The organism is Streptomyces qaidamensis, assembly GCF_001611795.1.
GTDB lineage: Bacteria > Actinomycetota > Actinomycetes > Streptomycetales > Streptomycetaceae > Streptomyces > Streptomyces qaidamensis.
This window is the reverse complement of the sequence record NZ_CP015098.1, coordinates 3,192,428-3,250,098: the sequence shown is the minus strand read 5'-3', so window position 1 is coordinate 3,250,098 and position 57,671 is coordinate 3,192,428. Positions and strand designations below refer to the sequence as shown.

The 57,671-nt window shown below is 71.7% G+C and carries 43 protein-coding genes, 2 tRNA genes and 4 pseudogenes (1 of these 49 cut by a window edge); 17 read left to right on the top strand and 32 right to left on the bottom strand.

The features are described 5' to 3' along the window. Positions 1 to 136 precede the first annotated feature (136 nt). Positions 137 to 754, bottom strand: coding sequence for a TetR/AcrR family transcriptional regulator (locus A4E84_RS14175; RefSeq protein ID WP_062926917.1), 618 nt, complete (start codon positions 752 to 754; stop codon positions 137 to 139). A 110-nt stretch (positions 755 to 864) separates the two neighbouring features. On the opposite strand from A4E84_RS14175, the gene A4E84_RS14170 reads away from it, so the two are divergent. Next, positions 865 to 1,776: an alpha/beta fold hydrolase gene (locus A4E84_RS14170; RefSeq protein WP_272481879.1), complete on the top strand. Its 912-nt coding sequence runs from the start codon at positions 865 to 867 to the stop codon at positions 1,774 to 1,776. 565 nt (positions 1,777 to 2,341) lie between these two features. On the opposite strand, the gene A4E84_RS14165 is transcribed toward A4E84_RS14170, so the two are convergent. From A4E84_RS14165 to A4E84_RS14155, 4 genes are all read right to left on the bottom strand, one after another. After that, on the bottom strand, positions 2,342 to 2,695 hold the full coding sequence (locus A4E84_RS14165; protein ID WP_062926915.1) for a DUF1330 domain-containing protein: 354 nt from the start codon (positions 2,693 to 2,695) through the stop codon (positions 2,342 to 2,344). A 170-nt stretch (positions 2,696 to 2,865) separates the two neighbouring features. After that, the gene (locus tag A4E84_RS14160) at positions 2,866 to 3,405 is read right to left on the bottom strand and encodes a GNAT family N-acetyltransferase (RefSeq protein WP_062931449.1); all 540 of its coding nucleotides are present in this window, start codon (positions 3,403 to 3,405) and stop codon (positions 2,866 to 2,868) included. A gap of 1,009 nt (positions 3,406 to 4,414) precedes the next feature. Next, positions 4,415 to 4,498: transfer RNA gene (locus A4E84_RS42895), tRNA-Arg, on the bottom strand. 362 nt (positions 4,499 to 4,860) lie between these two features. Next, positions 4,861 to 5,118, bottom strand: a complete 258-nt coding sequence (locus tag A4E84_RS14155) for a DUF7660 family protein (RefSeq protein ID WP_062931448.1) — start codon at positions 5,116 to 5,118, stop codon at positions 4,861 to 4,863. A 483-nt stretch (positions 5,119 to 5,601) separates the two neighbouring features. On the opposite strand from A4E84_RS14155, the gene A4E84_RS14150 reads away from it, so the two are divergent. Continuing rightward, a complete protein-coding gene (locus A4E84_RS14150; protein ID WP_237304907.1) occupies positions 5,602 to 6,072 on the top strand; it encodes an SPW repeat protein in 471 nt (156 codons plus the stop codon). Positions 6,073 to 6,586: 514 nt separating this feature from the next. On the opposite strand, the pseudogene A4E84_RS14145 reads toward A4E84_RS14150, so the two are convergent. Together A4E84_RS14145 and A4E84_RS14140 are read right to left on the bottom strand one after the other, a co-directional pair. Then, a pseudogene (locus A4E84_RS14145) lies at positions 6,587 to 7,088 on the bottom strand (integrase core domain-containing protein); the annotation flags it as partial. A gap of 324 nt (positions 7,089 to 7,412) precedes the next feature. Then, positions 7,413 to 7,485, bottom strand: a tRNA-Arg gene (locus A4E84_RS14140). 321 nt (positions 7,486 to 7,806) lie between these two features. Between A4E84_RS14140 and A4E84_RS14135 the strand changes: the two genes are divergently transcribed. The 4 genes from A4E84_RS14135 (at position 7,807) to A4E84_RS14120 (ending at position 13,732) form a co-directional block, all read left to right on the top strand. Then, positions 7,807 to 9,414: a dynamin family protein gene (locus tag A4E84_RS14135; RefSeq protein ID WP_062926914.1), complete on the top strand. Its 1,608-nt coding sequence runs from the start codon at positions 7,807 to 7,809 to the stop codon at positions 9,412 to 9,414. Positions 9,415 to 9,417: 3 nt separating this feature from the next. Continuing rightward, positions 9,418 to 11,235, top strand: a complete 1,818-nt coding sequence (locus tag A4E84_RS14130) for a YfjP family GTPase (protein WP_062926913.1) — start codon at positions 9,418 to 9,420, stop codon at positions 11,233 to 11,235. A gap of 271 nt (positions 11,236 to 11,506) precedes the next feature. Continuing rightward, entirely contained in the window at positions 11,507 to 11,983 is a 477-nt protein-coding gene (locus A4E84_RS14125; RefSeq protein WP_062926912.1) for a single-stranded DNA-binding protein, read from the top strand. Between the two features lie 339 nt (positions 11,984 to 12,322). Further along, entirely contained in the window at positions 12,323 to 13,732 is a 1,410-nt protein-coding gene (locus A4E84_RS14120; RefSeq protein ID WP_062926911.1) for a Cys-Gln thioester bond-forming surface protein, read from the top strand. 40 nt (positions 13,733 to 13,772) lie between these two features. On the opposite strand, the gene gap is transcribed toward A4E84_RS14120, so the two are convergent. Together gap and A4E84_RS14110 are read right to left on the bottom strand one after the other, a co-directional pair. Further along, positions 13,773 to 14,771 carry a type I glyceraldehyde-3-phosphate dehydrogenase gene (gene gap / locus A4E84_RS14115; RefSeq protein ID WP_062926910.1) on the bottom strand — a complete coding sequence of 333 codons (999 nt, stop codon included), beginning with the start codon at positions 14,769 to 14,771 and terminating at the stop codon, positions 13,773 to 13,775. Positions 14,772 to 14,895: 124 nt separating this feature from the next. Continuing rightward, on the bottom strand, positions 14,896 to 15,852 hold the full coding sequence (locus A4E84_RS14110; protein WP_062926909.1) for a GlxA family transcriptional regulator: 957 nt from the start codon (positions 15,850 to 15,852) through the stop codon (positions 14,896 to 14,898). A gap of 168 nt (positions 15,853 to 16,020) precedes the next feature. On the opposite strand from A4E84_RS14110, the gene ettA reads away from it, so the two are divergent. From ettA to A4E84_RS14095, 3 genes are read left to right on the top strand one after another with little or no spacing between them, the layout of a single operon-like run. Next, a complete protein-coding gene (gene ettA, locus A4E84_RS14105; RefSeq protein WP_062926908.1) occupies positions 16,021 to 17,685 on the top strand; it encodes an energy-dependent translational throttle protein EttA in 1,665 nt (554 codons plus the stop codon). Between the two features lie 6 nt (positions 17,686 to 17,691). Beyond that, positions 17,692 to 18,105, top strand: a complete 414-nt coding sequence (locus tag A4E84_RS14100) for an acyl-CoA thioesterase (protein ID WP_033314185.1) — start codon at positions 17,692 to 17,694, stop codon at positions 18,103 to 18,105. Beyond that, a complete protein-coding gene (locus A4E84_RS14095; protein ID WP_062926907.1) occupies positions 18,102 to 18,770 on the top strand; it encodes a DUF8185 domain-containing protein in 669 nt (222 codons plus the stop codon). Before A4E84_RS14100 ends, A4E84_RS14095 begins: the two co-directional genes overlap by 4 nt. An 18-nt stretch (positions 18,771 to 18,788) precedes the next feature. Here A4E84_RS14095 and A4E84_RS14090 read toward each other — a convergent pair whose 3' ends face one another. Next, positions 18,789 to 19,202, bottom strand: coding sequence for a globin (locus A4E84_RS14090; RefSeq protein ID WP_062926906.1), 414 nt, complete (start codon positions 19,200 to 19,202; stop codon positions 18,789 to 18,791). A gap of 79 nt (positions 19,203 to 19,281) precedes the next feature. Here A4E84_RS14090 and A4E84_RS14085 point away from each other — a divergent pair, with 79 nt between their 5' ends. Beyond that, positions 19,282 to 20,265, top strand: a complete 984-nt coding sequence (locus A4E84_RS14085; protein WP_062926905.1) for a methyltransferase domain-containing protein — start codon at positions 19,282 to 19,284, stop codon at positions 20,263 to 20,265. A gap of 20 nt (positions 20,266 to 20,285) precedes the next feature. Here A4E84_RS14085 and A4E84_RS14080 read toward each other — a convergent pair whose 3' ends face one another. The 14 genes from A4E84_RS14080 to A4E84_RS14015 form a co-directional block, all read right to left on the bottom strand. Next, a complete protein-coding gene (locus A4E84_RS14080) occupies positions 20,286 to 21,710 on the bottom strand; it encodes an FHA domain-containing protein (protein WP_062926904.1) in 1,425 nt (474 codons plus the stop codon). Positions 21,711 to 21,742: 32 nt separating this feature from the next. After that, entirely contained in the window at positions 21,743 to 23,089 is a 1,347-nt protein-coding gene (locus A4E84_RS14075; RefSeq protein WP_062926903.1) for a vWA domain-containing protein, read from the bottom strand. Between the two features lie 99 nt (positions 23,090 to 23,188). Then, positions 23,189 to 24,604 (bottom strand): PP2C family protein-serine/threonine phosphatase, encoded by a 1,416-nt coding sequence (locus A4E84_RS14070; protein WP_107308492.1) that lies wholly within the window; start codon positions 24,602 to 24,604, stop codon positions 23,189 to 23,191. Positions 24,605 to 24,607: 3 nt separating this feature from the next. After that, on the bottom strand, positions 24,608 to 27,175 hold the full coding sequence (locus A4E84_RS14065) for a serine/threonine-protein kinase (protein ID WP_062931445.1): 2,568 nt from the start codon (positions 27,173 to 27,175) through the stop codon (positions 24,608 to 24,610). 17 nt (positions 27,176 to 27,192) lie between these two features. Beyond that, positions 27,193 to 28,530 carry a coiled-coil domain-containing protein gene (locus tag A4E84_RS14060; protein ID WP_062926901.1) on the bottom strand — a complete coding sequence of 446 codons (1,338 nt, stop codon included), beginning with the start codon at positions 28,528 to 28,530 and terminating at the stop codon, positions 27,193 to 27,195. Between the two features lie 65 nt (positions 28,531 to 28,595). After that, the gene (locus A4E84_RS14055; RefSeq protein WP_107308319.1) at positions 28,596 to 29,576 is read right to left on the bottom strand and encodes a glutamate ABC transporter substrate-binding protein; all 981 of its coding nucleotides are present in this window, start codon (positions 29,574 to 29,576) and stop codon (positions 28,596 to 28,598) included. A gap of 68 nt (positions 29,577 to 29,644) precedes the next feature. Next, on the bottom strand, positions 29,645 to 31,087 hold the full coding sequence (locus A4E84_RS14050) for a hypothetical protein (protein ID WP_062931444.1): 1,443 nt from the start codon (positions 31,085 to 31,087) through the stop codon (positions 29,645 to 29,647). A gap of 443 nt (positions 31,088 to 31,530) precedes the next feature. Next, positions 31,531 to 32,496, bottom strand: coding sequence for an N-acetylglucosamine kinase (locus tag A4E84_RS14045; protein ID WP_062926900.1), 966 nt, complete (start codon positions 32,494 to 32,496; stop codon positions 31,531 to 31,533). Next, on the bottom strand, positions 32,487 to 33,752 hold the full coding sequence (locus A4E84_RS14040) for a 6-phospho-beta-glucosidase (RefSeq protein ID WP_062926899.1): 1,266 nt from the start codon (positions 33,750 to 33,752) through the stop codon (positions 32,487 to 32,489). Before A4E84_RS14040 ends, A4E84_RS14045 begins: the two co-directional genes overlap by 10 nt. A gap of 6 nt (positions 33,753 to 33,758) precedes the next feature. Further along, positions 33,759 to 34,652 carry a carbohydrate ABC transporter permease gene (locus tag A4E84_RS14035; RefSeq protein ID WP_062926898.1) on the bottom strand — a complete coding sequence of 298 codons (894 nt, stop codon included), beginning with the start codon at positions 34,650 to 34,652 and terminating at the stop codon, positions 33,759 to 33,761. Further along, positions 34,649 to 35,593, bottom strand: coding sequence for a carbohydrate ABC transporter permease (locus tag A4E84_RS14030; protein ID WP_062926897.1), 945 nt, complete (start codon positions 35,591 to 35,593; stop codon positions 34,649 to 34,651). Before A4E84_RS14030 ends, A4E84_RS14035 begins: the two co-directional genes overlap by 4 nt. 3 nt (positions 35,594 to 35,596) lie before the next feature. Then, positions 35,597 to 36,934 (bottom strand): ABC transporter substrate-binding protein, encoded by a 1,338-nt coding sequence (locus A4E84_RS14025; RefSeq protein WP_062926896.1) that lies wholly within the window; start codon positions 36,932 to 36,934, stop codon positions 35,597 to 35,599. A 57-nt stretch (positions 36,935 to 36,991) separates the two neighbouring features. Then, entirely contained in the window at positions 36,992 to 38,203 is a 1,212-nt protein-coding gene (locus A4E84_RS14020) for an ROK family transcriptional regulator (protein ID WP_062926895.1), read from the bottom strand. Between the two features lie 229 nt (positions 38,204 to 38,432). Further along, a complete protein-coding gene (locus A4E84_RS14015) occupies positions 38,433 to 39,533 on the bottom strand; it encodes a mechanosensitive ion channel family protein (RefSeq protein WP_062926894.1) in 1,101 nt (366 codons plus the stop codon). Positions 39,534 to 39,845: 312 nt separating this feature from the next. On the opposite strand from A4E84_RS14015, the gene A4E84_RS14010 reads away from it, so the two are divergent. Beyond that, a complete protein-coding gene (locus A4E84_RS14010; protein ID WP_031110731.1) occupies positions 39,846 to 40,382 on the top strand; it encodes an HNH endonuclease in 537 nt (178 codons plus the stop codon). A 93-nt stretch (positions 40,383 to 40,475) separates the two neighbouring features. On the opposite strand, the gene A4E84_RS14005 is transcribed toward A4E84_RS14010, so the two are convergent. The 4 genes from A4E84_RS14005 to A4E84_RS13990 all read right to left on the bottom strand — a co-directional run bounded on the left by A4E84_RS14005 (position 40,476) and on the right by A4E84_RS13990 (position 45,482). After that, entirely contained in the window at positions 40,476 to 41,825 is a 1,350-nt protein-coding gene (locus A4E84_RS14005) for an FtsX-like permease family protein (RefSeq protein ID WP_062926893.1), read from the bottom strand. Beyond that, a complete protein-coding gene (locus A4E84_RS14000) occupies positions 41,825 to 42,511 on the bottom strand; it encodes an ABC transporter ATP-binding protein (protein ID WP_062926892.1) in 687 nt (228 codons plus the stop codon). Before A4E84_RS14000 ends, A4E84_RS14005 begins: the two co-directional genes overlap by 1 nt. After that, positions 42,508 to 43,041 carry a PadR family transcriptional regulator gene (locus tag A4E84_RS13995; protein ID WP_062931442.1) on the bottom strand — a complete coding sequence of 178 codons (534 nt, stop codon included), beginning with the start codon at positions 43,039 to 43,041 and terminating at the stop codon, positions 42,508 to 42,510. The genes A4E84_RS14000 and A4E84_RS13995 overlap by 4 nt, the downstream gene beginning before the upstream one ends. A 722-nt stretch (positions 43,042 to 43,763) precedes the next feature. Beyond that, positions 43,764 to 45,482 carry a BCCT family transporter gene (locus A4E84_RS13990; RefSeq protein ID WP_174569429.1) on the bottom strand — a complete coding sequence of 573 codons (1,719 nt, stop codon included), beginning with the start codon at positions 45,480 to 45,482 and terminating at the stop codon, positions 43,764 to 43,766. Between the two features lie 536 nt (positions 45,483 to 46,018). On the opposite strand from A4E84_RS13990, the pseudogene A4E84_RS44460 reads away from it, so the two are divergent. Both A4E84_RS44460 and A4E84_RS13985 read left to right on the top strand, forming a co-directional pair. Next, positions 46,019 to 46,243 (top strand): annotated as a pseudogene (locus tag A4E84_RS44460) (IS5 family transposase); the annotation flags it as partial. A gap of 179 nt (positions 46,244 to 46,422) precedes the next feature. Further along, a pseudogene (locus tag A4E84_RS13985) lies at positions 46,423 to 47,332 on the top strand (MerR family transcriptional regulator). Positions 47,333 to 47,346: 14 nt separating this feature from the next. On the opposite strand, the pseudogene A4E84_RS44455 reads toward A4E84_RS13985, so the two are convergent. Together A4E84_RS44455 and A4E84_RS13980 are read right to left on the bottom strand one after the other, a co-directional pair. After that, a pseudogene (locus A4E84_RS44455) lies at positions 47,347 to 47,427 on the bottom strand (DNA-binding protein); the annotation flags it as partial. Between the two features lie 179 nt (positions 47,428 to 47,606). Beyond that, complete coding sequence (locus A4E84_RS13980) at positions 47,607 to 50,459, bottom strand: beta-N-acetylglucosaminidase domain-containing protein (RefSeq protein ID WP_062926891.1); 2,853 nt, start codon at positions 50,457 to 50,459, stop codon at positions 47,607 to 47,609. A 225-nt stretch (positions 50,460 to 50,684) separates the two neighbouring features. Between A4E84_RS13980 and A4E84_RS13975 the strand changes: the two genes are divergently transcribed. From A4E84_RS13975 to A4E84_RS13965, 3 genes are all read left to right on the top strand, one after another. Beyond that, on the top strand, positions 50,685 to 50,942 hold the full coding sequence (locus A4E84_RS13975; RefSeq protein ID WP_062926890.1) for a hypothetical protein: 258 nt from the start codon (positions 50,685 to 50,687) through the stop codon (positions 50,940 to 50,942). Further along, positions 50,943 to 53,048: a 4-alpha-glucanotransferase gene (gene malQ / locus A4E84_RS13970; protein ID WP_062926889.1), complete on the top strand. Its 2,106-nt coding sequence runs from the start codon at positions 50,943 to 50,945 to the stop codon at positions 53,046 to 53,048. A 74-nt stretch (positions 53,049 to 53,122) separates the two neighbouring features. Further along, positions 53,123 to 53,410 carry a hypothetical protein gene (locus A4E84_RS13965; protein ID WP_062926888.1) on the top strand — a complete coding sequence of 96 codons (288 nt, stop codon included), beginning with the start codon at positions 53,123 to 53,125 and terminating at the stop codon, positions 53,408 to 53,410. Positions 53,411 to 53,466: 56 nt separating this feature from the next. Here the strand turns inward: A4E84_RS13965 and A4E84_RS13960 are convergent, their stop codons facing one another. Then, positions 53,467 to 53,979: a MarR family winged helix-turn-helix transcriptional regulator gene (locus A4E84_RS13960; protein ID WP_062926887.1), complete on the bottom strand. Its 513-nt coding sequence runs from the start codon at positions 53,977 to 53,979 to the stop codon at positions 53,467 to 53,469. Between the two features lie 106 nt (positions 53,980 to 54,085). On the opposite strand from A4E84_RS13960, the gene A4E84_RS13955 reads away from it, so the two are divergent. Then, positions 54,086 to 55,021 carry an EamA family transporter gene (locus A4E84_RS13955; protein ID WP_062926886.1) on the top strand — a complete coding sequence of 312 codons (936 nt, stop codon included), beginning with the start codon at positions 54,086 to 54,088 and terminating at the stop codon, positions 55,019 to 55,021. A 573-nt stretch (positions 55,022 to 55,594) separates the two neighbouring features. On the opposite strand, the gene pepN is transcribed toward A4E84_RS13955, so the two are convergent. After that, on the bottom strand, positions 55,595 to 57,671 hold the 3' portion of the coding sequence (pepN, locus tag A4E84_RS13950; RefSeq protein WP_062926885.1) for an aminopeptidase N. The gene runs 503 nt beyond the window's last position; 2,077 of the gene's 2,580 nt are visible here — the last part of the coding sequence; its start codon lies beyond the right edge, outside the window; it ends in the stop codon at positions 55,595 to 55,597.

Genomic DNA, 57,671 nt, shown 5'->3' with positions numbered 1-57,671 from the left:
CGTGCGCCATTGCAGGAGCGCACGGAGGAACCCGCATGCCGCTCACCTCGCTCCGGTGACCTCAATGAAGGCGTCCCACGCGCTCACCCCCCCCGCTACGGGGCATGCGGGAAGCAGGACCGCGAACGGCTGTGTGTCAACCTGCCGTACCGGTCTGGCGGAAGACGCGGTCGAGATGGTCGTCCAGGACCGCGGAGGCGGACTCGGGGCTGCGCTGACCGACGAGGATGCTGGTGCCGAGCCCCGCGGACATCGCGAGCAGGCCTGCCGCCGTCAACTGCGGGTCCACGCCGGGCTGCAGCAGGTCCGCGGTCTGCGCCTGCCGGAGGATGTCGGTCAGGGCGCCTTCGGCTGCGTCGGGGTCCTTGATGAAGGGCTGGGCCGCGAGCGTCCGGTCGGTCACGGCGAGAACGGCGTACGAGGTGTAGAGGTGGTGGAAGATGCGGCTCTCCTCATCCGTCGGCAACGCCGTCATCAGCAGCGCCTCGACCATCGCGCGCGGCCCCGGCTCGTCCCCGGCGGCTCGGATGCGGGCGGCGAGCCGCTCCCCGAACTTCCCGGTCAGGTGCTCCAGTCCGAAGAGCAGCAACTTCTCCTTGGTTTCGAAGTAGTACTGCACCAGCCGCAGTGACACGCCCGCCTCCGCTGCCACATCGCGCATCCCCACGGCATGAAGCCCGCGTCGCCCGGCGACCCGGACGAGCGCCTCCGCGATCTCGGTGCGCCGTTCCGCATGGTCCACCCGCTTGGGCATCGGCTTGTTCTCCGCTCGTCGTCTGCTGCCTCGCCGGCCCTTTGATGATACAGCCGTATCAACATCGTGATACGTTCGTACCACGAACCCGATACCCTCCGGAGGTGGCCGTGTCCGAGACCACTGCCCGCACCCAGGCCGACATCGGCCGCTATGTGAGCGACACCTGGCGCGACCGCTACTTCGCCGCCTGCGACGCCGTCTACGCGCTGGGACCACCCGCCCTCGCGGAGCAGGACGTGGAGACCAAGTTCGGGACCACGCACGTGTATCGCTACGGACCCACCGACAAAGCGGCCCAGTCCCGCACCCCGGTCGTCCTGGTACACGGAGCGGGCTCCTGCTCCGCCATGTGGTACCCCAACACCCCCGCCCTCAGCGCCGACCGCCCCGTCTACGCCGTCGACACCCCCGGCGACCCCGGCCGCAGCGTGCAGCGCGAGCCGATCCACCAGCCCGAACGGGCCGCACAGTGGCTGGACGAGACGCTCGACGGGCTCGGGCTCGAACGCGTCCACCTCGTCGGCACCTCCTACGGAGGCTGGCTCGCCCTGAACCAGGCACACCGACGGCCCGAACGCCTCGCCTCGGTCACCTTGCTCGACCCGGGCGGACTCGAGAAGGTCGGGCTGCGCTTCTTCGTCTGGATCTTCGCCGGCCTCTTCGCCACCTTCGCACCCAGGAAACTGCGCCCGCGACTGGCGGCCTGGCTGGAACAACCGGTCCTGGTCATGCCCGAGCTGCGCACGATGATCAGGACCGCCATCCGCGCCTACCGCATCCGCCGCCCGGCACCGCTTCCCCTGACCGAGGCGGAGCTGTCCGGCATCCGCACGCCGCTCTACCTGGTGCTCGGCAAGCGCAGCCTCCTGCTGCACCCCGAACGGCAGATGGAACGCGTCCCCCGCCTGATACCGGGCGCCCGCGCCGAGATCATCACCGGTACCGGGCACGGACCGCAGATCGACCACGCCCAGGAAATGAACCGCAGGATGCTGGCCTTCATGGCCTCCGTCGACTGACAAGCGTCGAGCCGACGGGCATCCGGACAGGCCGGGTGGGCGGCCCGGAGTCCATCCGGAAACCGAACCCGAGGCGTATGCCGTCGGACTGAGGGCGCAAGGCTCCCGCCTGCCGCTCCGACGAGAGACCCCGGCACGAACTCCCTCCGTCACACAGAACTTGGGCGTACGCGGCCGCTGTGGCGCCTCCAGGACCTCGGCAGGTCTACCGGGGGAACGGCAGACTCAGCGCTCGCGGACGCGTAGGCCGTGCCGAACGCATGCGAATCCGCGGATCCGCGTCGTCAGGTGGCGGGGAGGGGGGCGATGCCCGTCGTGTGGGCGGAGAGGTCGTGCCCTTTGCATGCCCGATCTTCGTACGCCTGACAAACCCGAGCCGGCGACGCATAGCGGATGACGCACAAGCCCCAGGGTGCTGACCCGGGGCTTGTGAAACGAGCGGCTGATCCTCGCCCAATACCGAAAGCTCGACCTCGAAGGTGTCGAGGGAGCTCGTCCATCGCCGCCAGACGTTCCTCGGGGAACAGCCCAGTCATGGCGAAGGCCTCCGTGTGTGCGCAGCGTGTCAGGCCCGTCCCCCGGTCGTCCCTGCCCTGAGTTTTATCGCACGGTCACGCGGGTCGTACCCAGCACTGACGCCCTCCACCAGCACGACGTCCCCGTCGATGTGGTCGGTCCGAAGCCGCAGGATCTGTTGATACGCGGGGGACGCGTACCAGGCGCGGGCCTCGGCCAGACTGGGGAACTCAATCAGCACCATGCTGCCTGGCCAGCTCCCCTCCACCACCTCAGCCGGCGGACCGTGGATCAGGAAGCGGCCGTGAAACGGGTGGAGGGTGGCCTGGATGTGCTCCAAGTACTCAAGGACATCAGGGTGGTGACGGCGATCACGTAGGTGGGCAAAGCCGTATGCAGGCACGTCCGTTTCCTTGGCTCGCTCCGGTACGACGACTTGAACGTAACCCCGCGCTTCGCACGCCGCGATTACCTCCGAGGTAAGGGCCGGACGGGTGCTCAGACCCGACCCGACCCGCCCCAGGGGCTCACCGCAGACCGTTGAACGGCCGTGTATACGGCGTTCGGTGCCCCTCAGTTCGGCAGCCTTGCCGCGTAGATCCAGTCGAAGCCGTCGTATCCGGTTCCGTCGAGGTGCTCTGCCCGGGTCAGTCCAGCGCGCACAGCCACGCGTTGAGAGGCGATGTTGTTCGGCCGGACGCGGGCGATGAGTGGGAGGTCGGGAACGTAGCGGAGCGCCCAGGTGGCGACCGCCGTTGCGGCCTCGCCGGCGAAGCCCTGGCCCCAGGCCGAAGTGGCGAAGCGGTAGAAGAGATTGAGGACCTTCATGCCTTGCAGTTCCATGGGCTTGATTCCGCAAAAGCCCAGCTGCTGGGGGGAGCCGTGGCGCCGGACGACCCAGTACCCGTATCCACACCGCTGCCATTGGTCATTCCAGCGGCGATACAGTTCCCCGGCCTCGTCGAGCCGCGTGAGAGCGTCGGAGGGATTGTGCAGACAGGTCTCGGGGTCACGGTGAATGGCCAAGATCGCGTCGATGTCGGCTTCGGTCGGACGCTGCAACGACAGTCGGGGAGTGTGCAACTGCTCGCCAGCAGGGCTTCGGTCACTCATGCGAAGATCGTAGAGCTGTGTCACGCGGCCCCTATGAGGTAACCGATCCAGGCACGGATCGGTGAGTCCGGCGCGAAGTTCGTCTTCTGCTCGGCTGGGCGTTATGCCATCGGACGTACGCGGCGATGGCGGCGTTTCGGTCGCCGAGGCTGCGGTGGGCACGCCCGGCGGCGGCAGCCCACGCGACGGATGACTTCACGGAAGCGGCCCAGCGGGAGCTTCAGCGCCCTTCCGCCGAGTGCAACACTAGCGCCCGGGCTGGCGGCGCCACCGTCCGAATCGACCCTGGCGAGGGCTGCGACCCCGCACCGACCTGCTCCAATACCGCCGCGCCTGCGCCGAGTCGGCGCGGCGCCTGCCAGCTACCGTGGTGGACTGGAGCTGACCGCCCAATCTGGCACGACTGTGGCACGCGACCTGGACGTGCCCGAGTGGGCCGCTAGTGCTGACGACTCGTCGGTTCGCCGTACAGGTCTTCGATCTCGCGCTCGGCGCGAGGGCAAGCAGCCATTGTTCCGTTCGGCGTCTCGTAGCTGCTTGTCGGCTGTTCCGAGCAAGCCACTCGGCCATGCCACGAACAGCTGCCTTGCCTTCCTACCGTTCCCGCGTGGTGCAACTTTGCGTCGTAGGGGTGCTTCACGATGGGCACGAGAGCTCCTGAACGCTAGGACGATGGATCAACGGTAGCGACCGCCGACGGTTGGGAACGGACGTTCCGCAAGTAGGAGGGGGCTCGGCCTGGACGTCCGCTACCACGCCCTCCGCCACACCTGCGTGCCCCTGTTGCTCGGCCTCGGCATCCCGCCGCACGTCATCCGCGACATCGTTGGGCACAGCGCCCTGACGTGACCATGAACATCTACGCGCATGCTGACATGACCGAGAAGCGGGCTGCTCTGGACGAGCTGGGAGACCTGCTGTCCGACGGGTGACGGGGGCGTTGCCGTCAGAGACACGAAACGCCCTGGAGGGGAGATCCCCTCTGGGCGTTTTTGCTGTTAGGAGGCGGCGCCCCCCGGCAGGACCCGAACCTGCGGCCAAGCGCTTAGAAGGCGCTTCGCGCATTCGCTTGCAACAGCGCTCTGACCTGGGCGGTCACTCGCTCTGGTGACGGCTTGTCTGACTTCGACACGCATTCGACTCGCCCTCGTGGGGTCCGCGTGTGGCCCTCAGCAGCCGGTGTACCAATCGGCCCTTCCGCTGACCAGCGGGACTGAAGAAGCCCACGACTCTGACCAGCTCAGATGCCGTGGGCTTCTGTCGTTGTTGGTCGGCGCCGGCTGACCTTGGCCGGCCCGGACTTCGCGCCGAGCCGTCGCTAGTTTGGAAGATCGCGTATGCGGAGCCGGGCTGAGCTGGTAAGACGCTGAGCCGCGCGTTCCCGGCTCGCTCTCGGCTGTTCCCCGAGGCTCCCCGCTACTTGCTGTCCCATCGGGCACGTCGGGGGCACGGCCTCTACTCGTAGATCCGGGCGGCAGCCAGGGCGCGAGCGAAGAACGTCCAGTCGCCCTGGGGCGGTAGATCCTGCCCATGGTTGTGGTACCACCCGGGCGCATCCGACACCCAGGCTTCCAGAGCCTCCAAGAAGGCGTCTAGCGTCGCGTTCTCCCACTCCGCGCCATTCTCCGCATGGTCCGCTCGTAGACGCGCCAGGAAGACGCTGAAGGCTTCCCGGTCGCCAAGGTGGTCGGCTGCTGCAAGAGGTCTCGACATGACCGCGACCCTATGGGTGTCCACGCGTGGGTGATCACGGGTTCTACACCCGAAAACGTGGCGCCCGGTGCCCGATCCGGGCTTTGAGGTCTGACCTCATCCTTATCAGGTCGATCATGCGGGCTTGTCGAGTCGGCCAACAAGGCCTGCACTCGCCCGGTCGTCCACTGACGTCCGGCGGGACCGCCCCTACCCGTGTTGGGTGTCAGTCGCTGTATGCGGTCTTGACAAGCGATCTCACCAGCCCCCGCACCACAACGAGGCGCTTAAGACGCTGGTGGGTGCGCTGCCAGGCGCCCGGGCTCATCAGCGGTTGCGGTGCGCGGCTGCTGCACTCAGCCCAGCGCTCGGCGGCTCGCCCGGCCAGACAGACCACCTCTTGCAGCGGTGCCCTCGGACTTTGCACCTCAGGACGGTTACCTCATCCCTACGGGGTACTCACTCCCAGACAGGGCACATAACGGACAATTCGGAGGAAGTGTAATGGCGACGCAACCCCGGTCAGACATGGAAACCCATCCCGACATCGTCGCAATGCGCAATCGACACGAGATGGCTGAACGCTTCGCGACCACCCCGAGGGCGCAAGCCGTCGAGGCCATGGCCCTGATCACAGGGCTCTATCTCGCGGCCTCACCGTGGATCGCGGGATTCAACAACTTTTCCACCCTGGCGGTCAACAACCTGATCACCGGTATCGCCTACGCCCTCCTCATGAGCGGTGGCTTCGGCCGGGCATACGAGCGTTCGCACAGCATGGCGTGGGGCGCTTGCGTGCTGAGCGTGTGGACGATCTTTGCGCCGTGGGTTGTGGCAGGTGACGTCAGCACCACCAGGACCATAGTCAACAACATCATCGTCGGCGTGATCGCCCTGATGCTGGCCCTCATGGCCGCCGCAGCCGCCCGCCCGGTGGATCAGTCGTCCGGCGACCGCTCTTCTGCGGGTAGGTGATCACCCCTCGGGAGCAGGCCGAAACCGGCCTCAACCCACCACTCACTCCAGCTCCCATCCCGTACGCCGTCGACCCACACACCGTGGAGCGGGCGTTGTTCATGGCGTCCAGGTGGAGCGCGCCACTGTACGAACGACCTGGACGCCATGGGCCGCGTCTGCTCGGCTCTGCCTGGGTTGATGGTGTACGGGACGGGAGCCTCTCGCGCACGCCACTACGGACCCGCAGTCGGGGACGGCGCCCCCTCCATCCCGGTGCCGGCCGATCCCCCGCCGGAGGCACTGTTCTGACCCGCGGGCGCTAGGTGCGGTGATCGGCTCATGGCTACCGGCCCTATCCACGCGTGGGCGCGCGTCGGCGCAGCGCGGGCGGAGCGGGCCGAAGGCAGGAGCGGCGCCCGGAGCGGAGCCGGGAAGCGCGCCCGGCGGAGCGGAGCGCAGCCGGGGCTTGATGAAGTAGGGGAACGTTCTACCGCGCTCTTGGCTGCTGTCCTGTGCCACTGACGATCTTCGATTACGCCTGAGTCGTGGTCTTCTGCTTGAGGCGTTCGCAGGGGGTCTGGCCGCCGAGGCCGCCGTGGGGGCGATGACAGTTGTAGTAGTCCTCCCACTCGCGCAGCTTGTCGTTGAAGACCTCGGCGTCGTCGATGACGACGCCGTCGAGGAGCCGATAGAACTCCTCGGCATCCATGCGGTGGGAGCGTTCAACCTTGCCGTTCAGGCGTGGCGTGCGGGGCTTGATGTAGGTGTGGGCGATGCCCTTGTCGAGGACGTGCCAGTGGAAGGCGGACTGGAACTCGGCGCCGTTGTCGGTCTGGATGACCTCAACCTGGAACGGCAAGCGCTGCAGCACGTAGTCCAGCAACTGAATGGCAGTGGCCTGGTTCAGCGTTGGATAGATCCGCAGGACGCGCAGGCGGGTGCAGTCGTCGATCGCGGTGAACTGGAAGTACTTGTTGCGGCCACCGCGGCGCCCCCTGGGGCATCGAGGCGAGCGGCTCGATGAACTTAGCTTCCGGGCTCGGAACGGAACTCGTGCTCCAGGGTCTTCAAAGCTTGGTCCATGGCGCAGATGCTGCCAGCCCACCGTCCATCTCCTACGGGAGGATGGATGGCCTCTGACCGGGCAAGTGACGGCCTGGAGGTGTCCGGCGCCGGCTGATCCGTCGGCCGAGAACTTCGACACGTATTCGACACGGCCACCCGAAAAGACCCAGTGACAGCCGGACAACCCCGGAGCCCACCCTTGATCATCAAGGCGGTGTCCGGGGCTTCACTGTGCCGTCTGGCATGTGCCCTGACCAGCAAAAAGCCCTCCCCAAAGGGAGGGCGGAGACTTGCGCCCCCGGCAGGACTCGAACCTGCGGCCAAGCGCTTAGAAGGCGCCTGCTCTATCCACTGAGCTACGGGGGCCGGGTGTGGTGGCCTCTGTCCTGGTGCCCGGGTGTGGGCCGATCCGTGACGTTGCCGGGGACAAGGATAGGGCTCCCGCGTCCTTGTCCCTGTTGCTTCGCCTCCGTGGCTCGATGTGGAGGTTCAGTGAAGCGGTCCTGATAATCGCAGGCAGGTACGAATCGTGCATCGCTTTTGGCGTCAGAGGCATCGGGTGTTGTGCACTCGTTATGCCTGGAGTCTGCCCGTGTCCCAGTCGTCCCTTCCGTCCCTTGTGTTCCGTCGGCGCGCAGACATGCTCATATGCTTCAGAATTCCCCTAAAATTGGGCATTCTTCACATGTGGTGACCTTGGACGTACGGCCTCAGCTGCTCGACGCACTCTCCGCCCTGCGCGACCGTGTCGCCGCCGCACGCTTCCCGCTGCCCCTGGCGGGGGCCCCACGCGCGCGTGCCAACCGCGACGAACTCCTCGCGCAGCTCGACGACTACTTGGTGCCCCGCTTGCGGGACCCCGAAGCGCCGCTTCTGGCCGTCGTGGGCGGGTCGACCGGAGCCGGGAAATCGACGCTCGTGAACTCCCTCGTGGGACGGCGGGTCAGCGAGGCGGGCGTGCTGCGGCCGACGACACGCACCCCCGTGCTGGTCTGCCATCCGGAGGACCACCACTGGTTCAGCGGGATGAGGGTGCTGCCCGACCTCACGCGCGTGTGGGTGCCCCAACAGGACTCCACCGACGACCTCCTGCTCCCCGGCGAGAACCCCGCGCGCGTACTGCGCGTCGAGACCGCCGAGACGCTCCCGCCCGGCCTCGCCCTCCTCGACGCGCCCGACATCGACTCCCTGGTCTCCGACAACCGGGTCCTGGCCGCCGAACTCATCTGCGCCGCCGACATCTGGGTCATGGTCACCACGGCCGCCCGCTACGCCGACGCCGTCCCCTGGCACATGCTGCGCACCGCCAAGGAGTACGACGTCACCCTCGTGACCGTGCTCGACCGGGTGCCTCACCAGGTGGTGAACGAGGTGTCGCGGCAGTACGGGGCCCTGCTCACCAAGGCCGGGCTCGGCGAGGTGCCGCGCTTCACCGTGCCCGAACTGCCCGAGTCCGCCTGGGGCGGCGGGCTCCTGCCGGCCTCCGCCGTCGCCCAGCTGCGCACCTGGCTGGTGCACCAGGCCCAGGACCCCGCGGCCCGGCAGCACGTCCTCGCCCGTACGGCGTACGGCGTCCTCGACTCCCTCAAGTCCCGGATGCCCGAGCTGGCCGGGGCCGCCGCCGCGCAGTACGCCGCCGCCCTGCGGCTCACCTCCGCCGTCGAAGGGGCGTACGACAGCGAGCACACGCGCGTGCGGGGCCGGTTGCAGAGCGGGGCGGTCCTCGCCGGGGACGCGCTCAAGCGGTGGCGCGCCTTCCCCCTGGACTGCACCGCCGCCGAACTCCTCGACGCGCTCGTGGAGAGCCTCAGCGCGCTGCTGCTGTGCGCCGTCACCGCCGCCGACGAGCGCGTCGACGACGCCTGGCGCCGCGAACCGGCCTCCGCCGCCCCGGAACTCGCCGTACGCGAGAGCGGCGCGGACAGCGCCGAGCACCGCATCGGTCTCGCCGTACGGCGGTGGCGGCGCGAGCTCGAGGAGCACGCCGAGGACGAGGTACGCGAACTCGACCGCAACCTCGCGCCCGACCCCGAGCTCGTCGCCGCCCTGGTCGCCACCTCCCTGCTGGGCGGCCGCCGGGGCCGGATGGCAGGGGAGGGCCTCGCCGAGCGGATCGGCGCCCATGGCGCGCTGCGGCTGCGCGACCGGGCCGGGCGGCTGCTCACCGAGCACGTGGACCGGGTCCTGCACGCCGAACGCGAGCGCCGGCTCGCCCCGCTCGACGCGCTCGACGTCCACCCCGAGCCCCAGGCCGAACTCATCGCCGCGCTGTCCGTACTGCAGAAGGAGAGGTGACCGGTGACCGTCACCGACCAGGACCCCACCGAGCACGCCGATCAGCCGGACGACGACGCCCGCCAAGGGGGCGGCGCCGTCGGCCGGAGTGCCCCGGGCGGCGCGCGTGCGACGCGTGCCGACTCCACCGAGACCTGGGACGACGGACTCATCGCACGCCGGGTCGCCGAGACAGCCGAAGGAGACAGGTTCCCCATGACGGACAACCGCTCCGCCGTCCCGCCGACGGTGACCCCACTGGTGTACGACGGGACGCTGCGCTCACGGCTGGAGGCCCTGCGCGAACTCGTGGGGCTCTCCCGCACCCGGCTCGACAGCAGGACGCTCTCGGGGGCCGGCCGGGTACTCGACGAGGCGTCCGCGCGGCGCAGGCTTTCCGGTCAGCACACCGTCGTCGCCATCGCGGGCGCCACCGGCAGCGGCAAGTCGCAACTGTTCAACGCGCTCGCCGGGGTGACCATCTCGGAGACGGGTGTACGCCGTCCCACCACCGCCGCGCCCATCGCGTGCAGTTGGAGCGACGGGGCGGCCGGCCTCATCGAACGGCTCGGGATCCCGCCCCGGCTGCGCCGTCGGCCGTTGCCGACCGGGGACGGCGAGTCGCCGCTGCGCGGACTCGTCCTGGTCGACCTGCCCGACCACGACTCGGCGGCCGTACAGCACCGCCGGCACGTGGACCGCATCCTGGCGCTCGTCGACGCGGTCATCTGGGTCGTCGACCCGGAGAAGTACGCCGACGCCGTCCTCCACGAGCGCTATCTGCGGCCGATGGCGGCCCACGCCGAGGTCATGTTCGTCGTCCTCAACCAGGTCGACCGGCTGCCCGGGGAAGCCGCCGAGCAGGTTCTCGACGATCTGCGGCGGCTCCTCGACGAGGACGGCATCGCCCTCGGGGAGTACGGCGAGCCGGGTACGACCGTGCTCGCGCTGTCCGCGCTCACCGGGGACGGTGTCGGGGAACTGCGCGAGGTGCTCGGCCAGTTCGTCTCGGAGCGCGGAGCGGCGAACCGCCGCATCTCGGCCGACGTGGACATCGCCGCGGCACGGCTGTGGCCCGTCTACGCCACCCAGCGGCGGACCGGGCTCAGCGAACAGGCCCGGGAGGAGTTCTCCGACCGGCTCGCGGACGCGGTGGGCGCCACGGCGGCAGGTGAGGCGGCCGAGCGCGCGTGGCTGCGCAACGCCAACCGCGCCTGCGGCACGCCCTGGCTGCGGCTGTGGCGCTGGTACCAGGACCGCGGCGAGCCCACCACGGGCCGGCTCCCCTCGCGGACGCAGGCCGACGAGGAGGCGACGGCCCGTCAGAGGGTCGAGCAGGCGGTGCGGACCGTGGCCGACCGGGCGTCGGCCGGGCTGCCGGTGCCCTGGGCGCAGGCGGTGCGCGAGGCGGCCGCCCGTGGTTCGCAGGGGCTGCCCGAGGCGCTGGACGAGCTGACCGCGCGCGCGGGCGTGCCTGCGGGGCGGCCGCCGCGCCCGGGGTGGTGGCCGGTGGCCGTCCTCACCCAGGCGTGCATGACGGTCCTGCAGTTCCTGGGCGGGCTGTGGCTGCTGGGCCAGATCATCGGGGTCATGGCGCCGAACCTGGGGGTTCCGGTGCTGCTGATGGTGATCGGCATCGTCGGCGGACCGCTCATCGAGTGGAGCTGCCGGATGGCGGCCCGCGGCCCGGCCCGGCGCTACGGCCTGGAGGCGGAACGCCGGTTGCGGGAGGCGGCGGCCGGATGCGGCCGGGCCCGGGTCCTGGATCCGGTGGCGGCGGAACTTCTGCGCTACCGGGAGGTGCGGGAGCAGTACGGGAGGGTGGTCGGGGCGGGGCGGTGAGGCCATGACGGCGACGCCTTGGCGGTGAGGCCATGGCGGTGAGGCCTTGGCGGTGAGGCCGGGGGCGTGACCCACCCCACCCCGCCCCGCCCCGCCTCACCTGTCACCACCCGTCCGGGTGACGGCGCTATCCACAGGCACCCGGGGATCCACAGCGCTCAGCGGGCCCGGCCCGGCCACGGCAGTCTGGCAGACACAGCCGTACGGGACGGGCCCGTACGCGTGTCGGCCCGGTGCGTTGCCGCACTCCGGGCCCGAGGGAGGGTTCGCGATGAACGAGACGATGGTCTGCGCGGTCGGCAGGGTGGCGACGCAGCCGGTGTACCGGGAGATGGCGTCCGGCCCGTCGGCGAGGTTCCGGCTGGCGGTGACCGCGCGCTACTGGGACCGCGAGAAGAACACGTGGACGGACGGGCACACCAACTTCTTCACGGTGTGGGCCAACCGTCAGCTGGCCACGAACACGGCGGCGTCGCTGACGGTCGGCGAGCCCGTGATCGTGCAGGGCAGGCTGAAAGTGCGGACCGACGTACGCGAGGGGCAGAGCTGGACGTCGGCGGACATCGACGCCGTGTCGATCGGACACGATCTGGCCTGGGGCACCTCGGCCTTCAGGCGTGCCGGCAAGGCGGAGACGGCGTCTGCACCGACCCAACCGGAGCCCAACTGGGAGACAACGCCGGATGGTTCGCCGGATACGGCGGAGTCGGGAGCGCAACATCGGCCGGAGTCCGCGGTATTGACGTGACGTCAACCATCGAACCGCACCAGCCCGCCATCCCGCCATCCCGCCAACCCGCCAACCCGCCAGCCCACCCGCCCGCCAGCCCGCCCCAACTACGGCTTATCGTCCGGTGCGCACCGGACGATCGGGGGTGGATTTGTCGATAAGCCCTGCCCGCAAGGGATCTTGGCGATAACGATTCCGAGTCGGATCACTCGTCCGACCGTCTGACCGGCGGGCGGGGTCCCCCGCGTCCCTAGGATGCCGGACATGGTTCTCGGGTCTCTTGTGTCCTGTGAGGCCTCTGATTCTGCTGGTGGGACCGTCCCCCCACGTCAACGGTCCCGCTCGAAGGGGAATTCGGTGTTTGCTTCGTTCTCTGAGGTGTTCGTACGCAGGCGAGCGGCGACCCGTCTCGCCACCGCGACAGTGGTGTCCGGGCTCGTCGCCGCGGGCGGTCTGGCCGGTGCCGGCCGGGCGGTCGCCGACGAGACGGCACAGAGACAGGGCGGAGCGGCCGCGACCATAGGCGGCCTCAAGACGTACGGCGCGGCAGTGATACACGCCGGCACCGGCCAACAGGAGATCTCGGCGGGCCTGTTCGAGATGTCCGTCGACGGCGGCGGCATGCTGCAGACGTACTGTGTCGACCTCCACAACCCCACGCAGCGGGACGCCAAGTACCACGAGACGCCCTGGAGCGGCACGTCCCTGGGCACCAACAAGGACGCCGGCAAGATCCGCTGGATCCTGCAGAACTCCTACCCGCAGGTGAACGACCTCGCGACGCTGGCGCGGAAGGCGGGTGTGCGCGGCGCGCTGACCGAGCAGGACGCGGCGGCCGGCACCCAGGTGGCGATCTGGCGCTACTCGGACGACGTGGCCGTCGACGCCCTCGACCCGCAGGCCGAGCAGCTCGCGGACCACCTGGAGAAGAGCGCCCGCGATCTTCCCGAACCCCGGGCCTCGCTCACCCTGGAGCCGCCCGCCGTCTCCGGCCGGCCGGGGGAACGGATCGGACCGGTGACGGTGCGCACCAACGCCGGCACCGCGACGGTCACCCCGCCCGCGGACGCCGCCACGAGCGGGGTACGGCTCGTCGACAAGCAGGGCAAGGCCGTCACCACCACGTCCGACGGCGGGCAGGTGTTCTTCGACGTGCCCGAGGACGCGGCAGCCGGTACGGCGGACCTGACCGTGCAGGCCTCGACGACCGTGCCGGTCGGCCGGGCCTTCGCCTCCGAGAACCGCAGCCAGACCCAGATCCTGGCCGGCTCCAGCGAGTCGACGGTGTCCGCGACGGCCGGGGCAACCTGGGCGAAGCAGGGCCCGGTCCCGGCGCTGTCGGCGGCGGAGAACTGCGCCGAGGGCGGTGTCGACATCACCGCGTCCAACCAGGGCGACGAGCCGTTCACCTTCGAACTGGCCGGTCTGGAGCACACCATCGCCGCCGGTGAGACCCGCACGGTGACGGTGCCGCTCCAGGAGGACCAGGCCTACGACTTCACGATCCACGGCCCGGGCGGCTTCGAGAAGCGCTTCACCGGCATGCTGGACTGCCGAACGCGCGGCAGCGACACCGGCACCACCACCCAGACCCTCAGCGAACCGAGCCCGGCGACGGTGGGCGGCACCGCCCCGGACACCAACCTCGCCGAAACGGGCAGCTCGGAGATCACCCCCGTGATCGTGGGCCTCGCCATCGGCCTGGTCCTGATCGGCGGGACGACGCTGGTCGTGCTGCGGCGCAGGGAGGCCACGGCGGGGGAGTGACCCGGCCGAGCGGCGCCGCCCGGGCCGCTCTCGCCCCCCGTCAGCGCTTGGCGAGGAGTTCCAGGGTGTCGATCACGCGGTTCGAGAAGCCCCACTCGTTGTCGTACCAGGCGACCACCTTGATGTGGCGGCCGTCGACACGGGTGAGGGCCGAGTCGAAGATCGACGAGGCCGGGTTGCCCGTGATGTCGGCGGACACGAGCGGGTCCTCGGAGTACTCGAGGACGCCGGCGAGCGGACCTTCCGCCGCGGCGCGGTAGGCCGCCAGCACGTCGTCGCGCGTCACGTCGCGGGCGACGGTCGTGTTGAGTTCGACGATCGAGCCCACCGGAACCGGCACGCGGATCGAGTCGCCCGACAGCTTGCCGTCGAGGTTCGGCAGCACGAGACCGATCGCCTTGGCGGCACCCGTCGTGGTCGGCACGATGTTGACGGCGGCGGCGCGGGCGCGACGGGCGTCGCGGTGCGGACCGTCCTGCAGGTTCTGCTCCTGTGTGTAGGCGTGCACCGTCGTCATGAAGCCGTGCTCGATGCCCGCCAGCTCGTCGAGCACCGCGGCCAGCGGCGCGAGCGCGTTGGTCGTGCACGAGGCGTTCGAGACGACCGTGTGCACGTCCGGGTCGTACGCGTCGGTGTTGACCCCGAACGCCAGTGTCACGTCGGCGCCGTCCGACGGCGCACTGACGAGTACCTTCTTCGCGCCCGCGTCGAGGTGGGCACGGGCGGCCTTGGCCGACGTGAAGCGGCCGGTGGCTTCGAGGACGATGTCGACACCGAGCTCGGCCCAGGGCAGCTGCGCCGGCTCGCGCTCGGCGAGCACCTTGATGCGACGGCCGTCGACGACGAGGGCGTCCCCGTCGGCGGTCACCGGGCGGCCGAGCCGGCCGGCCGTCGTGTCGTAGGCGAGCAGCCGGGCGAGGGTGGCGGGCTCCGTGAGGTCGTTGACGGCGACGATGTCGAGGTCGCTGTCGCGTTCGAGCAGTGCGCGCAGCACATTGCGTCCGATGCGGCCGAATCCGTTGATCGCGATGCGCGTCATGAGTGGTGGTGTCCCTTCGATCTCTCCGGTTCGCCACCAGCGTCGCGGCAGGCAGACGCCCGGGACAGCGGCGTGATCGCCACGGTTCGAAAGGATCGCGCCACGGGCGCCACGGGACGGCGGGCTACTCGCCCCGGGCGAAGGTGCGCCGGTACTCGCTCGGCGTGGTGCCGAGGATGCGCTGGAAGTGCAGCCGCAGATTCGCACCGGTGCCCAGACCGACGTCGGCGGCGATCTGCTCCACGCCCCGCTCCGAACGCTCCAGCAGCTCACGGGCCACGTCGATACGGGCGCGCATGACCCACTGCATGGGCGTGTACCCCGTGTCCTCGACGAAGCGCCGCGACAACGTACGCGGCGAGACCGCCGCGTGCCGCGCGAGCACGTCGAGGGTGAGAGGCTTGCCGAGCCGGCGCAGCGCCCACTCCCGGGTGGCGGCGAACCGCTCGCCGAGCGGCTCGGGCACGCTGCGCGGCACGTACTGCGCTTGGCCGCCGCTGCGATACGGGGCCGCGACCAGGCGCCGGGCTGCGTGGTTCGACGCGGCCACTCCGAGGTCGCCGCGCAGGATGTGCAGGCACAGGTCGATGCCCGAGGCGGCCCCCGCCGACGTCAGGACGCTGCCCTCGTCGACGAACAGGACGTCCTCGTCGATCCGGACGAGCGGATGCTTCGCCGCGAGCGCCCGTGAGTAGTGCCAGTGCGTCGTGGCACGTCTGCCGTCGAGCAGGCCCGTGGCGGCGAGCGCGAAGGCACCCGTCGAGATGGCGGCGAGCCGCGCGCCCCGGGCGTGGGCCGCGACCAGCGCGTCGACGACGGCCTGCGGCGGGTCGTCGCGGTCCGGGAAACGGTAGCCGGGGATGAAGACGATGTCGGCCCACGCGAGCGCGTCGAGACCGTGCGCCACGGAGTACGACAGACCGTCGCCGCCGGTCACGAGACCGGGTGCCGCCCCGCACACGCGCACCTCGTACGGCATGCTCGCGCGGGTCGTGAACACCTGCGCGGGAATGCCGACGTCGAGCGGCTTCGCACCCACGAGCACGAGGACGGCGACGCGATGCAGGCGGGAGGACGGCACGGGGACAGCGTACGAGGGAGCACGGACTCCCACCCGGTTCACCCAGCTGCCCTCACGAACCTCCAGGTCACAGCCCCCCACCCATACGCGTTTCCGCCCAGGGCTGGCGGTACGGCAAGATGGGGTGTATCTGCCCACTGCCAGTTTCAAGCTGCCGGACGGTTTCTCTTGGCTGAGTTCATTTACACCATGCGCAAGGCGCGCAAAGCGCACGGCGACAAGGTGATCCTCGACGACGTGACGACCAGCTTCCTGCCGGGGGCGAAGATCGGCGTCGTCGGCCCGAACGGCGCCGGCAAGTCGACGATCCTGAAGATCATGGCCGGCATCGAGCAGCCGTCCAACGGCGATGCCTTCCTCACTCCCGGTTACACCGTCGGCATCCTGCTCCAGGAGCCGCCGCTGACCGAGGACAAGACCGTCCTGGAGAACGTCCAGGAGGGCGTCGCCGGGATCAAGGGCAAGCTCGACCGGTTCAACGAGATCGCCGAGCAGATGGCGACCGACTACACCGACGCGCTCATGGAGGAGATGGGCAAGCTCCAGGAGGACCTCGACCACGCCAACGCGTGGGACCTGGACGCCCAGCTGGAGCAGGCCATGGACGCCCTGGGCTGCCCGCCCGGCGACTGGCCCGTCACCAACCTGTCCGGTGGTGAGCGCCGCCGCGTCGCGCTGTGCAAGCTGCTGCTGGAGCAGCCCGACCTGCTGCTGCTCGACGAGCCCACCAACCACCTCGACGCCGAGTCGGTGAACTGGCTGGAGCAGCACCTGGCCAAGTACCCGGGCACCGTCGTCGCGGTCACCCACGACCGGTACTTCCTCGACAACGTCGCCCAGTGGATCTGCGAGGTCGACCGCGGTCGCCTCTACCCCTACGAGGGCAACTACTCCAAGTACCTGGAGACCAAGGCCGCCCGCCTCAAGGTCGAGGGCCAGAAGGACGCCAAGCGGCAGAAGCGGCTCAAGGAAGAGCTGGAGTGGGTGCGGTCCAACGCCAAGGGGCGGCAGGCCAAGTCCAAGGCGCGTCTGGCCCGCTACGAGGAGATGGCCGCCGAGGCCGACAAGATGCGGAAGCTGGACTTCGAGGAGATCCAGATCCCGCCGGGCCCGCGCCTGGGCAACGTCGTCGTCGAGGTCAGCAACCTCACCAAGGGCTTCGGCGACAAGCTGCTCATCGACGACCTCAGCTTCACGCTGCCGCGCAACGGCATCGTCGGGATCATCGGCCCGAACGGCGCCGGCAAGACCACCCTGTTCAAGATGATCCAGGGCATCGAGGAGCCGGACTCCGGCGCCATCAAGGTCGGCGACACCGTCAAGATCTCCTATGTCGACCAGAGCCGCGAGAACATCGACCCCAAGAAGTCCCTGTGGGCCGTGGTCAGCGATGAGCTCGACTACATCAACGTCGGGCAGGTCGAGATGCCGTCCCGCGCCTACGTGTCGGCCTTCGGGTTCAAGGGGCCGGACCAGCAGAAGGCGGCCGGCGTGCTCTCCGGCGGTGAGCGCAACCGGCTGAACCTCGCGCTCACCCTCAAGCAGGGCGGCAACCTGCTGCTCCTCGACGAGCCGACCAACGACCTCGACGTCGAGACCCTCTCCAGCCTGGAGAACGCACTGCTGGAGTTCCCGGGTGCGGCCGTGGTCGTCTCCCACGACCGGTGGTTCCTGGACCGGGTCGCCACGCACATCCTCGCCTACGAGGGCGAGTCCAAGTGGTTCTGGTTCGAGGGCAACTTCGAGTCGTACGAGAAGAACAAGATCGAGCGGCTCGGTCCGGACGCCGCCCGTCCGCACCGCGCCACCTACAAGAAGCTGACCCGGGGCTGATCGATCTTGCGGCACATCTACCGCTGCCCGCTGCGCTGGGCGGACATGGACGCGTACGGCCACGTCAACAACGTGGTCTTCCTCCGCTACCTGGAGGAAGCCCGTATCGACTTCCTGTTCCGCCCGGAGAAGGACTTCAAGCAGGGGTCCGTGGTGGCACGCCATGAGATCGACTACAAGCGGCAGCTCGTCCACCGGCACCACCCGGTGGACATCGAGCTGTGGGTCACCGAGATCAGGGCCGCGTCCTTCACCCTCACCTACGAGGTGAAGGACGGCGACCAGGTCTACGTGCGGGCTTCGACGGTGATCGTGCCGTTCGACTTCGAGGCCCAGCGCCCGCGCCGGATCACCGCCGAGGAACGGGAGTTCCTCAGCGAGTACACGGATGACGCCGAGGAAGAGGCCGTCGCGGCATGACGGTGCTCCACCTCGCCGACGAGGGGGAGGCGGCGGATCTCGCGGCCTTCCTCTCCCGGCTGCTCCACTACGACCGTGGAGCCGCGGTGCGTCTGCAGGCCGCGGGCACCGCGCTGGCCGTCTTCGGACGGCCGCCGTCCTTCGAGGTGCTGGCCGTGCGGGCGGTGCGGCTGGCGAAGCCGTACGAGAAGGGCCTGGAGGCCACGCTGGACGTGACCGTGTCCGCCGGTGAGTTCCTGGAGACGGTGGACGAGAGCGCCGGCACGGCCCTCGTGCCGGGTGCGGTGACCGGGCCGCCGTGGGCGGGTGTGCTGCCGCCCCGTGGCGGCTGGCGTACCGAGCCGGGGCTGCCGACGCCGGACGCCCTGCGCTCCCTCGTCGCCGCCGTCGTCGCCGAATTCCGCTCCCGTACGCAGGAGTTGCCCTCCGAGCAGCGGACGCGGGCCGAGCTCGACCGGATCGGACGCGACATCTGGTCCCGCACGGTCGGGGACACCCGGCTGCCCGTGCGGGCCGTGCACGCGGCGCAGTCCCTCGGTTTCCTGCGGCCCGGGGCGCCGCTGGGGCTGTTCTCGTCGGGCGCGTGGCTGAGGCTGCGCACGCCGTACGGGTCCATCGCCGTACGACGTGCCGGGCTCGGGGCGCTGGACGTCAGCGTGCGCTGACCGGCCCCTCGACGGCCGTCAGCCCTCGGTGTTGACCATCGAGGCCGCCGCGTACGTCAGGTAGTTCCACAGTGTGTGCTCGTGCTCCCCGGACAGCCCGAGCTCCTCGACGGCGACCCGCATGTGCTTCAGCCACGCGTCGTGCGCCGCGCGGTCGACCGCGAAGGGCGCGTGCCGCATCCGCAGCCGTGGGTGGCCGCGGTTCTCGCTGTACGTAGTGGGGCCGCCCCAGTACTGGATGAGGAACAGCGTGAAGCGCTCCTCGGCCGGGCCCAGGTCCTCCTCGGGGTACATGGGCCGCAGCAGCGGGTCCTCGGCGACTCCCTCGTAGAAGCGGTGGACGAGCCGACGGAAGGTCTCCTCCCCGCCGACCTGCTCGTAGAAGGTCTGCTCCTGAAGCGTGCCGCGCCGAATCTCATTCACGCGCTCCATGGTCTCAGACGCCCCGGCATAGGACTCAAGACCTAGGACCCTGCCGCTGCTGTCAGGGCCCTGCCCCTACTGTGGAGACATGGGCGGCCACGCACCCGGCAGGGAGTTCGACGGTCTCGCCGCCGCCGCGCGGGCGGCGCTGGTGCGGCGGATCGGGGCGAGCGGGGCCTGGGACGCCGATCCGGGCTGGCGGGAGGCCTTCGAGGCGGTCCCGCGGCATCTCTTCGTGCCGTACTACTACGTCGGTGTCGCGGGCGGCTACGAACGCCGCTGGGGCGAGAGCACCGACCCCGGGGCGCGCGAGCGGTGGCTGCGGGGCGCCTACGAGGACACCCCGCTGGCCACCCGGCTGCGCGACGGCGAGCTGCTGTCCTCCAGCAGCCAGCCGTCCCTGATGGCGGACATGCTGGCCGCGCTGGGCGTCGAGGAGGGCCACACGGTCCTGGAGATCGGCGCCGGCACCGGCTACAACGCGGCGCTGCTGGCCCACCGGCTGGGCGACGACAAGGTCACCACCGTCGACCTCGACCCGGAGATCACCGAATCGGCCCGCCGGCACCTGGCAGCCGCCGGGTACCACCCGGTCGTCGTCACCGGCGACGGCGCCCGGGGCGTGCCGGAGCGCGCGCCGTTCGACCGGATCATCGCCACCTGCGCCCTGGGCGGCGTCCCGCCCGCCTGGGTTGCCCAGAGCCGCCCCGGCGGCCGGATCCTCGTGCCGCTCGCCACCGGCCTGATCATGCTGACGGTGCCGGGCGCCGGGCATGCCGAGGGACGCTTCCTGCACACACCCGCCTACTTCGTGCCGCTGCGCGGCACCGGCCGGCCCGGGGGCGAGGCGGTCCAGCTGGGCGGGGTGCCGCGCCGGGCCCGCGAGGACGACTCGTTCCGCTTCCTGCTGGCCCTCACCCGCGGCAGTCTCGACCCGCAGGAGGCGCACGCGCTGTGGGAGCAGGAGGGCAGGCCACAGCGTGAGCGCTACGGCATCACCGTCAGCGGCGAGAGGCAGTGGGCCTGGCTGGACGACCCGGAGGGGCCGTACGCCTGGCCCCTCCCGTCGTGACGTCGCGCTGCCGGCCGGGTTCAGCCGCGGCGGATCGTGATGGTCGTCCAGGCGCCCACGTGCACCCGGTCGCCGTCCTGCAGCGGTACGGGGACGAAGGGCTGGATCGGCTCGTCCGAGCCGTTGACCGTCGTGCCGTTCGTCGAGTTCTGGTCGACGACCGCCCAGCTGCCGTCCGGCTGCTGCACCAGCACCGCGTGCTGGTGCGAGACGCCCGGGTCCTCCGGCGGCGTCGACAGGTCGATGTCCGGGGTGTCGCCGGTGGAGTGCCGGCGGCGGCCGATCGTGAGCTGGTTGCCGGTGAGCGTGCGCTGCTGCTCGGGCGAGTACGCGGGCAGGTTCAGGCCCGCGGCCTCGGGGCCGGAGCGCTGCATCATCGCCATGAAGTAGTCGCGGTCCGGGCCGATGGTCGCGGTCCACGTCGCCGGTCCCTGCGGCGCCTGGGGCTGCTGCGGGAAGCCGCCGGGTCCGGGCGGGGCCTGCGTCGCGCCGGGCTGCGGGTAGCCGTAGCCGCCCTGGCCGGGACCGGGGCCGCCGGGACCGCCATGGCCGCCGCCCGGGCCGGACGACGGTGGGGAGATCACCCAGTCGTCGTCACCGCCGCCGAAGGACGGACCGCCCTGCTGCGGAGGCCGCTGGGTCTCCTGCGGGAATCCGGGCGGGGCCGGCGGGCCGGACTGGTGGAAGGCCTGCGGAGCACCGCCGGGGCCGCCGGGTCCGGGCGGGGCCGGCCTTGAGGGGTCGGCACCGAAGCCGCCGGGACCACCAGGCCCCCCGGGACCACCAGGCCCCCCGGGACCACCAGGCCTCCCGGGGCCACCAGGGCCGGGAGGGCCGCCGAAGCCGCCGGGACCACCGGGGCCGCCAGGGCCGGGCTGGGTCTGGGCGGCGCCGGGCTGCGGATAGCCGTAACCACCGCCCTGAGGGCCGCCGGGGCCACCCGGGCCGGGGCGGCCGGACGGGTCGCCGCCGAACGGCGGGATCGGCTCGGCCGGGCGGTTCACCTGCGACGGGCGTGAGCCCTGGTACTCGTAGGAGTCACCTCCGCCGTACGAAGGGCCGGGGGGCGGGCCGCCCTGCTGGCCCGGTGGCTGGAAACGCACACCCGGGCCGGGCGGCGGGGCCGCGGGGGTGTACGACGTCGCCGTGTTCGTCAGGAAGTTCCACCGGCACTCCTCGCAGAACGGGGCGCCGCCCTCACGCGGCGTACGGCACTGCGGGCAGAGCTCCGGCTCGGAGTTCGGCACGGCGGACAGGTGCGGCGGGCGTCCACCGGGCTGGCCGCCGGGGCCCTGCGGGCCACCCTGGCCGGCGGGGGGCGGGAAGCCGTAGCCGCCGGGCGGCGGCGGGGGAGGAGGCGGAGGCACGGCACCCGCCATGCGGTGACCGCAGACCTCGCACCAGTCGTCGGAACCCGACTGGTGTCCGTTCGGGCAGGTCGGCATGTCGGCGCGTCCCTCCTTCGATCTCTTCCAGGTCACTTCTTCACGCGAACAGTTTTGGTGGACCGGGTTTCGAGCGTCATCTCGTCAGCCTCCGCGACCTTCGCCTTCAGTCGCACAGTACCGGTCGCGGCATCGACCACGTCCACCACCTTCGCAAGCAGTTTCGCAGTATCCGCGTTCCCGGAGGCACTCGCGAGCTGAACGGCCCGGCCCAGTTTGGCCGTTGCTCCGTCCATATCTCCGGACTTGCGAAGATCCAGCCCTTGCTGGATGACTTGGGCCAGTTCGGCCTGCCCGGTGTAGTGGGCGACCTGAGGGTTGATCGACGTCGAGGCGGCCATGTCGTCCGTCCACACGGCCCGCACCAGACCCTGCGCGCCGAGGTTCTGGACGCTGCCGTCGGGTTGCGGAATGACCAGGGAGATCCGGCCCGCCAGCATCTCCTGCCCGATGCCCGCGACCGGGACCTCGACGCAGACGTGGTAGTCACGGGACTCATCTCCCCAGGAACCGAGGGGATAGTCGCCGGCGCGCGGGCCCGCCTCGGTGCGCCGGCCGGTCAGGTCCTCGACCGTCGGCGCGACCTGCTTGACGAACTTCACGGTCGTGTCGACCGGGGTCCACAGCCGCAGCGAGACGTCCGCGACCTCCTTGCCCATCGCCGTCTCCATCATCCCCGTGAAGTCGGCGGCGAGCGCGGCCGGATCGGCGACGATGTCGGCGGTGCCGAGCAGGGCGGAGGCGATCCCTGTGACTTCTTTCACTTCCCAGTCGGTGCCCACGCCGCGCGCGTCACACGTGAAGCGCCCGGCGCACGCGTCGAGCGCGGCCTTCAGATCCTGGGGCGACTCGTGCTCGTTGCGGCCGTCGGTGAGCAGGATGCCGTGCCGGATCGCGACGTCCGCGGAGGACAGCAGGCGGTCGGCGAGTTTCAGCCAGGTGCCGATGGCCGTGCCGCCGCCCGCGCTGAGCGAGCGCAGCGCCTGCTTGGCCTGCTCGCGGGTGGTGGCGTCGGCGACCGCGACGCGCCCGCCGCCCGGGTAGATCTCCTTCGCCACGTGGGTCCCGCCGATCACAGCGAAGTGCACGCCGTCGCGCAGGGTGTCGATCGCGGCGGCCGTGGCGTCGCGGGCGTTGCGCATCTTGGTCGGCGGGTAGTCCATCGACCCGGAGCAGTCGACCATGATCGCTACGGCCGCGGACGGGCCCTGGCCGGGCGAGTAGAGGTGGGGTGCCGCGACCGCGCTGCCGATCGTGCCGCCGCCGGTCGCCGTCACCGTGACGATGGCGTTGACCTCGCCGGCGCCCTCCGGCAGGTACTCGTTCTGGTACACGTCCACCGAGAACTGGGGCACGTTCGACTTCGAGAAATTGGCCATGCCTGCTTCGATCCCCCTCCAAAGCCCCCGCCGCGGCGGGGTGATGACGGTAGGCGGACCGGTCCCCTCCGGTCCGCCGAGGCGTCCTCGTACGTGGCCTCAGGCCGATCCTGCCCCCTGGGGCACGGCCGGGAACGGCACGAGCGCCACTGTTACGTTGTCGTGGCCCCCGCCGTCCAGGGCGTGGCCGACGAGCACCCGGGCGCCGTGCAGCGGTTGCGTGGCCGCGTCGAGCGGGACGACGCGGGCCATCTCCTCGGCCGCCTCCGCGTAGTTCCACAGGCCGTCGGTGCAGACCACGACCACGCCGGGCCGGTCCGGCTTGAACGCGGCGGTGTGCGGTTCCAGCTCGTAGGCGTCCGCGCCGAGCCAGCCGGTGATCGCGTGGGCGCGCTCGTCGGCGTAGGCCTCGGCCTCGTTCATCAGGCCGGCGGCGACCATCTGCGCGGCCCAGGAGTCGTCCTCGGTGAGCCGGGCGGGGGGAGCGCTGCGGTCGACCGGCACCCAGTAGGCGCGGCTGTCGCCGACCCAGCCGACGATCAGCAGGCCCGACGTCACCACGGCGCCGACGATGGTGCAGGCGGGGGCGTTCTGGTGGGGGGCCTGCTCCAGGGCCGTGGCGGGCTCCGCGGCGAGCGAGTTGACGGCGCGCGAGGCGGCGAGGATCGCGTCGTGCATCGCCTGCTGCGGGTGCGTGCCGCGCGGCAGGGCCGCAAGCAGCGTCTCGCCCGCCGCCTTCGACGCGGCCGCGGAGGCGTCGTCGGGGCGGGTCGCCGAGGAGACGCCGTCGCAGACGATCGCGACGGAGGCGGGGGAGCCGTCGGGCAGCGCGGTGGTGCCGATGGCGAACGCGTCCTCGTTGCGGTGGTGGCGCAGACCGCGGTCGCTGACCGCGGCCAGGGGGCCGGACTCCTGCTCCATGTGGTCCCGTTCACGCGGCTGGGCGTGGCCGCAGTTCTCGCAGTAGCCGTCGTCGTCCACGCGGCCGGCCCGGCAGGCGACGCAGACCTTGCCGCCGGCACCGGCGGCCTGGGCCACCGGCTCGGCGGACACCCGTGGGTCCGGCGCCTGGAGGAGGTACTCGTCGGGCTGTGTCTGGTAGATCCCCGGCGTCGCGGCAGACCCGTCGGCCTGCTGCGGCCGGTCGAACCGCACGCCCGCGGCCGCGGCCGGCGGGGCACTCGGTGGCGGGGGCGCCTGAGGCGGCAGGGCCGAGCCGCCCGAGTCCGTGCCCGGCAGGTCCGTCGGCAGGTGCACCGCCTCCGGGGCTCCCGCGCCGTCCGGCCCGGGGGCGGGCCAGGCCGCGCCGGCGGGGGGCGCCGGCGGGGGCTCGGGGTACTCGCCGGCCGGAGCGCCCTGTCCGGGCACCGAGCCGTTCATGGTGATCGTCGGGTTGTCCTGCGGCCGTTCCGGCACGGCGGACAGGTCATATCCGCACGCGCCGCAGAAACGGTCACCCGACTCGAGGGGTTCCTCGCAACTCGGGCAGGCGGACAACTGGGGCATCTGCGACATCAACTACACCCACGTCCGGGGGCGGTAACGATTGGCACGTTCCACCAGGTCGATCCTCTCCTCGCCGCCCCGCGCCAGCCGGGCCAGCGTGCGGTACGAGCGTTCCAGACCGAAACGCAGGCCCCGCTCGTCCAGGCCGCTGCCGAGCAGCGTCCGTCCCCCGGCGGCGGGAGGGGCGGAACCCTGGCCCACGGAGAGTACCCAGTCCAGCGCGCAACCGAGGACTTCGGCCGACAACTGCTCCCGCCGCGCCGGATCCAGACCGTACGCCTCCAGCGCCTCGACCTGCGCTGCGGCCGCCGTCAGATCCCCCAGGAACGCCGCGTCGGAGGCGCTCGCCGTGCGCTGCCGCAGCCGCGCCCGCACGGCCGCCACCCGGGCGGCCGTGTAGTGGATGGAGGACTCCGGGACCGACTCCAGCGTCCGTACGGCGCCGTGCCGGTCCCCGGTCGCCAGCTGGACGCGGGCCAGGCCGAACGCGGCGCTCACATAACTCGGGTCGGTCGACCACACCAGCCGGTAGTACTCGGCGGCGTTGTCGAGCTGGCCCAGCACCTCCGCGCACAGGCCCAGCGCCAGCTTGGGTGCGATCTCGCCGGGGAAGGCGTCGTAGATCGCGTCGAAGGCCAGTGCGGCGCCCTCGTCGTCGCCCGTGACCAGGGCGGCCACGCCCCGGTACCAGACCACCCGCCAGTCGTCGGGCCGCTCGCCCTCCAGGGCGACCAGCGCCTGCAGCGCGGCGGCCGGATCGCCGGTCTCCAGCCAGGCCCGGATCTGCCTCAGCCGCGTCTCGATCGACGGGGCCGGGGCGGCAGCCAGAGCGCCGAGCAGTTCCGCGGGCGCCGAGGTCATCAGGCCCGCCAGGAAACCGGCGTTGGGGTCGGTCGGGTCGACGCGGGGCACAGGGAGGGCGAAGGCGGCGGCGGGGGTGTCGACGGGTTTGACGAGGCCGTGCGGCCCCTCGGGACCCCGCGGGTGCGGCAAGGCGGCAGGAGCACCGGCACGCGCCCCGCTCCGCCGCACCACCCGGGCCCCCAGGCGGGACACCTCGCCGTCCAGCTTGGGGAACAACTCCGTGTCCGTCACCCGCAGTTCCGGCCCGAACAGTGTCGAAAGGGCCGGGCGGGCACGGCCCGTCTGGAGGGAGACGACCTCCCGCAGGACGCCCGTCAGCTGCTCGGTCATCTCCTGCGCGGAGGCGAACCGGCGGGCCGGGTCGGGGTCGGTGGCCCGGACCAGGAGCCGGTAGAACGACTCGTACTGCCGGAACACCTCGATGTGGTCCGGGTCGGGCAGGGAGTCGGCGTAGACGTTCGTGTAGCCCTGGAAGTCGAAGGTCAGAACGGCCAGGGTGCGGGCGACGGTGAACAGGTCGCTCGCCACCGACGGGCCCGCCTCGGCCACCTCAGGGGCCTGGTAGCCCACCGTGCCGTAGATGGCCGACTCCTCGTCGTCCATCCTGCGCACCGCGCCCATGTCGATCAGCTTCAGCTGGTCCTCGGTCTGGATCGCGTTGTCGACCTTGAAGTCGCAGTACAGCAGGTTCCGGCTGTGCAGGTGCCCGAGCGCCTCCAGCGCCTCGATGCCGTACGCGCAGGCCTGCTCCACCGGCAGCGGGTCGCGCCTGCCCTGCGCCGTGCGGCGGGCGTTGGCGATCTCCTTGAGGGACTTGCCGCCGACGTACTCCATGACGATGTAGCCGTCGAGCGAGCCCGTGCGCTGGTCCAGGTGCTCCACGAAGTTGTAGATCCGCACGATGTTGGCGTGCTCGATCTCCGCGAGGAAGCGCCGCTCGGAGATCGCCGCCGCCATCGCGTCCTGGTCGCCCGTGTCGAGCAGGCCCTTGAGGACCACCCAGCGGTCCGAGACGGCCCGGTCGACGGCGAGGTAGATCCAGCCGAGCCCGCCGTGCGCGAGGCAGCCGACCACCTCGTACTGGCCGTGCACCACGTCCCCGGCCCGCAGCTTCGGCACGAACGAGTACGGGTGACCGCACTTCGTGCAGAAACCCTCCGTACGGCCCGGCCGGTCGCCGCGCGCCCGGCCCACCGGGGCGCCGCAGTCGGAGCGCGAGCAGAACCGCTTCCGCTCGGGCACCTCGGGGTTGTCCAGGACCATCTCGCGCGGGTCGGGCCGCGGGATCGGCGGCACCTGCACCAGACCGGCGCCCAGCCGGCCCCGGGACCCGGAACCGGCGGTCGAACCGGAGCTGCGCACCGACACCGAGCGGCCCGTCGACTTGCCCGACAAGGACCGCGACAGGCGCCCCGACACCGAGCGGCGCGACTTCGACGACTGCGACGACGTCCGCGAACTGCGGCCGCTGGAGCGGGAACTGCCACTGCCCGCGGACCCGCGGGAGCCGCCCCTGCCGCCGGCGGTGATGCCGGTGGGGGGCGAACCGACCATGCCTTCCCCGGACGGGGGACCCCCGGCCGCGACGACCGGGGCCAGACCGCAGGTGTCGCAGTACAGCTCGCCGCCGCCCACGTCCTCGTACGTGCCGTCGCAGACGGGGCGCTGACACGTGCGCGGCGGCGCGCCGGGTGGCTTCTGCGGTGCCTGACTCATGGACTCCCCCTCGTCGCTCATGCGCCCGGCCCCCTCCGGTCGTCCTCCGGCACGCCCTGCCCCGGCACCCGCGGGCCGCCGCCCAGCAGCTCGGCGGCCGCGTGCTGGTAGCGCAGTACCGCCTGCTCGGCGGCGCGCAGGTCGCACGGGGCGCTCCACAGCATGCGGCGCGCCTTCTCGTACCGCTCCACCAGCAGCGTGTCCTCGGCGAAGCCGTGCCGCGCGACCTTCGCCTTGTACGCGTCCAGCCGGCCGCGCAGCTCGGCTCGGACCGCCAGCGGGGCGGTCACCGCGGTCAACGACTCGCGGGCGCGCAGCAGTTCGTCCTCGGCCTTTTCCTCCAGCGACTCCAGCAGCGGGGACAGCCGGTGCCACTGCGCCTGTCTGCGGTACTCCGCGGCCGCCGCCAGCTGCTCCTGCAGCACGGTCGGCGGACCGCTGACGACCGGCACCTCCGTCGCCGCGATCTTCGCCAGCACCTCGCCGCGTGCCGTGCGCGCCTCGGCCAGCGTGCGGTCCGCGCGGCTGAGGAGGTCCCGCAGCTTCACGATCCGCGTCTCGGCGTCCTGCCGGACGGTCAGTACGGCGTCGATCTCACGGCGTACGTCGTCCAGGGCACGCGCCTCGCGGTCGTACACCGTCGTGTCCGGCCGGCCGCCGCCCGGCGCCGAACTGCCCTCCGCGGCCACCCAGAACGCCAGCGGATCCGAGACGACCTGCTCGCGCAGCTTCGTCAGTATCCGCGTGATGCGCTCCAGGTCGTCGCCCGCGGGGTGCTCGCCGGGGCGCACGCCGACCGAGTGTGCCAGCCGCCGGGTGCGCTGGAGTTCCGCCGCGAGCAGGTCGATCCGGGCCGGCAGGGCCGACCAGACCGCGTCCGCGGCGACGACCATGTCCAGGCTCGTCGCGTACAGCTCGTTCATCCGGTCGACGAGGGCGGCGAGCGAGTAGCGCTCGCTGAGTTTCGTCGGACCGCCGTGCAGGGTGGGGGCGTTGGCCGTCGCCGTGGCGCTGCCCGCGACGGTGACCGAGTCGCCGTTCAGCAGCTCCGTCAGCTCCACCAGGTCCTCGCGGCTGGACCAGCGGCGGCGGGAGCGGATGTCGCGGGCGGTGCGCAGCGCGTCGGTGTACGCGTCGAAGTACGTCCACAGCAGCGTGATCGACGCCTCCGTGGCCGTCCAGCGCTCCTGGGTGACGCCGGTGAGCTCGGCGCCCTCCAGGAGTCTGCGGCCCGCGTGGTCCTGGAGGGCGAGGAGCGAGGTCTCGATCGCCTCGTGCTCCGCGCCGAGCCGCGCCAGCGCACGGTCCACCTCGTCCCGGTCCATCACCGGCCCGGTGGATCCCGTGACGCCCATCGATCACCTCTCGCTGCGTAGTGCCCGTCGGGGGGCTTCGTCGTTGTCCGGTTGCGTACCGGTCATCAGCTCGTGCGGAGGTACTGCGGTGCCGGTGGCTCCGACTTCTTCGCATCCTTGCCCAGTGTTGCCGACAGCCATTGGTCGTACGACGCCTGCCAGCCGTTCGCGGTGTCCTTGCGGTAGTCCACCAGAATCTGGTTGACCCGGCGTACCAGATCGTCCGCGTCCTTCTTCATCGCCACGCCGTAGTACTCGGCAGTGAAGGCGTCACCCTTGAGCTGGACCGTCGGATCCTGTGCCGCCTGGCTCGCCGCGAGCGCGCCGTCGGTGACGACGGCGTCGACCTCGCCGAGCTGCAGCCGCACCAGGCAGTCGAGTTGGTTCGGCACGGTGGTGGAGATGTCGGTACTGGCCGGGAGACCGCCGTCCTTCTTGTCCGCCTCCAGCGTGGAGTACGCGGTGGAGCCCGCCGCCGTGCAGATCCTGCGGCCCGCGAGCGTGTCGTCGTAGCCCTTGACGGGGGAGGACTTCGAGGCCAGGACCTGCTGGCCCGTCTTGAAGTAGGGCGCGGAGAAGGCGACGTCGGCGATGCGGTCGCAGTTGATCGTCATCGTGCGGACGACCATGTCCACGCGGCCGTCCTTGATGGCGGGGATGCGCTGGTCGGTGGGGATCGCCTTGAACTGCACGGCGTCCGGGTCGCCGAGTATGTCCTCGGCGATGCGGCGGACCAGGTCGATGTCGAAGCCTTCGAGCTCCGCGGTCTTGCCGCTGTTGGGGTTGCGGTAGCCCCAGCGGTAGCTGTTCTGGTCGACGCCGACGATCAGCTTGCGCTTCTCGCCCTCGCGGTTCTTGATCGCCCGGATGGTGTCGCCGTCGGCGGAGGACGGGGAGAGGGTCTGCTTCTCGGGGGCCTCGCAGTCCTCTTCCGCGGCGGCCCGGGCGGTCTTGGTGGTCGCGGTGGTGTTCTGGGCGGACGTCGTGTCCGTGGTGAGTGGCAGGCAGAGGGCCACCAGCGCCACCAGGGCGCACACGACTGCCATCGCGGTCACTCCGCCCCAGCCCCTGAGCGCGTCTCGCACGGTCGTTCCTCCCCTCGCCCCCGGCCTGTTCACCGGTACTCCGACAGCCTGCGGCCGATGCCCAGCACCGAGCCCGCGGCGCCCAGCACCGCCAGCAGGGCCGCGCCGGCCGGCATGCCCGTCAGCGCGTCCCGGCCGTCGCCGGCCGCGCGCCTGAATTCCGTCTCCTCGTGTGCCAGTGCCGTGCGCAGGTTCTCGTCGACGCTGTCGAAGCACTCGCCCGTCGCGCCCTTGGTGCCGATGACGCGGTCCAGCGCCTGCTGGTAGTTGCCGTTCTCGTCCTGCTCGCGGGCCGCGGTGTGGCGCTTCTTCCACTCCGTCATGTTGCCCACGGCGGCGGTGACGGGGCGCTCGCCCGAGGTGTCGTCGGCGAGCTTCTCCGCAGCCGCCAGGTGCGCGGCCAGTGCCTTGATGTCCCTGCCGAAGTCGTAGTCGTAGGCGTCGTAGGTGTCTTCGCCGACCTTCTTCGTCTCCGCGCCGCGGGCCACCAGGGTCAGGTTCTCGTTGCCCCGGGCCTTGAGGGAGGCGATGCGCGCGTCGTGCAGGACGTTCAGGGAGCGGACGCCGTGGTCGTAGGAGTCGTCCAGGCCCGCGCGGGCGACGGTGTGGCCCACGACCAGCCAGAGGAGGACGACCGTGGCCGTGGCCGTGGCGGCCACCAGGCCGTGGTTCAGGACCCTGTTCGTCCGCTGGTAGTTGCGGTGCTGGGCCCAGGCGAGTGCGGCCAGGGCGGCGACGCCGAGGGCGATGGCCGCCCAGGGGTAGGGCGTGGCGCTCGCGTAGTCCGCACTGAGGCGCTGGTTCTCCTTCTTGTAGAGGTCCTCCGCCGCCGGGAGCATCTCCTTCTGCATCTTCTCGTTGGCGTAGCGCAGGTAGGCGCCGCCGACGGGGAATCCCTGACGGTTGTACGTACGGGCGCGCTCCACCAGGCCCTTGTACTCCGGGAGGAGTCTGTTGAGCTCGGCGATCGTCGCCGTGGACGGGGAGCCCGGTTCGGCGTTGGCCGCGGCGTTGACGAGCTTCTCGGCGGCCGTGCGGATGTCCCGCTCGTAGCGGTCGCGGGTGGCGGCCGACTCCTGGCCGCCGGCGAGGAAGCCGCTGGAGGCGGCGGTGTTGGCGTCCGCGAGGGAGCGGTAGATGTCGGCGGCGTCCGAACTGAGGGGCTGGCTGCGGGTGAGGACGTCGTCGGCGGCGGCCGCGCGGTCGGTCATCTGCCAGGCGGTGACGGCGCCGAAGGCGATGACGAGGAGGGCGAGGAGGGCGCCGATGATGCGCAGGCGGCCGGGTTCGGTGGTGGCGGCGGCACGGAGCTGGTCGAGGCCTTCGGCGAAGGCGGTGCGGCGGGGCGCCGCCGGGGGCGCCGGGGGGTTCTCGGGGGGCCGGGCCGGGGGTGCCGCCTGTGCCGGGACCGCCGGCAGGACGGGCAGGCCCGGTCCTGGTGGTGGCGGGCTGCTCTTCGGCGTGTACGTCACTGTGACCTCCCCCGTGGTCATCCGTCGCGGCAAGTATCGCTGCCGGGACTGACATCCGCACCGGCCTTGCCTCGATCTTGATCGGATCGCAGCGTGGAGCGTGGCGCGCGCCCCCCTTGCACTACCCCTTGCTCAGGAACACGTGCGGGGTGGGGGTTCGGTTCCCGTGGGTGGGCGTGCGGGTGGCTCCGCCTTCAGCCGGGGGGGGTGGGCCGGGGCCGCGCCGGGGGGTGTCCGTCCTCGGAACGGCGCGATGGGGTGCCACACCGACTGACTGTCCGTTGACGCGCCAACCGCTGCGGGCGGCCCCCCCCTTGCGTACGACGGCGGCTGCGGGAGCGTCGTGGCTCGCCCAGCTGCGGGCACGCGTGCCGCTGGGGGCGGCACCCCGCTCCGCCGGGTTGCGGACCCGCCCTTGCCCCAACGACGACAGCCCTTGCGATTCACACGCCGTAGTACCTCCGCAACCGCCCCTGCGCCCCCTCGCGCGTGCCCACTGTGTCCAGGCCCAGCAGCGCCGCCCCCAGCACCGGGCCAGCCGTCACCACCTGGGGGACCGCCTTGGGGGCGCGCTCCGTGAGCAAGTGGGCGATGTGGTCGTTCAGCAGGGGATGACGGGCCGCCAGGACGCCGCCGCCCAGGAGGACCGGGGCCTCCTCGGACAGGAGGTCCAGGCGGGTCAGGGCGACCACGGCCATGGCGACCACCTCCTCGGCCTGGCGTTCCACGATCGACCGGGCGACCGGGTCACCACCGGAGGCCGTCGCGAAGAGGACCGGGGTCAGCTCGTGGCGTCGGAGGGGCGGGAGGTGCTCCAGGTGCAGGGCCTCGATCAGGGCGTACACGGTGGGCAGGCCGAAGTGGGCGGGGAGCGTGTGGGCGAGGGCGGTGGGGGCGCCGCGGCCGTCCTCCGCCCGGGAGGCGTGCCAGAGGGCCTCCTCGGACAGGCCCCAGCCACCGCCCCAGTCGCCCGAGACCCGGCCGAGGGCCGGGAAGCGGGCCGTGCGGCCGTCGGGGCGCATCCCCACGCAGTTGATGCCCGCGCCGCAGACGACCGCCACGCCCCGGGGTTCGGTGACACCGGCCCGCAGGATCGCGAAGGTGTCGTTGCGGACGGTCACCGTCGTGCCCCACCCGCGCGCGTGCAGTGCCGCCGCCAGTTGTTCCTCCTCGACGGGGAAGTCGGCGTTCGCCAGGCACGCCGAGACGTGGGTGACCGAGGTGAGCCCGGCGGTGGTGAGGGCCCGTGTGACCGTCTCGGCCAGGTCGTCCATCGCCGTGTCCACGCCCACCGCGGGCGGACGGAACCCGCCCCCGCGTGCCGTGGCCAGGACCTCTCCGTCCGCCGTCACGATCGCGACGTCGGTCTTGCTGTTGCCCGCGTCGATGGCGAGGACGGTCAGGCCCACGCGAGGTGCTCCCGGTTGTGTGCGATCAGCCGGTCGGTGAGCGTCTCGGCGTACGCGTACTGGCCGATGAGGGGGTGGGAGAGCAGGGCGCGGAAGACGCGTTCCCTGCCGCCGTGCAGGGCGGCTTCGAGGGCCAGGTGTTCGTAGGCGGTCACGTCGGCCATCAGGCCCGCGTAGAGGGGGTCGACGGGGTGTACGGGGAGGGGGGCCGCGCCCTTGGTGCCCACGGCCGCCTGGACCTCGATCACCGCGTCGTCGGGGAGGAAGGGGATCGTGCCCCGGTTGTACGTGTTGACCACCTGGTACGGCGCGCCGCCGCCGCCCAGCAGGGCCGCGGCCAGGTCCACCGCCGCCTCCGAGTAGAAGGCACCGCCCCGCTCGCCGAGCAGCTCCGGCTTCTCGTCCAGGGCGGGGTCGGCGTACATGGTCAGCAACCGGCGTTCCATCTCCGCGACTTCGGCCGCCCGGGACGGCTTCGTCCCCAGTTCCCGTACGACCTCGTCGTGCGCGTAGTAGTAGCGCAGGTAGTAGGAGGGGACCACGCCCAGGGTGTCGAGCAGGGGGCGGGGCAGACGGAGGTCGGCGGCGATCCGGTCGCCGTGTTCGCCGAGCAGCTTCGGCAGGACGTCCTCGCCCTCCGGGCCGCCCAGGCGTACCGCCGTCTCCCAGGTCAGATGGTTGAGGCCCACGTGGTCCAGGTGGATCCCGGAGGGCGCGACGGACAGCAGCGCCGCGAACTTGCGCTGCAGGCCGATCGCCACGTTGCACAGGCCCACCGCCTTGTGGCCCGCCTGGAGCAGGGCGCGGGTCACGATCCCCACCGGGTTCGTGAAGTCGATGATCCAGGCCCGGGGGTTGGTGCGGCGGACGCGGTCCGCGATGTCCAGGACGACCGGGACCGTGCGCAGGGCCTTCGCCAGGCCGCCGGCGCCCGTGGTCTCCTGGCCCACGCAGCCGCATTCCAGGGGCCAGGTCTCGTCCTGCTGACGGGCCGCCTGGCCGCCGACGCGGAGTTGGAGGAGGACCGCGTCCGCGCCGTCGACCGCCTCGTCGAGGCTGGTCGTCGTGGTGATGCGGCCCGTGTGGTCCTGGCGGGCGAAGATGCGGCGGGCCAGACCGCCCACCAGCTCCAGGCGGTCCTGGGCGGGGTCCATCAGGACCAGTTCCTCGACGGGCAGGGTGTCCCTCAGGCGGGCGAAGCCGTCCACGAGTTCGGGGGTGTAGGTCGAGCCTCCGCCGACCACGGTGAGTTTCATCTGTGTCTAACCCTTTACTCCGGTGAGCGTGACGCCCTCGACGAACGCCTTCTGGGCGAAGAAGAACACGAGGATCACGGGGGCCATGACCAGCACCGTGGCGGCCATGGTGAGGTTCCAGTCGGTGTGGTGGGCGCCCTTGAACGACTCCAGGCCGTAGGAGAGCGTCCAGGCGCCCGGGTTCTCCGAGGCGTAGATCTGGGGGCCGAAGTAGTCGTTCCAGGCGTAGAAGAACTGGAAGAGGGCGACGGCGGCGATGCCCGGCTTGGCCATCGGGAGGACGACCTTCAGCAGGGTGCGCAGGTCGCCGCAGCCGTCGACCTTGGCGGCGTCCACGTACTCGTCGGGGATCGTCGTCAGGAACTGGCGCAGCAGGAAGATGGAGAACGCGTCGCCGAACGCCATGGGGATGATCAGCGGCCAGAGCGAGCCGGACAGCTCCAGCTGCTTCGCCCAGAACAGATACATCGGGATGATGATCACCTGCGGCGGCAGCATCATCATCGAGATGACCAGCATGAGGGCCAGATTGCGGCCACGGAAGCGGAACTTGGCCAGGGCGTAGGCCACGGGGATCGAGGACACGACCGTGAGGACCGTGCCCAGGCCCGCGTAGATCAGGGTGTTCCTCCACCAGGTGAGGAAGCCCGGGGTGTCGAAGACCCGTCGGTAGTTGTCCCCCTCCCAGGTGTGCGGGATCAGGTCGCGGCTGAGCGCCTGGCTGTCGCTCATGAGGGACGTGAGGAAGACGAAGACGAAGGGGAGGGTGAAGAAGAGGGCCGCGGCGATGCCGAGGGAGTGGACGGCGATCCATTCCAGGAGGAACCTGCGGCGGGCCGTGCGTTCCGCGGGGGTAGGGGGCGCCTTCGACTCCAGGGCCTTTTCGAGTACCTGCGTCATCGTTCACCTGCCTGGATCAGGCCGCCCCTGCGGCGCATCAGAAGTGCCGTGAAGGCCATCGAGAGGGCGAAGAGGACCAGGGCGACCACGCAGGCCGAGCCGTAGTCGAAGCGCTGGAAGCCCAGGTTGTAGACGAGTTGGGGGAGGGTGAGGGTGGACTTGTCGGGATAGCCGGGCTCGAACTGCGTGCCCGCTCCCTGGATCACGCCCGAGGCGACCTTCCCGGCGATCAGAGGCTGCGTGTAGTACTGCATGGTCTGGATCACGCCGGTGACGACCGCGAACATCACGATCGGCGAGATGTTCGGGAGCGTCACGTAGCGGAAGCGCTGCCAGGGCGTCGCGCCGTCCAGTTCCGCCGCCTCGTACTGCTCCTTCGGCACGTCGAGCAGGGCGGCCATGAAGATGACCATCAGGTCGCCGATGCCCCACAGGGCCAGGAGGGTCAGGGCCGGCTTCGACCAGGCCGGGTCGTTGAACCAGCCCGGGGCCGGCAGCCCCGTCTTCTCCAGGAGGGAGTTGACCGGGCCCGTACCGGGGTTGAGGAGGAAGGCGAAGGCCATCGTGGCCGCCACGGGCGGGGCGAGGTACGGCAGGTAGAAGAGGGTGCGGAAGACACCCGTGGCCGTCTTGATCCTGGTGATCAGCAGGCCCACGCCCAGGCCGAAGGCGACCCGGAGCGTGACCATGATGACGACCAGCCACAGGGTGTTGCGCAGGGCGGGCCAGAACAGCGGGTAGTGCTCGAAGACGTACGCCCAGTTCTTCGTGCCGCTCCACACCGGCGGCCTGAAGCCGTCGTACCGCATGAAGGAGAAGTAGACGGTGGAGACCAGGGGGTAGGCGAAGAAGACCGTGAAGCCGATCAGCCAGGGGGAGAGGAAGGCGAGGGTGCGCAGGGACGAGCGGCGGTGCTTCGCCCGCAGAGTAGAGGTACTCATGGCCTACTTCGCCTGCGCGATGTCCGTGTCGATCTGTGCCGCCGTCCTCTTCAGACCGGCCTTGAGATCGGTCGCCTTGCCGCTTTCGTAGTCGTAGCCGAACTGCTGGATCGTGGTGAGGTAGACGCCGCCGTTGACGGAGGCGGGGGCGGTGGTGGAGTTCGGGTCCGCCGCGATCTCCAGGAACGTCTTGAAGCGCGGGTCGTACGTCAGCTTCGGGGACTTCAGGGCCGCCAGCGTCGAGGGCACGTTGTGGATGGCGTTGGAGAAGTTCACCACCGCGTCCGTGTCCGTGGTCATGTACTTCACCAGCTCCCAGGCCGCGTTCTGCTTCTTGCCGGTCGCGGCGATACCGGCGATGGTGCCGGTGATGTAGCCCTTGCCGTACTGGTCGGCCTGGTCGTCGGGGACGGGCAGCGGGGCCACGCCGATGTCGAACTTCGGCTTGGCGTCCAGGGCCATGCCCAGGCGCCACTCGCCGTCGAGCTGCATGGCGACCTGGCCGGTGTGGAAGGGGTGCCGGGGGCCCCACTCGTCGCCGAGCCCGGAGCGGTAGGTCTCCAGCTTGCGGTAGCCGCCGAGTGCGTCGACCAGCTTCTTCTGCAGCTTGAACGCGGCCTCGAAGGCCGGGTCCTTGCCGACGTTCGACTTGCCTTCCTTGTCGAAGTACGTGGGGGAGAACTGGCCGAGGTAGTGCTCGGTGGTGGTCTCCCAGCCGTGGTAGTTCGGCATGAAGCCGAGCTGCTTGTACGTGTCGCCCTGGGGAATGGTCAGCTTCTCGGCGACCCGCTCGAATTCCGACCAGGTCTTCGGCGGTGCGGTGATGCCCGCCTTCTTGAACGCCGTCTTGTTGTAGTAGAGGCCGTAGGCGTCGCCGAGGAGGGGGACCGCGCAGCGGTTGCCCTCGAACCGGGTGTACTCGTTCATGGCCTTCGGGAAGGTCTTCTGCGGGTCGATGCCCGACTTCTCGAAGAAGGGGTTGAGATCCACCAGGGCGCCCGAGGAGCAGAACTTCCCGACGCTGTTCGTGGTGAACGACGAGATCACGTCCGGGGCCTTGTCGCCGCCGGTGCGCAGGGCCTGGTTCATCTTGTCGTCCGTCATGTTGCCGACGACGTCGACGTGGATGTTGGGGTGCGCCCTCTCGAAGCCGGCGACCAGCTCCTTGACGGCCTTCACCTCCGACGGCGCGCTCCAGGCGTGCCAGAAGGTGACGGTCGTCTCCTTGGAGGCGTCGTCGCTCGCGCCGGAGTCCGGCTTGCCGGTGCAGGCCGTGGCGAGGAGGGCGACGGAGGCGGAGGCGGCGAGGGTGATGGCGGTTTTTCTGGATATTCCGGGCATGGCAGGGCTCCCTGAGGCACGGGGGAAGAGGAAGGGAATCGCGGGGGGGGGGGGGGGTCAGCGGGAGGTGTCGAAGACCTCGTCGCGTGTCGTCGCGAGCGCGCTCTCCAGCGCGCCGCGCAGCACGGGGTGTTCACGGACGTCGCCCACGACCAGGCGCGGGCGGGACGCGGCCAGCTCTTCCAGTTCGGTCTGGACGAGGGCGCGCAGCGGCTCGCCGCCCGAGGTGAGGGACGCGCCGCTCAGCACGACGAGCTCGGGGTCGAGGACCGAGACCAGGGAGGCCAGACCGGTGGCCAGCCGCGTCGCGTAGGTCCGCAGGAGGTGCCGGTGGGCGTCGTCGCCGGTCTGCGCCGCCCGGGCCAGCAACCGGGCGGCGGCCTCGGCGTACGGACCCTGCGGGATGTCCTCGATGCCGAGCTCGCGGGCCAGGCGCGGGACGGCCTGGGAGCCGGCCAGCTCCTGGTAGCCGCCGCTGTTGGCCTTGGTGACCTGGCGGACCAGGGGGGTGCCCGGCACCGGCAGGAAGCCGACCTCGCCGGCGCCGCCGGTCCAGCCGCGGTGCAGCCGGCCGCCCAGCACCAGGGCGGCGCCCAGGCCCTCCTCGTTCCACAGCAGCACGAAGTCCGCGTGGCCCCGGGCCGCCCCGAGGCGCTGCTCGGCGAGCGCGACCAGGTTGACGTCGTTCTCGTACTCGAACGGCATCGGCAGGGCGGCGGCGAGCTCCTCCAGCAGGGTGGGGGAGTGCCAGCCGGGCAGGTGGGAGGCGTAGCGCAGCCGTCCGGTGGTGGGGTCGAAGGCGCCGGGGGTGCCGATGACGAGGCGGTGGACGTCGTCCCGGGCGAGACCGGCCGCCTTCACGGCTCCGTCCAGGGCGTCGGTGACCTGCTGGACGACCGGGGTGCCGGTGCGCCTGCCGGGGGTGGGCAGTTCGAAGCGGCCGACCGTGCGGCCGGTGATGTCGGCGACCGCGGCGAGGATCCGCTGGGGGGTGACGTCGAGCCCCGCGGCGTAACCGGCTGCCGGATTGACCTCGTAGAGCTGGGCGCTCGGGCCCGGCCGGCCTTCGGTGGTGCCGGTGGCCAGGACGAGACCCGCCGCCTCCAGCCGGGACAGGAGCTGGGAGGCGGTCGGCTTGGACAGGCCGGTGAGCTTGCCGATCCGGGTGCGGGACAGCGGTCCGTGCTCCAGCAGCAGGTCCAGGGCGGCCCGGTCGTTCATGGCGCGCAGGACGCGCGGAGTGCCCGGCGTGCCGGCGGTTCCTGCCATGCGTGTCCACACCTGCCCTTCGGCTGCTCAGCTTCTCAGTGATCAGGCGGGGAAGTCCATCGGACGGCCCGCTCTGCGATCACTGTTAGGAAAGTTTCCTATCGATGGGGAGGAAGCTAAGCCCGGCGCCGGGTGGCCGTCAAGAGGGGACGCCCCGTCTCCATCCGGACATGCGAGAGGGCGGCATCCGGTTCTGCCGGATGCCGCCCTCTGGGTAAGGGGGGCGCTGCTACTTCGTGGTGCTCGTCGGCGCGGGCGGTGCGAGCGGGGACGCCGCCGCAGACTGCGGGGACGTCGCGTTCGCGTACACCGACGGGGCGGCCATCCCCGCCGTCGGGTCGACGGGCTGCTCCTCCACCGGGGCCGTGGCACCGCCGACGATCCGGATGCCCGCCGCGTCGAAGGCCCGCTTGATGCGCCAGCGCAACTCGCGCTCCACGGTCAGGGACTTGCCGGGCATCGTCTTGGCCGTGACGCGCACGACCATGGAGTCCAGCAGCACGCTGTCCAGGCCGAGGACCTCGATCGGGCCCCACAGCAGCTCGTTCCAGGGCTCCTCGGCGCCCATCTTCTCGGCGACCTCGTCCAGGGTGGCCTTCACCCTGTCCAGGTCCTCACCGGCGTGGACGGTGACGTCGACGTTGGCCGTCGCCCAGCCCTGCGAGAGGTTGCCGATGCGCTTGACCTCGCCGTTGCGGACGTACCAGATCTCACCACCGTCGCCGCGCAGCTTGGTCACGCGCAGGCCCACCTCGATCACCTCGCCGGAGGCGACGCCCGCGTCGATCGTGTCGCCGACGCCGTACTGGTCCTCCAGGATCATGAAGACGCCGGACAGGAAGTCCGTGACGAGGTTGCGGGCGCCGAAACCGATCGCGACACCGGCGACACCGGCCGAGGCCAGCAGCGGGGCGAGGTTGATCTGGAAGGTGCCCAGGATCATCAGCGCGGCGGTGCCGATGATCAGGAACGACGCCACCGAGCGCAGCACCGAGCCGATGGCCTGCGAGCGCTGCCGACGGCGCTCGACGTTGACGAGCAGCCCGCCGATCGCACTGCTCTCCCCGGTCTGGTGGTTCCGGTTCATGCGGTCGATCAGCTTGGTGATCGACCGCCGTACGACGACCCTCAGGATCACCGCTATCGCCACGATGAGCAGGACCCTGAGCCCGATCGCGAGCCACGTCGACCAGTTCTGCTCGACCCAGCCGGCGGCGTTCGTCGCGCTCTCCTGGGCGTCCTGGAGCGAGGGCACTCTCGGAGTCTCCGAGTCCGAGGGGGTCGGCGACGGCGACGGACCGGCGGCGAGCAGGACGGCGGACAGGGACACGGCAGGTACCTCCAGGTGCAGCGGTCTGCCCCGGTGCGGTGGTTCGCGGGGTCAAGGTCACGGCGGGGTCACCGAAGGGGCAGAACCACCACACTAACGGGGCATTGTGTGTGCTTCGGCAGGATGTGTGAAGGAGAGACCGTGCTCACCTGGGCTTGAACAGGCCGTGCTCCGGGGGATGCATCAGATGTGGTCGAAAACACTCCCAGCCCGTTACGGGGACATGGTGGCGCTTCCACCAGGCATGAGGGGAGACTGGCTACGAATCGTCCCGGCGCGAGCCACGCGCCGCCGGCGTCCAAGGAGGCATCCGTGCCGCATGTCCTGGTCCTCAACGCGTCGTACGAGCCGCTAGGCGTCGTACCGCTCCGCCGCGCGCTCGTCCTCGTCCTCGAGAACAAGGCCGTATGCCTCGAGGAGTCCGGCGCCTATCTGCACAGCGCGACCGTCACAGTCCCCGCACCCAGCGTGGTCCGGCTCAAGCGATTCGTCCGGGTTCCCTATCGGGGGCCCGTTCCTCTGACCCGCCGGGCGCTGTTCGCCCGCGACGGGGGCCGGTGCATGTACTGCGGTGGCGTCGCAACCAGCGTCGACCACGTCATCCCGCGCAGCCGCGGGGGCAAGCACGTCTGGGACAACGTGGTGGCGTCCTGTCGCCGCTGCAACCACGTGAAGGCCGACCGGCACCTCTTCGAGATCGGCTGGCGGCTGCGCCACAAACCCGCCCCGCCGTCCGGCCTGGCCTGGCGCATCATCGGGACCGGCCATAGGGACCCGCGCTGGCTGCCGTACTTGCAGCCGTTCGGCGCGGAGGACGCCATGGCCCGGATCGACGGCATTTCCGCCTGACGACGATCCGGGCCTTCGTATTGCCGCGCGCGGCCTGCCGACCGGCCCGGGGAACCCCCGTTCCCCCGGGCCGGCCCGTCAGGGGGGACGTGCCTACGCGTACCGCAGTTCCCCCGGGCGCACCGATCGGCGCAGCAGGGGCAGTGCGGTGGCCGCGGCCAGCAGACAGGCGGCGTAGACGGCGACGGGGACCAAGGTGATCGCCCAGGGGACCGGCTCGTTGCCGAGCAGGGCGTACCACACGCCGACGGCCGTCCCGCCGAGGCCGGCGAGCAGCACCGCCGGGGCCAGCGGCAGGGCTGTCTCCAGCAGCAGGGCCCGGCCGAGCACCCGCTGCGGCACCCCGGCGGCGGCCTGTGCGGCGAGGCCCCTGCGGCGGGTGGCCAGGGACTCTGCGGTGCCGACGGCCAGGCCGGACAGGGTGATGGCGAAGGCGATGCCGATGGCCGCGCCGGTGAGGTCGAGGCCGGTGAGGTAGTAGGACGGGGGTGCGGAGAACCGGTGAGTGCGCACCACCTCGCCCATGACGTGCCGGACACCCATGAAGCCGGTCCCGACGACCGTCACCAGCAGCACTGCCGCGTGGGTGCGGGCGGCCGACCAGGGGTCGTCGCGCAGCCGTTCCGCCGCGATCAGCGTCGCAGCCGACCGGGCCCGGACGGCCAGGATGCGCCCGGTCGCCTTCGCGGTTGCCCCGGAGAGCCACACGGCGCCCGCGCCGACCGCGAGGACCACGCCCGCCATCGCCAGCGGCATCCCGGCGTGCGGACGGTGGGCGGCGGCCGAGAACATGCTGAGCACGGTGAGCAGCGTCACCACCCCGATCAGCACCACCCCCGCCAGGAACAGCAGCCCCGGCCCCCGCCCGGTGCGCGGCGCGACCCTGCGCACCCAGCCGAGGGGCGAGGTCACCACCCGGCGCAGTGCCAGCGCGCCCGCCGCCGCGCCCAGCAGCGGTACGGCGACGGCGACCAGGGCGATCGCCACCCAGGCCAGGGCGTTGGGCCGGTTCCAGTGACGCAGCAGGAGCAGCACGAAGAAGACGGTGGCGACCGTCGAGCCCAGCAGACAGGCCGGCCCGGTCTCCAGCGCGGCGATCCGCCGCACCTGCCAGGGCGTCGCCCCGGCCAGCCGCAGCCCGGCCAGCCGCCGGTCGCGGTGCACCGCCCCGATCCGGGCGCACTGGCCGAGGAACCCGAGCACCGGCAGGAGCAGGAGCAGCAGGCCGACGATCACGCCGGCGCGCGTGCCGGGCTGGTCCAGCAGCCCCGCGGCGACGGGCACGTCGTAGCTGCCGCGCAGTGCCGCCAGGGTGACGGCCGCCAGCGCGAACCCGGTCGCGAGCGCCGCCCCCGCCGCCGTGAGGGTCACCCGCCACCACTCGCCGCGGTCCGAGCCCCGGGTGAGCTCCCAGGCGAGGCGCACATCGGCTCGAAGCGACATCACGCCGTCACCCCCAGCGCCGCCACGGCGCCGTCCCGCAGCTGGACCTCGCGGTCCGCGTACGCCGCCACCTGGGCGTCGTGCGTGATCAGCAGGACGGCCGTGCCCGACTCGCGGGCCGTGTGCACCAGGGCCGTCATGACCTGCTCGCTCGCGAGGGAGTCCAGCGCCCCCGTCGGCTCGTCGGCGAAGACCACCCTCGGGCCGGTGACCAGGGCCCGGGCCAGGGCCGCCCGTTGCGCCTGGCCGCCGCTCAGCTCGCCCGGCCGAAGGTCCTCCTGGCCCCGCACGCCGAACCGCTCCAGCCACTCCCCGGCCCGGGCCCGGGCCGTGACCCGGTCGGTGCCGGCCAGCAGCAGGGGCAGGGCCACGTTGTCCAGGACCGTCAGCTCGGGGATGAGCTGCCCGAACTGGAACACCACGCCGAACTCGGTGCGCCGCAGCTCGCTCAGCCGCTTCTCGGGCAGGTCCTCCAGCCGCCGGCCGTCGTACGTCACCGAGCCCGCGTCCGGGCGGACGATGCCGGAGAGGCAGTGCAGCAGCGTCGACTTCCCGCTGCCGCTCGCGCCGGTCACGGCGAGGATCTCGCCGGCGTGCAGCTCGACCGACGCGCCGCGCAGGGCCTGTGTCCGGCCGTGCGCCTTGACGAGGCCGCCGGCCGTGAGGAGGGGCACGGGTCTGCTCATGCTGCGTCGACCTCCGCGGTCAGGGTGGTGAGCCGGGCCGCCGTGGTGCTCATCCAGCGGAGGTCGGCGTCGAGGTGGTTGAGGGCGTAGTCCGCCGAGAGCACGGTCGCGAGGTCCGCGCCCTTGGCGGCCTTGACCGCCGTGAGCTCCCGCATCCGCTCCATGTGCGCGGCGCGCTGGGCGCTCAGGTACCGGGCCGGGTCGCCGCCCGCGAGGATCGCGACCACGACCTTGGCGAAGATCTCGTTCGCCACGAAGGGCGCGGGTGGCGCGATCTCCCCGGCCCACCGGGCCAGTTCGTGCGTCCCTTCGTCCGTCGTCCGGTACATCGTGCGCTCCGGGCCGCCGTCCGAGTCGGTGCCGTCGACCTCGGCGAGGCCGTCCCGTACGAGGCGCTGCAGGGTCGTGTAGACCTGCCCGTAGGCCAGCGGACGGGCCTGCGGGAAGCGTTCGTCGTGGCGCCGCTTCAGGTCGTAGCCATGGCTCGGGCCCGTCGCGAGCAGGCCCAGCAGGATGTGACGGGTGCTCATGCCGAGCATTATGCACTGAGTACATGTACTGAGTGAATAGTCTGTCGCGAAAGAGTTCGCCGCCGCAGCGTCGCCTCGCCCGAGCTCTTCCGGCGCCGCGACGGCCGGGCCCTCGGGCTCGGGCAGCGGAGCGGAGCGGAGTGACAGTACGCGGCAGAGGTTCGCCCGGTAGACCTCGCCCGCCGCGATGTGCTTGCGGATCCGCCGGGACCCGCGGTGTACGCCGCGCGGTCGAGTGAGGACGTCCAGCCGCAGGCGGTGGGGCCACGCCAGGGGCCGGGGCGGCGACGGGCTCGCTCCGTACGTCCCCGAAGCGCGTGCGGACCGGTCTGGACCCGTGTTTCGCGACCACCGTCCGGTGGCCGGTCGATCCAGGGTTGTGGGGTCGCTGGTGACATCCCTCAGGTCACTCGAGACGAGCTCGTCGAAGCGGGCGGGGGGAGCAGTATGGTGCACGCCGACGGCGCCACCGGGCATGCCTTCATCGCGCCGGGCCGCAAGCGCGGGCGGGGCGCCCCCCCCGGGTGTTCCCCACAGCTCGAAAGGCATGGGTGGTCGCCCATCGCGCATACCACCATGGACTGCGCTTCGTGCGGAGCGAGGAGCAGGTAGGTGCTTCGTCCTTCACCCTCACAGGGGGGTCACCGTGCGCGCCGCGCGCCCCGGCCCGAGTCGTCGACCTTCACGACTGATGCCGAGGCGCGCGGCGCGCGGGTGCCTGTCTAGGGGGTGCGTGCGTCCACCGTGCCGTCCTTGGCCCCGTTCGACGCGGACCCGTCCTCCAGGCCCTCCTCGAACGCCGTGACGGCCTGGTCGATGAGGCGCTGTTCCTGTTTCCTCCGCTGAGCGACCAGGTTGGCGTGGTGTTCTCGGCGGAAGGCCTTGGCCGTGGCGAGGCACATCCCGATCATCACCAGGCTGAAGGGCAGTGCCGTGATGATCGCCACCGTCTGCAGCGTGGTCAGCGACCCGGTCCCCGTGCCGCTGGCGATCAGCAGTGCGATGGCCACCGCCCCCTGGGCCCCGCACCAGAACACGCGGCTCCATGTCGGCGGGTCGGGGTTGCCTCCGGAGGCCAGCACGTCGACCACATAGCTGCCCGAGTCGGAGGAGGTGACGAAGAACAGCACGATCAGCAGGATCGCCGCCCCGGCGACGAGCGCGCCGCCCGGCATGCCGTCGAGCAGCTGGAAGAGCGCGCTGTCCGTACCGACCGCGCCGTCCTCACCCACCAACCCGCCCTCGCCGACCGTCTCGCGGTGGAGTGCCGACCCGCCGAGGACGGCGAACCAGAAGAAGGTCAGCAGGGTCGGTACCAGCAGCACGCCCGTGACGAACTCACGAACGGTCCGCCCGCGGGAGATGCGGGCGATGAAGACGCCGACGAACGGAGCCCAGGAAATCCACCAGCCCCAGTAGAAGACCGTCCAGCCGCTGACCCATGCGGTGCCCTCCTCGCCCTGGGAGGCGCCGGTGTCGAAGCTCAACGCGAGGATGTTCTGCAGATACGCGCCGATGTCCTCGACGAAGCCGTTGAGGAGGAACAGCGTCGGGCCCGCGACGAGGATGAACACCAGCAGCCCGCCGGCCAGGCCCATGTTGATGTTGGACAGCCACTTGATGCCCTTGCCGACGCCCGTGACCACGGAGATGGTGGCCAGCAGGGTGATGCCGATGATGAGGACGACCCGAAGGGACGTGCCGGGGTCGGTCACCCACCCCTGGAAGCCGAGCCCCGCCGATATCTGCAGGACGCCGAAGCCGAGCGAGGTGGCCACGCCGAAGACCGTGCCGACGACGGCGATGGTGTCGATGGCGTCGCCCCAGGCGCCTTTGATCCTGTCGCCGAAGATCGGTTCCAGAGCCCAGCGGATCGAGATGGGACGGCTCTTGCGGTGCACGGCGTAGGCGACGGCGAGACCGACCACGACGTAGATGGCCCAGGGGTGGATTCCCCAGTGCAGGAACGTCTGGACCATGGCGAACTCGCTCCGCGTCGCCTCGGCCTCACCGACCCCCGGCCTCGGGGAGGCGAAGTGGTTCAGCGGTTCGGCGACACCCCAGAAGACGAGCCCGATACCCATACCCGCGGCGAACAGCATCGCGAGCCACGAGCCCATGCTGAACTCGGGTCGCTCGTCGTCCTTGCCGAGCCGGATGTCTCCGAAACGGCCGATACCAACCCATAGGGTAAAGATCACAAAGAGTGAGACGAGAGCGGTGTAATACCAGCCGAGACCGCTGATGATCTGTTCCTGCACCGCACTGATGACGCGCTGTGCGGAGTTCTTGAAGATCGTGGTGTAGAGGACGAAGGTGACGATGATGATCGCGGACGGCCAGAAGACGCGTGGTGCGATCGACGCCAGGGGGGAGTGGCTCCCGGTTTTCTCTTGATCCGGAATATCGGCCGGTGATTTCGTCGCCTGGGGAGCAGCCATGCTCTCTCTTTCCTCGTGTCGTCGGGCTTGGGCACGGTTGGCCGGACGCTGTGGTGCGCGCTCTGCGGTCTCAGTGGCTTCCGCTGACCTGGACGGCCTTGGGCTGCGATGGCGCAGGGGTGGGCAAGTGTTGCGCAATGAGAGATTGCCATCTGTAGGCGCAACAGCGAACACTCCTGGTGTCCAGCCGTCAAGGTCCCTCACACCACCCGCTGGGCTTTCGACCGGCATCGGAATCGATCCGTGACCCGTGGCGCGACGGTTGCGTCGAAGTTCCTCCAGCGAGTTGCCGGCCGCGGTCGGCAACCCGGTTCTGGATCACTTTCCGTGCCCGGCCGACATTTTGACCGCCGCCGACATTTCTATCGGAATCGGACGGGAGTTGCTGCCCGCGTGCTGATGAAGCGTGCTGTAGTTGCCCGCCGGCGCGGTGCTGAGCAGAAGGAACCGCGGGGCGGAGCGAGCGCCGAACCTGAAGACCATGGACTGGGCAGGTCGCGAGGCGGGTTCACCACGGAGACTCATCTGGCGTGTGAGCAGGGATTCCTGAGCCGGTCGATCAGGTCCGCAACCGCAGGTGCCGGGGTCGTGGCGGCGGCCGTCCGCCCGTCTTCGACCGCGAGGACTACAGGGCCCGGCATGCGGTCGAATGCGGGATCAGCCGTCTCAAGCAGCACCGGGCCGTGGCGACCCGGTTCGACAAACTTGCGGTTCGGTTCGAGGCGACGGTTCAGGTCGCGGCGATTCATCAGTGGCTGTGAACCCTCGGTCTGCCGTCGTGCGGATGCGCCGGCAGGAAAGGACGGGCCTGCGGTCATTGCGGAGGAAGAGCGCGTTTCCTGGCGTTGGCGCGGGGCGGTGTGTACGGGGTTGCACCTTCCGTAGCGGCATGTGGTCCGGTGGACTCACGTCCCGGTGCCGCGAGGAAAGGTCCCTGCTCATGCATTCGTCCTTCATGCCACCCCGCCAGGTCAAGATCGGTGACGCGGCGGCCTTCGCCGGCACCACGCCGCGGGCGATTCGCCATTACCACGAGATCGGGCTGCTCCCCGAGCCTGAGCGGGGCGGCGATGACCGCCGCCGCTACGGGTACGAGGACATGATCCGCCTGCTGTGGATTCGCAGGATGGCCGATGCCGGGATCGCCCTGGACGACATCCGTGACGCCTTTGCCACCGGCACGGCTTCCGCCGGTGCGGACAGCGGAGAAGGTATCGCGGGCATCCTGGAGCGGTTGGAGGAAACCCTCGCCGAGCAGGAGGCGGAATTGCGGCGGCAACGGACCGCCGTGCAGCGGATGCGCACCGAAGGCAGCCGGATGGGCCTGCTCTCCGACTTCGTCACCGAACGCCTCAAGAGCCTGCCCGAGGGCTCCCTGCGTCAGGCGGACCTGGACCGTCTGCTGGTCACCGAGCGGATCTTCGGCCCGCTGGGCGCGGCCGTCCAGGCCGGCCGCTTCGTCGTCCTGGCCACGCATCCCACTCTGCGGGAGGACTCCGACCGCATCGATGACGCCGAGGAGGCACTCGATGACAGTGTTGCCGTCGATGACCCACGGGTGGCTCAAGTGGCCGTCGCGGCACACCTTCGAAAGCGCCCTGCAGGCCGTCATCGAGGAGTCCGGCCTGGGTAAGGACGACGATGACCTCTTCGACGCCTGGGACACCTTGCACCCTGCCACCGCCGATGACGGCGAGGGCGAGGCCGACCACAGCTCTGGCAGGCGGGAGGCTGACTCCATGAGCGTGTTCGAAGCCACCGGCAAGATGCCCTACGACTTCTCCCCAGCCCGCCTGCGCTGTATGGAACTGGCCGAAGAACTCTCCGCGCAAGAGCCACCCGCTACCTGAAACACGGCCTCTGGCAGCTGGCTCGCGTGGCGTGCGATGGCTTCGGTGGGCGGGACGATGTTGACGCGCGAGACGGCGTGGTCGAAGCGGGCCCGGGTGTATGGCCGATGCCCGCCAGGTCGATCCGTCGCGCACGTCGCCGGCCGGACCACGGAAGCCATCTGGCCTCGTTGTCAGACGATCACGATGCCCGGCAACCGCCCACGGCCTGCACGAGAACCGGACACCGCACTCACACCAGCCCTGCGACCAGCACCTTCAGGATGAAACGGGCTCACTCCGAGACGGCGTACGCCTCCGCCGACCACAGCGAATACCCGTACGGGGTCGCCCGCTTGCCGCCCTGCACGCGCACGAAGCGCACGTCCTTCTCGTCCATGCGTACGTCCTCCCGGCCGCCCCGGCTGTCCCGGACCGTGGCCGCGGTGCGCCAGCGGCGGCCGTCCGGGGAGACCTGGACGCGGTAGGCCGAGGGGTGGGCGTCCTGCCAGTGCAGCGCGACCCGGCCCAGCCGCGCCGGACGGGCCAGCTCGACCTGCCACCAGGCGCCGTCGTCGGCCGGGGACGACCAACGGGTCTCCGGGTCGCCGTCGTTCGCCGCCCGCGCGGGGAAGTCCGGCGTCTCGTCGCCCGAGGAGCGGGCGGTGCCGGTGCGGGCCAGGTCGGGGCCGCCGGTGGGCGGGACGGCCCGGACGGTGAGGGTGCGGTCCGCCCCCGCGAACCCGAGCCGGACGTCGTAGGACCGCATCGGGGTGCCGCGTTCCACGGTCACCTCGACCGGGACCTCCACCGTCGTGCCGCGCCGCACGGTCAGCTCGCCCTTCGGCACCCGGACCCGGACGCCCTCGGGTGCCTCGGCGGTGAGCCGGCCGCGGGCGTCGGCGGGGCGCAGCGACCCGAGCCGGGCGGTCAGCCGCTCGGTCCGGCCGGTCTCGACGTCCGCCCGGTCCCGGGGCAGGCCGAGGGAGACGGCGGGGGAGTCGGTGAACCAGGGGATGAGGTGGTGGACGCGGGAGAGGGCGGAGCCGGTGATCCGCAGGGCGTCGGCCCGTGTCCCGAGCCGCACCTCGGTCGCCCCGGACCCGTCCAGCCGGCCTGCCTCCCGCCAGCCACGCCCCGGTTCGTGCACCTCGACCGTGCCCTCGGTGCCCGGCTCGGTGAGGGCCGTCACGGCGGTCAGCGCCCGGGGCCGGGGGAAGCGCAGGGTGCGGCCGTCACCGGGGTTGCGGGGCGGCTCGTGGTGGATGCCCGACCAGGCCGCGTACGACTTCTGGGCCCGCTGCAGGAAGGGGTCCAGGACGTCCGTGCCGACCTCGACCGGCGCCGACTCCAGCCGGGCCCGCAGCGCGCCGACCTTGCGGTACGCCGTCCAGGCCGCCGCCGCGTCCCCGGAGCGCTGGGCGTCCAGCATGCCGAGCGCGGCCGTGCCCGCCTCGCCGTAGTCCGCCAGCTGCTCGGACCAGGGGCCCACCTCGGAGCCGAGGCCGGTGCCGGACAGCCGCCGGGGCAGCTCGCGCAGCACGGTGAAGGCCTCGCGCAGCCGCCGCGCGGCGTCACCGCCGGTGTCCGTGCCGCCCGTCGTGCGGGACGTCCAGTACGCCTCGGTCAGCGGGCGCAGATACGCCGACTCCTCGTCGTCCAGGACCGACGAGGCGTCGTTGCCGGCGAGCGCGGCCAGGGCCTGCTCGCGGCGCCGGTCCCCGCCGGCGAGGTCGGCGATCGCGGCGCGCCAGGACTCCCCGGGGCGGTACGCGCGCGGGTTCCAGGCGTAGTCGGCGGCGGTGAACAGCGGGATGCGGGACGCCTCCGGCTGCTGCATCGCGTTGGCGAGCAGGGCGGCCGAACCGGTCGCGACGGCCGGCTCACGGCCCTGGTAGGGGCCGAGGAAGATGCGGCCGGGGTCGTAATCGTTGACCGGGTAGTTGTCCATGGTGACCAGCGGGTGCCCGAACGCCCTGCGGGCGTCGGCCAGTTCGCCGCCCGTGATGGTGCGGGGCACCACCCCGACACCCGTCCACGCCACCTCGACGCCCGCGGCCAGCTCGCTCGCCAGCGCCCGCCGGTAGTCGGTCGTGCCGTCCTCGTAGTACTCGGTCGGCATCAGGGACGGGCGCGCGGCGCCGGGGTGCCGTTCCGCCAGGTGCCGGGCCACCGCGTTCGCCACCCGGGCCTGGGCCCGCGCCGCCGCCTCGGGGCCGGAGCCGAACCGGTCTGCGTCCGCCCCGCAGTGCCACTCGCTGTAGCTGACGTCCTGGAACTGGAGCTGGAACGCCCGGAAACCCAGCGCCCACATCGCGTCCAGCTTGCGCGTCAGCGCCCGCACGTCGTCGTCCGACGCGAAGCACATCGCCTGGCCCGGGGCCACCGCCCAGCCGAGCGAGACGTGGTTGCGGCGCGCACGCTCGGCCAGCTCCCGGAATCCGGCCCGCTGCCGCGCCGGGTACGGCTCACGCCAGCGGGCCTGCCGGTAGAGGTCGTCCCCGGGGGCGTACAGGTAGCGGTTCTGCTTGGTGCGCCCCATGAAGTCCAGCTGGGCCAGCCGCTGCCGGTGCGACCACGCGGTGCCGTAGAAGCCCTCGGTGATGCCGCGTACGGCGGTGCCGGGCCAGTCGCGGACGACGGCCGCCGCGATCGTGCCGTCGGGGCGCAGGAGCTGCCGGAGCGTCTGCACGGCGTGGAAGAGGCCGTCCTCGCCGGTGCCGGTGAGGGAGACGCCGTCCGTGCCCACGGACAGTTCGTATCCCCCGGCGGGGAGGGCGTGCCGGTCGCCCGGGCGCACGGGCTCCGTCCGCGCACGTACGACCAGGGCGCCCGGACCGGCCGTGTCCGTGATCCGGCGGGCGCCGGCCTGGCGCAGCAGCTCGCGCAGGGCTTCGACGGAGTGGGGGTCCGCCTGCGTCCCGGTGATCAGGGCGACCTCGTCCGGCACGGCGACCGGGGCGCCGTTCGCGCGCAGCGACTGCGGGCGCGGCCAGACGGAGAGGTCCGGTCCGGCCGTGTCGGGGGCCGCCCTCGCGGTCGCACGGGGACCGGGCGGAGCCGCCGTCGCGACGGGCGGGGCGACGAGGCTCCCGGCCACGACGGCGACCGCGAGGGCCGCGGTCCGCTTCCCACGCCGCAGTCCCACAGGGCCCCCTCCAGATGCGTTCGGCCGGTGGAACGAGCCCACCACCCGCCTGGTGAGGGTGTCAACGAGAGTGGCCTTTGTGGGCGAAATGCCGGAATCTGGAGTGTGTGGAGGGGAGTGAAATGTGAGCAGGAGCACGATGTTCGGCCCGGGGCGTCTGCCTTCGCGTCGACTGGGTAGGGCTGCGATGACCCGTTGAAAGCCGTACCCGACAAGGAGGCCCCCGTGGCTGCGATGACTTTCCTTCCGCTCCCGGCCCAGTCCAAACCCGTGGCGGACCAGTCCGCCGACTTCGACGACCACCACCACAACGACCCGCGCTACTGCGTCTTCAGCTCCGAGAGCACCCACACCGAACTGCCGCTGACCAGCGAGCCCCCGCTGCCCGACGCCGAGCCCCTCACCAGTGAGCCGCCGCTCGCCGAAGCCGCTCCCCTGACCAGCGAGCCCCCGGCCTTCGTCCCGGACTTCACGAGGATGTAGATGACCGCACCCCGGCCGGCCGACCCGCCCTCCGAGGACCTGTCCCGCCTCGCCGCCCTGCACGGCGTCGCCACTTCCTACAGCCCGTCCCCGGACCGCTCGGTCGCGGCCTCGGCCACCGCGGTCACCCTGACCCTGGCCGCCCTCGGCGTGGACGCGAGCACGCCCGGCGCCGTCCGCGCCGCGCTCGCGGCCCGCGAGGGGGAGCTGGGCGAACGGCTGCTGCCGCCGACCGTGGTCGGCTGGAGCGGCAGCCCCCCGGCCGCCCTGGCGGCGCTCCCCGGGGGAACCCGGCTGCGGATCGACACCGAGCAGGGCGAGAGCCGCACCTCGGCGGACGGCATCCCGCCCGGCGTCCACCGGCTGACCGCCACCACCCCCGACGGCCGCACCGCCACCGCCCACCTGATCATCGCCCCGCCCCGCCTGCCCGCCCCCGCCGGACGCTCCTACGGACTCCTCGTCCAGCTCTACTCGCTGCTGTCCCGCCGCTCCTGGGGCATGGGCGACCTCGGTGACCTCGCCGAACTGGCCGGCTGGGCCGGACGGTCGCTCGGCGCCGGATTCGTCCAGGTCAACCCGCTGCACGCGGCCGTGCCCGGCGCCCCCACGGACCCCTCGCCGTACCGCCCCTCCTCGCGCCGCTTCCCCGACCCCGTCCACCTGCGCATCGAGGACGTTCCCGAGGCCGCGTACGTCGAGGACCCCGAACGCCTGCGCGCCCTGCTGGAGAGGTCCGGCCGGCTGCGCGAAACGGTGCTGCACCAGAGCGCGTTGATCGACCGGGACGCCGTGTGGGAGCTCAAGCGGGAAGCGCTGGAGCTGCTCGGCGAGGTCCCGCTCGGCCCCGGCCGGCGCGCCGCCTACTGCGACTTCCTCGCCGGGCAGGGCCAGGCCCTGGAGGACCACGCCACTTGGTGCGCGCTCGCCGAGGTGCACGGCGCCGACTGGCACCGCTGGCCGACCGGCCTGCGCGACCCGCGGTCGGCCGAGACCGCCCGGGCCCGCAACGGCCTCATGGACCGGGTCGACTTCTGGTCCCGGCTCGCCTGGCTCACCGACACCCAGCTGACCGCCGCGCAGCGCGCCGGGCGCGAGGCCGGGATGCCGGTCGGGATCGTGCACGACCTCGCGGTCGGCGTCCACCCCGGCGGCGCCGACGCCTGGGCACAGCAGGAGTACTTCGCCGCCGGCATGTCGGTGGGCGCCCCGCCGGACGCCTTCAACGCCCGCGGCCAGGACTGGGGCCTGCCGCCCTGGCGCCCCGACCGGCTGGCCGAGTCCGGCTACGCCCCGTTCCGCGAACTGCTGCGCGCCCTGTTCCGCTACGCCGGAGCGCTGCGCATCGACCACGTCATGGGCCTGTTCCGCCTCTGGTGGGTCCCGCAGGGCCACCCGCCCACCGAGGGCACCTACGTCCGCTACGACGCCGAGGCCATGCTCGCCGTCCTCGTCCTGGAGGCCTCCCGGGCCGGGGCGCCGGTGATCGGCGAGGACCTCGGCACCGTCGAGCCCGGCGTCCGTGAGGCGCTGCGCGAGCGCGGGGTGCTCGGCACGTCGGTGCTGTGGTTCGAACGGGACTGGGAGGGCGACGGCCGCCCCCTGCCCCCCGACGGCTGGCGCGCCGACTGCCTGGCCACGGCCACCACCCATGACCTGCCCTCCACGGCCGCCCGTCTCACCGGCGAGCACGTCGAACTCCGCGACAGCCTGGGCCTGCTGACCAGACCCCTGGAGGAGGAGCGCGCCGAGGCCGCCGCCGACGCGGGGGAGTGGCTGTCCCTGCTCTCCCGGCTCGGCCTGCTGCACGGCACGGGCGGCGGTGGCGACGCGTCGTCGGAGGAGGCCGAGATCCAGGCCGTCCACCGTTTCCTGCTGCGCACCCCCGCCCGCATGGTCGGCGTCTGGCTCCCGGACGGCGTCGGCGACCGCCGCCCGCAGAACCTCCCCGGCACCTGGGACCAGTACCCGAACTGGCGCCTGCCGATCGCGGACGCGCAGGGACGGCCGGTGACGCTGGAGGACCTGGCGGCCTCGCCGCGGCTGCACGCGCTGATGGAGGTGCTCAGGGGCGACGGGCACGAGGTCAGGGACGGTGGGCCATGAGGCGTGGGCCTCTTCGGGACCCCTTACGGCACCCCGGGCGCGCGGGCCCGGTCGGCGTTGGATATTTTGACACCGTGGACAAGAAGAACGCCCTGCGCGCCGGCGCCCTGGCAGCCGGTACGACGCTGATGATGCTGCTCATGTCGTCCCCCGCGAGCGCGCTCACCCGCGACGACGGTGACGACCCCGGCCCGGGCCTGAGCGTCATCGAGACGCTGGGCCTCTTCGTCGTGGCCCCGATCGTGCTGTACCTGGTCATCCACGGTCTGGTGATGATCGGCGACAAGTCGCACAAGAAGAAGGACCCGACCAGCTCCAACATCGCCACCAAGGCCGAGGCGAAGAGCGAAGTCAAGGCCTGATCCGCGTTCCTCTTCGAGGGCGCCGTCGCGACATCCGCGACGGCGCCCTCGTCATGTCAGGCCCTGTCCGTCCCGGCCAGCAGGTCCCGCAGCAGACCGGCCAGCTGCCCGGCCCGCTCCGCGCCCAGGGCGGACAGCGCCTCCGTCTGCACCGCCAGCCCCGCCCCGACCGCCTCGTCGACCAGTGCGAGGCCTTCGTCGGTGAGCGTGACCTGCAGCCCGCGCCGGTCGTGCGGGTCGGGGGAGCGGCGCAGCAGGCCCGCCCGCTCCAGCTTGTCCAGGCGTCCCGTCATGCCGCCGGTGGTGAGCATCAGCGTCGCGGAGAGCTGCCGGGGCGAGAGCGTGAAGGGCTCGCCGGAGCGGCGCAGGGTCGCCAGGACGTCGAACTCCCCGCGGGAGATCCCGAACGTCGCATAGGCCTGGCCCACCCGCTCGCCGATCGCGTGCGACAGCCGGTTGATCCGGCCGAAGACCTCCATGGCGGCGGTGTCGAGGTCGGGCCGGACCGTCGCCCACTGGCCGATGATCGCGTCGACGGGGTCCTTGCGCTGCTCCGGGCGTTCGCTCATGCCCCGAGTATCGGCTGCCTCTCGGTGACCCGCAAGAAAGTAGCTTGACTGAAAGTTGCTTAGCGGTAAGCTACTTTCTGCCGACCTACTTCGAAGGGTGCTTCCCATGGCCATCTCCCGACCGGCCCTCATCACCCTCACCGCCCTCGCCCCCGTCTCCTGGGGCACGACCTACGCGGTCACCACCCAGTTCCTCCCGCCCGACCGCCCCCTGTTCACCGCCCTGGTGCGCGCCCTGCCCGCGGGTCTGCTGCTGCTGGCCCTCGCCCGGGTGCTGCCGCGCGGCGCCTGGTGGTGGAAGGCGGCGGTGCTCGGCGCGCTGAACATCGGCGCCTTCTTCCCGCTGCTGTTCCTCTCCGCGTACCGGCTGCCCGGCGGACTGGCGGCGGTCGTCGGCTCGGCCGGGCCGCTGTTCGTGGCCGGCCTCTCGGTCCTGCTGCTCGGGCAGCGGCCGTCGGCGCGCACGCTGCTGACCGGGGCCGTGGCCGCGTTCGGCGTCAGCCTCGTCGTGCTGAAGGCGGCCGGGTCGCTGGACACGCTCGGTCTGCTGGCGGCCGTCGCCTCCACGGCGTCGATGTCGACCGGCACCGTGCTCACCCAGCGCTGGGGCCGCCCCGAGGGCGTCGGGCCGCTGGCCCTCACCGGCTGGCAGCTGACCGCGGGAGGCCTGCTGATCACGCCACTCGCCTTCCTGGTGGAAGGAGCGCCACCGGCGCTGGACGGCCCGGCGGTCGGCGGCTACCTCTACCTCGCCGTCGCGAACACGGCTCTCGCCTACTGGCTGTGGTTCAGCGGCATCGGCCGCATGACCGCCACGCAGGTCACCTTCCTCGGCCCGCTCTCCCCGCTGACCGCGGCCGTCGTCGGCTGGGCGGCGCTCGGGCAGGCGCTGACACCGGTGCAACTGGTCGGCATGGGGCTGGCGTTCGGGGCGACGGTGGCGGGGCAATTCGTCACCCGGCCGTCGCGAACGCCTGGCCCGGCGGGGAGGGGCGTCCGTGGTGCTGGGGTGGATGTGCGGGGCGGGGCGTTGCGGCGGTGAGGGTGGGTCTTGGGTCGCAGCGGCTCTCGGGTGGGCGGCGCCCGGCCTTCGTGAATGCCTGGCCCGGCGGGGGGGGGCGTCCGTGGTGCTGGGGTGGATGTGCGGGGCGGGGCGTTGCGGCGGTGGGGGTGGGTCTTGGGTCGCAGCGGCTCTCGGGTCGGCGGCGCCCGGCCTTCGTGAATGCCTGGCCCGGCGGGGAGGGGCGTCCGTGGTGCTGGGGTGGATGCGGGGGGCGGGGCGTTGCGGCGGTGGGGGTGGGTCTTGGGTCGCAGCGGCTCTCGGGTCGGCGGCGCCCGGCCTTCGTGAACGCCTGGCCCGGCGGGGAGGGGCGTCCGTGGTGCTGGGGTGGATGTGCGGGGCGTTGCGGCGGCGGTGGTCCCCGGCCGACCTCACCCCGGCGCTCGCGCATCCCCGGCCCAGCCGGGAGGAACGCTGCGGCGGTGCCGGTCGGCTCGGCCGCCCACCAGTAGGCCGGGAGGCTGGGGCCGGCCGAACCCGTTGTCGGGCGGGGCCAGGGCAGACGAAGGGGCGCCCGGCACGAGCCGGGCGCCCCAACCGCTTGTACGTGGCCGGTTACTCCCCCGCCGCCGCGTCCGCCCGCTGCGCCCGCAGGGCACGCTCGACGCCCGCGCGGGACTCCGAGACCAGCCGGCGCAGGGCCGCGTTCGGCTCGGCCGAGGCCAGCCAGGCGTCCGTCTTGTCCAGGGTCTCCTGGGAGACCTGGACAGCCGGGTAGAGGCCGACGGCGATCTGCTGGGCCATCTCGTGGGAGCGGGACTCCCAGATGTCCTTGACGACCTCGAAGTACCGGTCCGCGTACGGGGCGAGCACCTCGCGCTGGTCGGTCTGGACGAAGCCCCCGATGACCGCCTCCTGCACGGCGTTCGGCAGCTTGTCGGAGTCCACGACCGACGCCCACGCCTCCGCCTTGGCCTCCTCGGTGGGACGGGCCGCCCGGGCCGTGGCCGCGTGCCGCTCACCGGCGGCCGTGCGGTCACGGTCGTACTCGCCCGCGATCTCCGCCTCGTCGAACCGGCCGACCGCCGCGAGCCGCTGCACGAACGCCCACCGCAGCTCCGTGTCGACGACCAGGCCCTCGATGGTCTGCGAGCCGTCCAGCAGCGCGTCCAGCACGTCCAGCTGCTCGGGCGTGCGGGCCGTCGCCGCGAACGCGCGCGCCCACGCCAGCTGGTGGTCGCTGCCCGGTGCCGCCGCCCGCAGGTGCGCCAGCGTCGCGTCGGTCCAGCGGGCCAGCAGCGCCTCGCGGGCGGCCGGGTCGGCGTACAGGTCGATCGCCAGCTTCACCTGGCGCTGGAGCGACTGCACCACGCCGATGTCCGACTCCTTGCCGATGCCGGACAGCACCAGGGACAGGTAGTCGCGGGCCGCGAGCTGCGCGTCACGCGTCATGTCCCAGGCCGACGCCCAGCACAGGGCGCGCGGCAGGGACGACTCGAAGTCGCCCAGGTGCTCCGTGACGAAGGCCAGGGACTGCTCGTCCAGGCGGACCTTCGCGTACGACAGGTCGTCGTCGTTGAGCAGGATCACGGCCGGGCGGCGCCTGCCCACCAGCTGCGGTACGGCGGTCAGCTCACCGTCCACGTCCAGCTCGATGCGCTCGTCGCGGACCAGCTTGCCACTGTCGTCGTCCAGCTCGTACAGGCCGACGGCGATCCGGTGCGGGCGCAGCGTCGGCTCGCCCATGGCGCCCGCGGGCAGGGCCGGGGCCTCCTGGCGGATCGAGAAGGAGGTGACGACGCCGTTCCCGTCCGTCTCGATCTCGGGACGCAGGACGTTGATGCCCGCCGTCTCCAGCCACGCCTTCGACCAGGCCTTCAGATCACGGCCGGACGTCGTCTCCAGGGCGCCCAGCAGATCGGACAGACGCGTGTTGCCGAACGCGTGCGCCTTGAAGTACGCCTGTACGCCACTGAAGAACTCGTCCTCGCCGACGTACGCGACGAGCTGCTTCAGTACGGAAGCCCCCTTCGCGTACGTGATGCCGTCGAAGTTGACGAGCACGTCGTCCAGGTCGTTGATCTCGGCCATGATCGGGTGCGTCGACGGCAGCTGGTCCTGCCGGTACGCCCACGTCTTCATGGAGTTGGCGAACGTGGTCCAGGAGTGCGGCCAGCGCGACTCCGGGTGCGCCGCCTGGCAGGCGATCGAGGTGTACGTGGCGAACGACTCGTTCAGCCACAGGTCGTTCCACCACTCCATCGTCACGAGGTCGCCGAACCACATGTGGGCCAGCTCGTGCAGGATGGTCTCCGCCCGCGTCTCGTACGCCGCGTCCGTCACCTTCGAGCGGAACACGTACTGGTCGCGAATGGTCACCGCGCCCGCGTTCTCCATCGCGCCCGCGTTGAACTCCGGCACGAACAGCTGGTCGTACTTCTTGAACGGGTACGCGTAGTCGAACTTCTCCTGGAACCACTCGAAGCCCTGCCGGGTCACCTCGAAGATCGCGTCCGAGTCGAGGTACTCGGCGAGCGAGGGACGGCAGTAGATGCCGAGCGGGACGGACTGGCCGTCCTTCTCGTACACGCTGTGCACCGAGTGGTACGGGCCGACGATCAGCGCCGTGATGTACGTCGAGATGCGCGGCGTCGGCTCGAACTCCCAGACGTTGTCCTGCGGTTCGGGCGTC

Coding starts and splice junctions, on each gene's coding strand:
- A4E84_RS14175 (WP_062926917.1), bottom strand. CDS start 754: ATGCCCAAGCGGGTGGACCATGCGGAACGGCGCACCGAGATCGCGGAG.
- A4E84_RS14160 (WP_062931449.1), bottom strand. CDS start 3,405: ATGAGTGACCGAAGCCCTGCTGGCGAGCAGTTGCACACTCCCCGACTG.
- A4E84_RS14155 (WP_062931448.1), bottom strand. CDS start 5,118: ATGTCGAGACCTCTTGCAGCAGCCGACCACCTTGGCGACCGGGAAGCC.
- A4E84_RS14150 (WP_237304907.1), top strand. CDS start 5,602: ATGGCGACGCAACCCCGGTCAGACATGGAAACCCATCCCGACATCGTC.
- A4E84_RS14125 (WP_062926912.1), top strand. CDS start 11,507: ATGAACGAGACGATGGTCTGCGCGGTCGGCAGGGTGGCGACGCAGCCG.
- gap (WP_062926910.1), bottom strand. CDS start 14,771: ATGACGCGCATCGCGATCAACGGATTCGGCCGCATCGGACGCAATGTG.
- A4E84_RS14095 (WP_062926907.1), top strand. CDS start 18,102: ATGACGGTGCTCCACCTCGCCGACGAGGGGGAGGCGGCGGATCTCGCG.
- A4E84_RS14090 (WP_062926906.1), bottom strand. CDS start 19,202: ATGGAGCGCGTGAATGAGATTCGGCGCGGCACGCTTCAGGAGCAGACC.
- A4E84_RS14085 (WP_062926905.1), top strand. CDS start 19,282: ATGGGCGGCCACGCACCCGGCAGGGAGTTCGACGGTCTCGCCGCCGCC.
- A4E84_RS14080 (WP_062926904.1), bottom strand. CDS start 21,710: ATGCCGACCTGCCCGAACGGACACCAGTCGGGTTCCGACGACTGGTGC.
- A4E84_RS14075 (WP_062926903.1), bottom strand. CDS start 23,089: ATGGCCAATTTCTCGAAGTCGAACGTGCCCCAGTTCTCGGTGGACGTG.
- A4E84_RS14070 (WP_107308492.1), bottom strand. CDS start 24,604: ATGTCGCAGATGCCCCAGTTGTCCGCCTGCCCGAGTTGCGAGGAACCC.
- A4E84_RS14065 (WP_062931445.1), bottom strand. CDS start 27,175: ATGAGTCAGGCACCGCAGAAGCCACCCGGCGCGCCGCCGCGCACGTGT.
- A4E84_RS14060 (WP_062926901.1), bottom strand. CDS start 28,530: ATGGGCGTCACGGGATCCACCGGGCCGGTGATGGACCGGGACGAGGTG.
- A4E84_RS14055 (WP_107308319.1), bottom strand. CDS start 29,576: ATGGCAGTCGTGTGCGCCCTGGTGGCGCTGGTGGCCCTCTGCCTGCCA.
- A4E84_RS14040 (WP_062926899.1), bottom strand. CDS start 33,752: ATGAAACTCACCGTGGTCGGCGGAGGCTCGACCTACACCCCCGAACTC.
- A4E84_RS14035 (WP_062926898.1), bottom strand. CDS start 34,652: ATGACGCAGGTACTCGAAAAGGCCCTGGAGTCGAAGGCGCCCCCTACC.
- A4E84_RS14030 (WP_062926897.1), bottom strand. CDS start 35,593: ATGAGTACCTCTACTCTGCGGGCGAAGCACCGCCGCTCGTCCCTGCGC.
- A4E84_RS14025 (WP_062926896.1), bottom strand. CDS start 36,934: ATGCCCGGAATATCCAGAAAAACCGCCATCACCCTCGCCGCCTCCGCC.
- A4E84_RS14020 (WP_062926895.1), bottom strand. CDS start 38,203: ATGGCAGGAACCGCCGGCACGCCGGGCACTCCGCGCGTCCTGCGCGCC.
- A4E84_RS14005 (WP_062926893.1), bottom strand. CDS start 41,825: ATGTCGCTTCGAGCCGATGTGCGCCTCGCCTGGGAGCTCACCCGGGGC.
- A4E84_RS14000 (WP_062926892.1), bottom strand. CDS start 42,511: ATGAGCAGACCCGTGCCCCTCCTCACGGCCGGCGGCCTCGTCAAGGCG.
- A4E84_RS13995 (WP_062931442.1), bottom strand. CDS start 43,041: ATGAGCACCCGTCACATCCTGCTGGGCCTGCTCGCGACGGGCCCGAGC.
- A4E84_RS13990 (WP_174569429.1), bottom strand. CDS start 45,482: ATGGCTGCTCCCCAGGCGACGAAATCACCGGCCGATATTCCGGATCAA.
- malQ (WP_062926889.1), top strand. CDS start 50,943: ATGACCGCACCCCGGCCGGCCGACCCGCCCTCCGAGGACCTGTCCCGC.
- A4E84_RS13960 (WP_062926887.1), bottom strand. CDS start 53,979: ATGAGCGAACGCCCGGAGCAGCGCAAGGACCCCGTCGACGCGATCATC.
- A4E84_RS13955 (WP_062926886.1), top strand. CDS start 54,086: ATGGCCATCTCCCGACCGGCCCTCATCACCCTCACCGCCCTCGCCCCC.